The organism is Herbaspirillum sp. GCM10030257 (genome assembly GCF_042666555.1).
Classification (GTDB): Bacteria; Pseudomonadota; Gammaproteobacteria; order Burkholderiales; family Burkholderiaceae_D; genus Noviherbaspirillum.
The window spans coordinates 57,672-115,342 of record NZ_JBHTDH010000014.1 but is presented as its reverse complement, the minus strand read 5'-3'; the positions used below and the strand labels follow the sequence as shown (position 1 = coordinate 115,342).

47 protein-coding genes, 1 tRNA gene and 1 pseudogene are annotated in these 57,671 nt (G+C 56.9%); 35 read left to right on the top strand and 14 right to left on the bottom strand.

The genetic code is table 11. From position 1 onward, the window contains the following. The first annotated feature begins 44 nt into the window (after positions 1 to 44). Positions 45 to 383 (top strand): annotated as a pseudogene (locus tag ACFQUU_RS19840) (hypothetical protein). A 29-nt stretch (positions 384 to 412) separates the two neighbouring features. Here the strand turns inward: ACFQUU_RS19840 and ACFQUU_RS19835 are convergent. The 3 genes from ACFQUU_RS19835 to tsaE form a co-directional block, all read right to left on the bottom strand. After that, positions 413 to 916 (bottom strand): chemotaxis protein CheW, encoded by a 504-nt coding sequence (locus ACFQUU_RS19835; RefSeq protein ID WP_382249883.1) that lies wholly within the window; start codon positions 914 to 916, stop codon positions 413 to 415. A gap of 125 nt (positions 917 to 1,041) precedes the next feature. Continuing rightward, entirely contained in the window at positions 1,042 to 2,403 is a 1,362-nt protein-coding gene (locus tag ACFQUU_RS19830) for an N-acetylmuramoyl-L-alanine amidase (protein ID WP_382249847.1), read from the bottom strand. After that, positions 2,367 to 2,852 carry a tRNA (adenosine(37)-N6)-threonylcarbamoyltransferase complex ATPase subunit type 1 TsaE gene (tsaE, locus tag ACFQUU_RS19825; protein ID WP_382249846.1) on the bottom strand — a complete coding sequence of 162 codons (486 nt, stop codon included), beginning with the start codon at positions 2,850 to 2,852 and terminating at the stop codon, positions 2,367 to 2,369. Before tsaE ends, ACFQUU_RS19830 begins: the two co-directional genes overlap by 37 nt. Positions 2,853 to 2,950: 98 nt before the next feature. Here tsaE and queG point away from each other — a divergent pair, with 98 nt between their 5' ends. Next, positions 2,951 to 4,060 (top strand): tRNA epoxyqueuosine(34) reductase QueG, encoded by a 1,110-nt coding sequence (queG, locus tag ACFQUU_RS19820; RefSeq protein ID WP_382249882.1) that lies wholly within the window; start codon positions 2,951 to 2,953, stop codon positions 4,058 to 4,060. Between the two features lie 27 nt (positions 4,061 to 4,087). Here queG and ACFQUU_RS19815 read toward each other — a convergent pair whose 3' ends face one another. From ACFQUU_RS19815 to ACFQUU_RS19805, 3 genes are all read right to left on the bottom strand, one after another. After that, entirely contained in the window at positions 4,088 to 4,978 is an 891-nt protein-coding gene (locus ACFQUU_RS19815) for an AEC family transporter (RefSeq protein ID WP_382249845.1), read from the bottom strand. Between the two features lie 147 nt (positions 4,979 to 5,125). Next, entirely contained in the window at positions 5,126 to 5,716 is a 591-nt protein-coding gene (locus ACFQUU_RS19810) for a response regulator transcription factor (protein WP_382249844.1), read from the bottom strand. A gap of 105 nt (positions 5,717 to 5,821) precedes the next feature. After that, positions 5,822 to 7,876: an ATP-binding protein gene (locus ACFQUU_RS19805; protein ID WP_382249843.1), complete on the bottom strand. Its 2,055-nt coding sequence runs from the start codon at positions 7,874 to 7,876 to the stop codon at positions 5,822 to 5,824. A 181-nt stretch (positions 7,877 to 8,057) separates the two neighbouring features. Between ACFQUU_RS19805 and ACFQUU_RS19800 the strand changes: the two genes are divergently transcribed. The 9 genes from ACFQUU_RS19800 (at position 8,058) to xerD (ending at position 17,045) form a co-directional block, all read left to right on the top strand. Continuing rightward, on the top strand, positions 8,058 to 9,065 hold the full coding sequence (locus tag ACFQUU_RS19800) for a TRAP transporter substrate-binding protein (RefSeq protein ID WP_382249842.1): 1,008 nt from the start codon (positions 8,058 to 8,060) through the stop codon (positions 9,063 to 9,065). Positions 9,066 to 9,708: 643 nt separating this feature from the next. Then, positions 9,709 to 10,686 (top strand): tripartite tricarboxylate transporter substrate binding protein BugE, encoded by a 978-nt coding sequence (locus tag ACFQUU_RS19795; protein ID WP_382249841.1) that lies wholly within the window; start codon positions 9,709 to 9,711, stop codon positions 10,684 to 10,686. Between the two features lie 282 nt (positions 10,687 to 10,968). Continuing rightward, a complete protein-coding gene (locus ACFQUU_RS19790; protein ID WP_382249881.1) occupies positions 10,969 to 11,712 on the top strand; it encodes a TerC family protein in 744 nt (247 codons plus the stop codon). 52 nt (positions 11,713 to 11,764) lie between these two features. After that, complete coding sequence (locus tag ACFQUU_RS19785; protein WP_382249840.1) at positions 11,765 to 12,190, top strand: universal stress protein; 426 nt, start codon at positions 11,765 to 11,767, stop codon at positions 12,188 to 12,190. A gap of 190 nt (positions 12,191 to 12,380) precedes the next feature. Then, a complete protein-coding gene (locus ACFQUU_RS19780; protein ID WP_382249839.1) occupies positions 12,381 to 13,364 on the top strand; it encodes a tripartite tricarboxylate transporter substrate binding protein BugD in 984 nt (327 codons plus the stop codon). A gap of 146 nt (positions 13,365 to 13,510) precedes the next feature. Continuing rightward, positions 13,511 to 13,972 carry a tripartite tricarboxylate transporter TctB family protein gene (locus tag ACFQUU_RS19775; protein ID WP_382249838.1) on the top strand — a complete coding sequence of 154 codons (462 nt, stop codon included), beginning with the start codon at positions 13,511 to 13,513 and terminating at the stop codon, positions 13,970 to 13,972. A 12-nt stretch (positions 13,973 to 13,984) separates the two neighbouring features. Continuing rightward, a complete protein-coding gene (locus ACFQUU_RS19770) occupies positions 13,985 to 15,484 on the top strand; it encodes a tripartite tricarboxylate transporter permease (protein WP_382249837.1) in 1,500 nt (499 codons plus the stop codon). A 158-nt stretch (positions 15,485 to 15,642) separates the two neighbouring features. Then, positions 15,643 to 16,143, top strand: a complete 501-nt coding sequence (locus tag ACFQUU_RS19765; RefSeq protein WP_382249836.1) for a methylated-DNA--[protein]-cysteine S-methyltransferase — start codon at positions 15,643 to 15,645, stop codon at positions 16,141 to 16,143. Beyond that, entirely contained in the window at positions 16,140 to 17,045 is a 906-nt protein-coding gene (gene xerD, locus ACFQUU_RS19760) for a site-specific tyrosine recombinase XerD (RefSeq protein WP_382249835.1), read from the top strand. Before ACFQUU_RS19765 ends, xerD begins: the two co-directional genes overlap by 4 nt. 451 nt (positions 17,046 to 17,496) lie before the next feature. On the opposite strand, the gene phaP is transcribed toward xerD, so the two are convergent. Continuing rightward, on the bottom strand, positions 17,497 to 18,060 hold the full coding sequence (phaP, locus tag ACFQUU_RS19755) for a TIGR01841 family phasin (RefSeq protein ID WP_382249834.1): 564 nt from the start codon (positions 18,058 to 18,060) through the stop codon (positions 17,497 to 17,499). A gap of 384 nt (positions 18,061 to 18,444) precedes the next feature. On the opposite strand from phaP, the gene ybaK reads away from it, so the two are divergent. From ybaK to ACFQUU_RS19735, 4 genes are all read left to right on the top strand, one after another. Continuing rightward, positions 18,445 to 18,936, top strand: coding sequence for a Cys-tRNA(Pro) deacylase (gene ybaK / locus ACFQUU_RS19750; protein ID WP_382249833.1), 492 nt, complete (start codon positions 18,445 to 18,447; stop codon positions 18,934 to 18,936). Positions 18,937 to 18,970: 34 nt separating this feature from the next. Beyond that, entirely contained in the window at positions 18,971 to 19,576 is a 606-nt protein-coding gene (gene plsY / locus ACFQUU_RS19745) for a glycerol-3-phosphate 1-O-acyltransferase PlsY (protein WP_382249832.1), read from the top strand. A 90-nt stretch (positions 19,577 to 19,666) separates the two neighbouring features. Continuing rightward, entirely contained in the window at positions 19,667 to 20,359 is a 693-nt protein-coding gene (locus ACFQUU_RS19740) for an MgtC/SapB family protein (protein WP_382249831.1), read from the top strand. Positions 20,360 to 20,757: 398 nt separating this feature from the next. Continuing rightward, positions 20,758 to 21,633 (top strand): amino acid ABC transporter substrate-binding protein, encoded by an 876-nt coding sequence (locus ACFQUU_RS19735; protein WP_382249830.1) that lies wholly within the window; start codon positions 20,758 to 20,760, stop codon positions 21,631 to 21,633. Between the two features lie 157 nt (positions 21,634 to 21,790). On the opposite strand, the gene tsaD is transcribed toward ACFQUU_RS19735, so the two are convergent. Continuing rightward, positions 21,791 to 22,819 carry a tRNA (adenosine(37)-N6)-threonylcarbamoyltransferase complex transferase subunit TsaD gene (tsaD, locus tag ACFQUU_RS19730; protein WP_382249829.1) on the bottom strand — a complete coding sequence of 343 codons (1,029 nt, stop codon included), beginning with the start codon at positions 22,817 to 22,819 and terminating at the stop codon, positions 21,791 to 21,793. A 69-nt stretch (positions 22,820 to 22,888) separates the two neighbouring features. On the opposite strand from tsaD, the gene ACFQUU_RS19725 reads away from it, so the two are divergent. From ACFQUU_RS19725 to ACFQUU_RS19710, 4 genes are all read left to right on the top strand, one after another. Further along, positions 22,889 to 23,512, top strand: a complete 624-nt coding sequence (locus ACFQUU_RS19725) for an ANTAR domain-containing response regulator (protein ID WP_382249828.1) — start codon at positions 22,889 to 22,891, stop codon at positions 23,510 to 23,512. A gap of 297 nt (positions 23,513 to 23,809) precedes the next feature. Continuing rightward, positions 23,810 to 25,060: a CmpA/NrtA family ABC transporter substrate-binding protein gene (locus tag ACFQUU_RS19720; RefSeq protein WP_382249827.1), complete on the top strand. Its 1,251-nt coding sequence runs from the start codon at positions 23,810 to 23,812 to the stop codon at positions 25,058 to 25,060. Positions 25,061 to 25,081: 21 nt separating this feature from the next. After that, on the top strand, positions 25,082 to 25,996 hold the full coding sequence (ntrB, locus tag ACFQUU_RS19715; protein ID WP_382249826.1) for a nitrate ABC transporter permease: 915 nt from the start codon (positions 25,082 to 25,084) through the stop codon (positions 25,994 to 25,996). A 22-nt stretch (positions 25,997 to 26,018) separates the two neighbouring features. Next, positions 26,019 to 26,831, top strand: coding sequence for an ABC transporter ATP-binding protein (locus ACFQUU_RS19710; protein WP_382249825.1), 813 nt, complete (start codon positions 26,019 to 26,021; stop codon positions 26,829 to 26,831). A gap of 156 nt (positions 26,832 to 26,987) precedes the next feature. Here ACFQUU_RS19710 and ACFQUU_RS19705 read toward each other — a convergent pair whose 3' ends face one another. Next, a complete protein-coding gene (locus ACFQUU_RS19705; protein WP_382249824.1) occupies positions 26,988 to 27,434 on the bottom strand; it encodes a MarR family winged helix-turn-helix transcriptional regulator in 447 nt (148 codons plus the stop codon). Positions 27,435 to 27,517: 83 nt separating this feature from the next. Between ACFQUU_RS19705 and ACFQUU_RS19700 the strand changes: the two genes are divergently transcribed. Continuing rightward, positions 27,518 to 28,636, top strand: a complete 1,119-nt coding sequence (locus ACFQUU_RS19700) for an HPP family protein (protein ID WP_382249823.1) — start codon at positions 27,518 to 27,520, stop codon at positions 28,634 to 28,636. A 13-nt stretch (positions 28,637 to 28,649) separates the two neighbouring features. On the opposite strand, the gene ACFQUU_RS19695 is transcribed toward ACFQUU_RS19700, so the two are convergent. Further along, positions 28,650 to 30,353 (bottom strand): protein kinase, encoded by a 1,704-nt coding sequence (locus ACFQUU_RS19695; protein WP_382249822.1) that lies wholly within the window; start codon positions 30,351 to 30,353, stop codon positions 28,650 to 28,652. A gap of 133 nt (positions 30,354 to 30,486) precedes the next feature. Further along, complete coding sequence (locus ACFQUU_RS19690) at positions 30,487 to 31,914, bottom strand: nitrate/nitrite transporter (RefSeq protein ID WP_382249821.1); 1,428 nt, start codon at positions 31,912 to 31,914, stop codon at positions 30,487 to 30,489. 71 nt (positions 31,915 to 31,985) lie between these two features. On the opposite strand from ACFQUU_RS19690, the gene nirB reads away from it, so the two are divergent. The 9 genes from nirB to dnaG all read left to right on the top strand — a co-directional run bounded on the left by nirB (position 31,986) and on the right by dnaG (position 44,089). Next, positions 31,986 to 34,424, top strand: coding sequence for a nitrite reductase large subunit NirB (gene nirB / locus ACFQUU_RS19685; RefSeq protein ID WP_382249820.1), 2,439 nt, complete (start codon positions 31,986 to 31,988; stop codon positions 34,422 to 34,424). A gap of 216 nt (positions 34,425 to 34,640) precedes the next feature. After that, the gene (gene nirD, locus ACFQUU_RS19680) at positions 34,641 to 34,994 is read left to right on the top strand and encodes a nitrite reductase small subunit NirD (RefSeq protein WP_382249819.1); all 354 of its coding nucleotides are present in this window, start codon (positions 34,641 to 34,643) and stop codon (positions 34,992 to 34,994) included. Further along, positions 34,991 to 37,858 (top strand): molybdopterin-dependent oxidoreductase, encoded by a 2,868-nt coding sequence (locus ACFQUU_RS19675; RefSeq protein WP_382249818.1) that lies wholly within the window; start codon positions 34,991 to 34,993, stop codon positions 37,856 to 37,858. The genes nirD and ACFQUU_RS19675 overlap by 4 nt, the downstream gene beginning before the upstream one ends. Before the next feature lie 106 nt (positions 37,859 to 37,964). Next, positions 37,965 to 38,951 carry a DNA-binding protein YbiB gene (gene ybiB, locus ACFQUU_RS19670; RefSeq protein ID WP_382249817.1) on the top strand — a complete coding sequence of 329 codons (987 nt, stop codon included), beginning with the start codon at positions 37,965 to 37,967 and terminating at the stop codon, positions 38,949 to 38,951. Next, the gene (cobA, locus tag ACFQUU_RS19665; protein WP_382249816.1) at positions 38,935 to 39,708 is read left to right on the top strand and encodes a uroporphyrinogen-III C-methyltransferase; all 774 of its coding nucleotides are present in this window, start codon (positions 38,935 to 38,937) and stop codon (positions 39,706 to 39,708) included. Before ybiB ends, cobA begins: the two co-directional genes overlap by 17 nt. A gap of 265 nt (positions 39,709 to 39,973) precedes the next feature. Next, positions 39,974 to 41,170 carry an NAD(P)/FAD-dependent oxidoreductase gene (locus ACFQUU_RS19660; RefSeq protein ID WP_382249815.1) on the top strand — a complete coding sequence of 399 codons (1,197 nt, stop codon included), beginning with the start codon at positions 39,974 to 39,976 and terminating at the stop codon, positions 41,168 to 41,170. 103 nt (positions 41,171 to 41,273) lie between these two features. Next, positions 41,274 to 41,486 carry a 30S ribosomal protein S21 gene (rpsU, locus tag ACFQUU_RS19655; protein WP_005665410.1) on the top strand — a complete coding sequence of 71 codons (213 nt, stop codon included), beginning with the start codon at positions 41,274 to 41,276 and terminating at the stop codon, positions 41,484 to 41,486. Positions 41,487 to 41,729: 243 nt separating this feature from the next. Then, positions 41,730 to 42,179 carry a GatB/YqeY domain-containing protein gene (locus ACFQUU_RS19650; protein ID WP_382249814.1) on the top strand — a complete coding sequence of 150 codons (450 nt, stop codon included), beginning with the start codon at positions 41,730 to 41,732 and terminating at the stop codon, positions 42,177 to 42,179. Positions 42,180 to 42,295: 116 nt separating this feature from the next. Then, complete coding sequence (gene dnaG / locus ACFQUU_RS19645; RefSeq protein ID WP_382249813.1) at positions 42,296 to 44,089, top strand: DNA primase; 1,794 nt, start codon at positions 42,296 to 42,298, stop codon at positions 44,087 to 44,089. A gap of 173 nt (positions 44,090 to 44,262) precedes the next feature. Here dnaG and ACFQUU_RS19640 read toward each other — a convergent pair whose 3' ends face one another. Beyond that, a complete protein-coding gene (locus ACFQUU_RS19640) occupies positions 44,263 to 44,547 on the bottom strand; it encodes a hypothetical protein (protein WP_382249886.1) in 285 nt (94 codons plus the stop codon). Between ACFQUU_RS19640 and rpoD the strand changes: the two genes are divergently transcribed. The 4 genes from rpoD to ACFQUU_RS19620 all read left to right on the top strand — a co-directional run bounded on the left by rpoD (position 44,510) and on the right by ACFQUU_RS19620 (position 51,646). Beyond that, positions 44,510 to 46,798: an RNA polymerase sigma factor RpoD gene (gene rpoD / locus ACFQUU_RS19635; RefSeq protein WP_382249812.1), complete on the top strand. Its 2,289-nt coding sequence runs from the start codon at positions 44,510 to 44,512 to the stop codon at positions 46,796 to 46,798. The two genes, ACFQUU_RS19640 and rpoD, sit on opposite strands and share 38 nt — an antisense overlap. Positions 46,799 to 46,936: 138 nt before the next feature. Further along, positions 46,937 to 47,015, top strand: a tRNA-Ile gene (locus ACFQUU_RS19630). A 183-nt stretch (positions 47,016 to 47,198) separates the two neighbouring features. Then, positions 47,199 to 49,124: a PAS domain S-box protein gene (locus ACFQUU_RS19625; RefSeq protein WP_382249811.1), complete on the top strand. Its 1,926-nt coding sequence runs from the start codon at positions 47,199 to 47,201 to the stop codon at positions 49,122 to 49,124. A gap of 335 nt (positions 49,125 to 49,459) precedes the next feature. Continuing rightward, positions 49,460 to 51,646, top strand: coding sequence for an EAL domain-containing protein (locus ACFQUU_RS19620; RefSeq protein WP_382249810.1), 2,187 nt, complete (start codon positions 49,460 to 49,462; stop codon positions 51,644 to 51,646). A 43-nt stretch (positions 51,647 to 51,689) separates the two neighbouring features. On the opposite strand, the gene ACFQUU_RS19615 is transcribed toward ACFQUU_RS19620, so the two are convergent. Next, positions 51,690 to 53,690: a helix-turn-helix domain-containing protein gene (locus ACFQUU_RS19615; protein ID WP_382249809.1), complete on the bottom strand. Its 2,001-nt coding sequence runs from the start codon at positions 53,688 to 53,690 to the stop codon at positions 51,690 to 51,692. 367 nt (positions 53,691 to 54,057) lie between these two features. Here ACFQUU_RS19615 and ACFQUU_RS19610 point away from each other — a divergent pair, with 367 nt between their 5' ends. Both ACFQUU_RS19610 and ACFQUU_RS19605 read left to right on the top strand, forming a co-directional pair. Further along, the gene (locus ACFQUU_RS19610; protein ID WP_382249808.1) at positions 54,058 to 55,338 is read left to right on the top strand and encodes a hydroxymethylglutaryl-CoA reductase, degradative; all 1,281 of its coding nucleotides are present in this window, start codon (positions 54,058 to 54,060) and stop codon (positions 55,336 to 55,338) included. A 121-nt stretch (positions 55,339 to 55,459) separates the two neighbouring features. Next, positions 55,460 to 56,689 (top strand): ABC transporter substrate-binding protein, encoded by a 1,230-nt coding sequence (locus ACFQUU_RS19605; RefSeq protein WP_382249807.1) that lies wholly within the window; start codon positions 55,460 to 55,462, stop codon positions 56,687 to 56,689. A gap of 97 nt (positions 56,690 to 56,786) precedes the next feature. Here the strand turns inward: ACFQUU_RS19605 and ACFQUU_RS19600 are convergent, their stop codons facing one another. Next, positions 56,787 to 57,557 (bottom strand): hypothetical protein, encoded by a 771-nt coding sequence (locus ACFQUU_RS19600; RefSeq protein WP_382249806.1) that lies wholly within the window; start codon positions 57,555 to 57,557, stop codon positions 56,787 to 56,789. Positions 57,558 to 57,671: the final 114 nt, after the last annotated feature.

The window sequence follows — 57,671 nt, the reverse complement described above, 5'->3', positions numbered from 1 at the left end:
ACGGGGCAGTGGTGTATGATGCGCCGAACTCAGATGGCGAAAGCATGGGTCTGATGCAATTCCTCGATATGATGTTGCATATCGATAAGTCCCTTGGCGTGTTTATTGATCAATAATCCGCTGGTTTACATAGTGCTGTTTGCCATCGTCTTCTGTGAAACCGGTCTGGTCGTGTTGCGTTCCTGCCGGGCGATTCCCTGCATTTCATCGCGGGAGCCTTGCTTTGGGTGATAGGCCTAATCGCGGCAGGTTATTTCTTCGGCAATATCCCAATTATCCGTAACCATCTCAACACCATTGTGTTGATCGGTGTCGGCGCGGCGGTGATCCCGGTTGCCCTCGGAGCAATATGGAAGATGTCGCGCCGGGTGTTGCGTTATTGATATTGCCTTGACATCGACGGGACGTCGGTTCAGGCAGCTGCCTGTTCAATCAGGCCCAGTTCGGCACTCGACATCATCTTGTCGATATCGACCAGAATCAGCATGCGCTCATCAATGGTCCCCAATCCAATCAGATAATCGGTGTTGAGCGCAGTGCCCATTTCCGGGGCCGGCTTGACCTGACCTGGGGAAAGCGTAATGACATCCGAAACACTGTCCACCACCATGCCGACCACGCGACCCGCAATGTTCAGAATGATGACCACCGTGAATTGGTCATAAGTCGGCGCACCGATATTGAACTTGATACGCATGTCCACGATAGGCACGATAATGCCGCGCAGATTGACCACGCCCTTGATGAATTCAGGCGCATTGGCGATGCGCGTCGGATTCTCATAGCCGCGTAATTCCTGGACCTTCAGGATCTGGATCCCATACTCTTCCTTGCCCAGCGTGAACGCCAGATACTCATCGGCGGCGAGCGCCGGGTCAGACGCTGAGGTGGTGTTTACGTTGGCGGTAGCTTGCATCATGGGCGTAACCTCGTCAAAGGATGCACTGCGAAAGAATGGGGCAAACCTGGTGTGCAGGCTTACGATCTTTAGATTAGCAGAGTTGTTGCCGTAAAGCGATTTTCCTGGCCCGGCTGGCCGGATTACATCATCCGGCTCTTGGCGAGCGGCGGGTTGCGGGCGAAATATTTCTGGATACCCTTCAATACGGCGTTTGCCATCTGATCCTGGTACGCGTCATCGGTCAGCTTGGCTTCTTCTTCCGGATTGGAGATGAATGCCGTTTCGATCAGGATGCTTGGGATATCCGGTGCCTTCAACACCGCGAAGCCAGCCTGTTCCACCGCCGACTTGTGCAGGCGGTTAATGCCGCTGATCTCTTGCAGCACGGCCTTGCCGACCTTGAGGCTGTCATTGATTTGCGCGGTCGTCGACAGATCCAGCAGCACCCTGGCGAGCTGCCGGTCCTGCGTCTTGATATTGACGCCCCCGATCAGGTCAGCCGCGTTTTCCTTGTTGGCCAGCCAGCGGGCTGCGGTTGACGACGCACCTTTTTCGGATAGCACAAAGACCGAGGATCCGCGTGCGGTCGATTCCACCCACGCATCGGCGTGGATGGAGACGAACAGGTCAGCCTGTACCTTGCGCGCCTTCTGGACACGGACATGCAGCGGCACAAAGAAGTCGCCATCGCGTGTCAGCATTACCCGCATGTTAGGCTGGCCTTCGATCTTGGCCTTGAGGCGCTTGGCAATTGCCAATACGACATCTTTTTCGCGGCTGCCGGCGCGGCCCAAGGCGCCAGGATCTTCGCCACCATGACCAGGATCGAGCGCGATCGTGATCATGCGCGTCAACGTGGACGGCTTGTCGAGTTCCGCCTTTGCCTCAGGCTTTGGCGGTGTGACATCGCCTGGTGCGGTCTGCGGCAAAGTGTTGAGTTCGGGCCTGGCTTCGGCGAGCGGCGGCAAGACCTCGGCCGGACGCTCACGGCTCCACTCCCCCTTGTTGATCAACGCAGCAATCGGGTCGACCGGATTGACCGGATAGAGATCGAATATCAATCGGTGCTTGTACTCGCCGACCGGCGCCAGGGTAAACACCTGGGGATTGACCTCTTCCTTCAGGTCAAACACGAGACGCACGACATTCGGGCGATTTTGTCCGACCCGCACCTGCTTGATATAGGGATCATTCGACTGGATCTTGGCGACCAGCTGTTTGAGTGTAGGGTTGAGTTCCAGCCCTTCGATGTCGACGACCAGGCGTTCCGGGTCCTTGATGATGAAATGGCTGGTTTTCAGGTGGGTGTCGTTTTCCAATGTCACCCGTGTGTATTCTTCGGCCGGCCACACGCGAACCGCCATGATCTGGGCGGCTTGCGCGGGCAGTGGAGAAAATACGGAGAGGAAAAGGGTGCCGCCGGCTTTAAGAATTGTGCGGCGACGACGCGATTTCACGGGGGAAGTCACAGGTTTGGCGCAAATTTCAGACGATCGAGACATTGAAAACCCTGGTCGGACAAGGCTTCACATTTTATATCACGACCTTCGCCAGAAATGCTTAAATGCATGTTTATGTCTGGCATCGGCAACACCTTTTCCGCCTTTTCAGGCCACTCGATGATGCAAATCGAATGTTCGTTGAAATGTTCGCGAAAACCCGCTTCCAGGAATTCCTGCGGGCTGGCAAGCCGGTACAAATCAAAATGGATGATGTCGACAGCTTGTCCGCCGATCTTCACGGTGTAAGGCTCCGCCAGGGTATACGTAGGACTTTTGACATGCCCCGCATGACCAGCCGCGTGCAGCAGCGCCCTGGTGAACGCAGTTTTGCCGGCGCCGAGGTCGCCGTGCAGGTAGATCGTCAGGCCCGGCGCCAGCGCGCGTGCGAACGCTGCGCCAAGGGCTGCGGTGCCGGCTTCGTCATGCAAATGAGTGTGAAACTGCCGCATCTCGTAAAATGGCTCTTTTGTCGTTGGCTTCCAATGGTGGCGGCGTGAATGCCGTCCCGGATCCGCATCCTGCCCGCGATCGCGCAAACTTCCTTGTCATGACCGTACCTGATAACAATCTGGCCACACTCGCGCTGACTATCAAAGCATGGGGGCGCGAGCTCGGCTTTGCGGAAATCGGCATTGCCGATGTCGACCTGTCACAAGAAGAGGCCGGGTTACAGGCATGGCTTGATGCGGGGCATCACGGCGACATGGATTATATGGCAAGCCATGGAATGAAGCGCGCCCGCCCTGCCGAACTGGTGCCGGGTACGCTGCGGGTCATCACTGCACGCATGAATTACCTGCCGCAGGATGCCGGCGAGGCGTGGCGCGACCACGAACAGCGCCACGCCTGTCAGGCGGCGAATGCCACGATCTCCGTCTACGCGCGCGGGCGCGACTATCACAAGGTATTGCGCTCGCGACTCCAGCAACTTGCCGAACGCATACGCGGAGAAATCGGCGACTTCGGCTATCGCGTCTTTACCGACTCGGCACCGGTCATGGAAGTGGCACTGGCCGAAAAGTCGGGCATAGGCTGGCGCGGCAAGCATACGCTGTTACTCAATCGCGACGCCGGATCGATGTTCTTTCTTGGCGAACTGTTCACGGATTTGCCACTGCCGGTCGATGCGCCAGCCACATCCCATTGCGGACAGTGCAGCGCCTGTATCGATATTTGCCCGACACAGGCTATCCTCGGTCCCTATCGCCTTGATGCCCGGCGCTGCATTTCCTATCTGACGATCGAACTCAAAGGCAGCATCCCGGTGGAACTGCGTCCCTTGATCGGCAATCGGGTTTACGGTTGCGATGAATGTCAGCTGGTCTGCCCATGGAACAAATTTGCCCAGCGTTCGAGCTTGCCAGACTTCGATGTGCGTAACGGGCTGGACGCCGCCACGCTGGTCGAGCTGTTTGCGTGGGAGGAGGGCGAGTTCAACCGCCGTCTTGAGGGTAGTCCGATCCGGCGAATCGGGCATGAACGATGGCTGAGGAACCTGGCCGTCGGGCTCGGCAATGCGCTGCGCCAGGCATCGGCTCATCACCCTGAGCAGGCCGCGCCCCTCATTACGGCCTTGCAGACCCGTGCTACCCATCCATCCGACATGGTGCGCGAACATGTGGCCTGGGCGCTGGAGCAGGGCAGACTGCAGATGTAGGCAGTCATTTGTACGATAGCAGCGATATCAGCGTGAGAGGCTGAGCCAGATTGGCAAGGTGAATGCCGACAGCACCGTCCCACCCGAAATAAGGAATGCCACAAAAGGTCCATTGCCGCCCATGCGGGCCGCCAGGACATAGGCACTCGATGCGGTTGGCAGCGCCGCAAACATCACGACAATCTGCAACTGCAGTGCGGGAAGGTTCATCCAGCGGCCCAGCATCAATGCGATCGCCGGCAGCGCCAGCAGTTTGACCGCAGTGAAATAGAGCGCCATGCCTTTGGCTTCCCGCAGCCCCGACAGGCGCAGCCCGGCGCCGACCGCGATCAGGCCAACGGCAATCGACGCGTTTGCCATGCGGGACAGCGTTGCGCCGACAATTTCCGGTATTTGAAGACCGGCGAAGTTGAAAGCCATGCCACTCGCGGTCGCCATCAGCAGCGGATTCCGCGCCATCTCTTTCAGCAGACCGCCGCCTTTGCTGACCAGCGCATGGACCGCCGCCATATTACACAGCGGGACGCCAAAACCAATGATCAGTGCCATCAGCGTAGTTCCCTTTTCACCAGCAAGCCGGGAAGCAATCGCCAGGGCAATATATGAATTAAAGCGAAATGCCGTCTGTACGCCGGACTCGAACATCATCGGCGGGACGGTAAATAAAGGTTTGGCTAGCCAGCCGAGTGCGATGCCGCCTGTGAGGGTCAGCAGCGCGACCTGCAGCATCTTGCCAGTCGTGGCAAAGTCGAATGGCGTACGCGCCGTCGAGTAGAACAGCAATGCGGGAAAGAGGAAATAATAGATCAGCTTTTCCAGGCCGCTCCAGAACGGAGTTCCCCAATCGGTAAAGCGCATTAGCAGGAAACCCAGCAGGATGAGCGCGAAGTCGGGAAACAGGATGGTGGCGATGGACATGAAAAAGGAAAAAGCTGACCTAAACCGGAATGTTACCGAGGATTCCATTGCGCCGCTGTAGCGGATTTCCCCTAGGCGATACTTGATGCGCTGCTGTGCAGCCCGATTTACGTCTGGTCCACTTCGGCAGAAATCGCCTTGGCCCGTTTACTTCAGCAGTCGCGCCAGTTCGACCGCGGTCTTGACGTTCATCTTGTCGAAGATGTGCGCGCGATGTACTTCGACGGTTCGCATGCTGATGCCAAGTTCGTCGGCGATCACCTTGTTCATCTTGCCGGCCAGGATCAGGTCCAGCACTTCACGTTCGCGTGCCGACAACGTGGCCAGCCGGTCATGTACTTTTGCGATGGCGCCGGCTTCGCGGGAAGCGGCCAGGGCTTCTTCGACCCGATCCATCAGCGTGTTATCGTTGAACGGTTTTTCAAAAAAATCGAAGGCACCACGTTTAAGCGTGTCGACCGCCATCGGGACATCGCCATGGCCGGTCAGGAAGATGACCGGCATCCGCTGCGTCAGGCCGCGCGTCGTCAGCAGGTCGAACAGGGCTGCGCCACTCATGTCCGGCATGCGCACATCAAGCAGAACGCATTCACCTTGTGGATCGAAACTGCTGAATTTGTCGAGTACGGCGAGAAATGCAGCGCCGCTGTCATATGTGGCAACGGAAATGGAACGAGACTGTGCGAGCCACTCCAGCGAATCGCGTATCACTTCTTCGTCGTCGACAATATGCAGCATTCAGTCCCCTTTGGTCGCGCAGGATTTGCCGTGATGCGGAATGCATGGACATCCTGTCATGTGTGCGCAGCCGCCGCCGCATTGAACCAAGCAACACGGGCAGCATTAACTTTCGCTGATTATCGCCGAATCTCCCGCAACTGGCATCCCCTCGGCCAAGATCGGTAAGCTGAAGCGGAAAATCGTGCCGCCACCCGGGTTATCCGCATGAAGCAGTTTGCCGCCATGAAATTCGACGGCGGTACGACAGATGTTCAGGCCCATGCCCATGCCCTCTGCCTTGGTCGAAAAGAAGGGTGAAAACAAACGCTCGGAGACTTCCTGCGGAATACCGTGGCCGTTGTCGATAACCGCAATTACCACGTTGGGCTGTGATCCGGTTATGGCTTCCCGTTCGGCCACGATGCGCAAGATACGACGTTCGGGCGGGATATTCTGCATCGCCTCGATGGCGTTGCGCGTCAGGTTGAGCAATACCTGCTCCAGCATCACCCGGTCTGCCAGCACTGGCGGAAGACCAGCTTCCAGCTCCGTTTGCGTAGCGACGAAGAATTGGCGGGCCTGCAGTTCGACTAGCGGCAGCACGTTATCGACCAGCGCCTGCACGGTCACCGGCTCGCGGCTTGGTTCCCTGCGCTTGACGAACGTATGGACGCTGCGAATGATTTGGCCGGCGCGCTGGGCCTGGTTGCCGGCCTTCTCCAGCGCCGGCTTCAGCATCGAAAGATCCAGCTGCTCGGGATGGTCGGCATGTCTGTCGATCAGGTTCAGCGCGCCGGTGGTGTAACTTGAAATGGCGGCTAGCGGCTGGTTGAGCTCATGTGCCAGGGTTGACGCAATTTCGCCCATCGTGGCCAACCGCGCACTGGCCTGCAGCTTTTCCTGCTGGCGCCGGTTCAGGTCTTCGACCTGCTTGCGGTCGGAGATATCCAGGATCGACCCCATCCATCCGGTTTGCCGCCCGCTGTCGTCAACCAGCGCGGACTCGAAAATCAGGACAGGAAAGCGTTCGCCATTGGCGCGCTGAAAAATCGTTTCGAACTGGGGAGTGGCGGTTCCGGCCAGCACCTTTGTAAAACGATGGTTGTATTCGTCCATTGCTTCCGGCGCCCAGTAAGGCATCGGTGGCAGCTTGCCGATCAGTTGGTCGGCAGGAATGCCGACCATGCGGCAGAACGCCGGGTTGACGTAGGTAATACGTCCATTCAGGTCGCGCGCCCGTAGTCCGGTCATCAACGAATTCTCCATGGCGGTACGGAACGCTACCTGCTGCCGAAGCGCACCCTCGGCAGCGAGCCGCCGGTTGATGTCGCGCCACAGTGCCCATAGACTCCATAGCAATCCGAGCGACAGCGTAATCACCGAACCGACCAGCAGGCTGGGCAGCAGCTTGGGTTCGCCCTTGACGCTGTTGGTGCGCAGGGTAAGCACGACACCTGGCAAGTCCAGCGCGCGCTGGTGGGTATAAACGTTACGGCCGGGGCCGCCGGCTGCACGCTGTTCAATGACATTGTCGTCCTGGTCGGTCAGGCTGATTTCATTGTCCTGCGCAAACCACCAGGGCACCATTTCACTGAGAATGCTCGGTATCGAATAGCTGGCCACCAGTTCGCCGAGATAGTTGTCCCCTGACTGCAGCGGCACGTGATAGTCAAGTGTGGCAGGCCCTGTCGTTCCCGCTCCTGATGCAGGCTGGGCGTACTGCGGATCTTGTGATTTGCGTGCGTTTTCCGATGCCAGACGTGATTCTGGTGACAGGTCCTTGAGCGAAAACGGCACATCGTCGGTCGACAGCACCATGCGGCCCTGGCTGTCGAGCTGGACGATGCGGGTCAGTTCGCGATTGGTCCGGACAAGCGTTCCGAGCCGTTCCCGCAGCCGCGGTTCAGGCAGGTGACCGGCCAGAATTTCCGAAGCGATCAGCCGCAGATTTTCTTCATGGCGACCGAGCTGAAAACGGATCGTCTGCTCCACCCATAGCGTATCGGCGATCAACTGCTCCTGCCGCTCGCTGGCCTCCATCCGTTGCGTCTGCCAGGGCAGCCACAGCAGCGTCGACAGGAACAGCAATACCAGCAGAATCGGTAAAAGCCAGCGCCATGCCTGGCGCCGGGTGGGGAAAACGACGCTTAATTTCTGTGTGAGGCGCTTGCGTATCATGTGCACGTGGTGTCAGGCAGCAATGGAGGAATACGGCGGTATTGACAGTGTAGTGCATGTCGCAGGCGCTTCGCGACGTGCGCTAAAGTTGTGGTTATCCACACTTGTAACCCCTCTTAGGTCTCAACAGAATGAACACATGGATCGCAAAGGATTTATTTCCGCTCAACTGGAGACATAAATGAAATTTAAAGCCCTCTTCCTGGGCCTTAGCGCAGCTGCGGTAGTAGTCAGTGCCAATGCCTTTGCACAGGCGCCGATTGTCATCAAATTCAGTCATGTGGTGGCAAATGACACCCCAAAAGGCAAGGCTGCGGACCGCTTCAAGGTGCTTGCTGAAAAAGCAACCAAGGGCAGGGTAAAGGTAGAGGTGTATCCGAACAGCACTTTGTACAAAGACAAGGAGGAACTCGAAGCCTTGCAACTGGGTGCCGTGCAGATGCTGGCACCCTCGCTGGCCAAGTTTGGTCCGCTGGGAGTCAAGGAATTCGAAATATTCGATCTGCCATATATTTTCCCAACCAAGGAAGTGCTGTATCGCGTGACGGAAGGCCCGATCGGCAAGGACCTGTTCAAAAAATTGGAGTCCAAGGGCATTACCGGGCTGGCTTACTGGGACAACGGTTTCAAGGTGATGTCGGCTAACAAGCCGCTCAGGACGCCGGCCGACTTCAAGGGCATGAAGATGCGTATCCAGTCGTCCAAGGTGCTTGATGTGCAGATGCGGGCGCTGGGCGCCAACCCCCAGGTGATGGCATTCTCCGAGGTGTATCAGGCGCTCCAGACAGGCGTCGTCGACGGTACAGAGAACCCGCCGTCCAATCTGTACACGCAAAAGATGCACGAGGTGCAGAAGCATGTGACAGTATCCAACCACGGCTACCTCGGCTATGCCGTCATCGTCAACAAAAAATTCTGGGATGGCCTGCCGGCCGATATCCGCTCCGCACTGGAAGGCGCTATGAAAGAATCCACCCGCTACGCGAACGCAATCGCACAGCAGGAAAACGATTCCGCAATGGAAGCTGTCAAAAAATCCGGCAAGACCGAAATCTACGTGCTGAACGACAACGAGCGTGCTGAATGGCGTAAGGTGCTGTTGCCGGTCCAAAAGGATATGGAAGGCCGTATCGGTAAGGATCTGATTGGCGCAGTCAACAAGGAAGCTGCCGCACTTGGCATCAAGTAAGCAGACGCAAAAACTTAAGCAGCCGCGCCGGTAGTACGGTGCGGCTGCTACCATAATAAGAGTGTCGAACGAGGTTTACAGTACTTCGCTTCCAGTCCGGAGTTTCTATGAGGTTTGTCGATTGTCTGCAGGAATGGCTGATTGCCTTTCTGAAGGGCGCTGCATCCTCGTGATCTTCATTCCTGGCGGTCAATGTACTCTTGCTGCTTATAGGCAATGTGATGGAGCTATCTTCCATCGCCCTCATCATGGCTTCTAGCCTATTCCCGGTCGCTATGCGGCGTGGCATCGTGGCTTCCGATTTTATTTTGCAATAAATAACTAAGATGGATAGGTGGCAGTAATAGACAGTAGAATCGTTGAGGGCAGGTAGGCGACATGCCTAATTGATTTATGTGCCGATCTCCAGAATTTGGCGGCAACCCTTTGCGGTTTTTCAGACAGATCCAGAGGATATTTTGCCCGGTACGTTTGCCCGTGCCGGAAGATTGTGTCGAAAAGAGACGGCTAATGCCTTTAGAAGCATTCTGGCCTGGAGTTTGCATACGCATGTCCCGTGTCGGCGCTGTTAATCCTACGTACCGCCGCCATTTGCTTCATCACCGTTCCCGTAGAAGGTAACGATCAACACAGGAGATATCCAATGAAATTGCATTACCTCGCCGTGCCGCTGGTGACGTCGCTGTCGATCATGGCATCGGCCGCTTACGCACAGTCTTATCCAAACAAGCCCATCCGCCTGATCGTGCCGTTTGCGCCGGGTGGAACCACTGATATCGTGGCACGAGTAGTCGGCGACAAGCTGGGCAAGGAACTTGGTCAACCGGTTGTCATCGAGAACCGTGGTGGTGGCGGAGGCAGTATCGGGGCCACTGCTGTCGCCAAGGCTGATCCTGACGGCTATACCTTCGGCATTTCCACCATCTCGACTCATGCGGTGAATGCAGCGTGCAACCCCAAGCTCGGCTATAACCCCTTGACGGACTTCACTCCGATTACCAACCTCGCACGCACGCCGAATGTTCTGACCGTCAATCCCAAGTTTCCAGCCCAGGACTTCAAGCAATACATTGACTACGTGAAGAAGAGCCCGGGCAAGCTGAACTATGCAACGTCAGGCACCTGCAGTATCCAGCACATGGTCGGCGAGCAGTTCAAACTTGCTACAGGAACCTTTATCCTCCACATCCCGTATCGGGGCGCCGGTCCCGCGCTGAATGATCTGCTCGGCGGCCAGGTCGACATGATGTTTGATAACCTGCCTTCGTCCATGTCGCACATTCAGGCGAACAAGCTGCGGCCGTTGGCGATTGCATGGAACAAGCGTCTTGAAGCTTTGCCTAACGTTCCGACGTTTGCAGAACTTGGACTTCCCCAAGTTAACGACCCGGCATGGTATGGCCTTGTTGCGCCACCGAAAACGCCGGATGACATCGTCAAGAAAGTGAATGCTGCGGCGGTAAAAGTTCTTGCCATGCCTGAAGTGCGAGAGCGACTCATGCAAAGTGGCGCGGAACCTGTAGGCAATACGCCGGCCGAGCATGCAGCAGAAATCAAGACCGAACTGGACAAAATGAAGAACCTGGTCAAGAAGCAGAATATTCGTTTCGACGGTACCTGATCGTAGTCACTCCTCGACTGGTGGCGTGATTAAAACATCGCTTCACCAGTTTTGCGCCGGTACAGCCTGACAGCCATCGAAATAGGGCGCCGGCGTAATCTGCGCTTTTTACGCAGAAATTGCTCGGATTAACGGATAGAACGATGTTGTATACTCGGCAAGGCCGTTTTTTGGGCTCTTCGGAAGCTATGGCATCGGGATCTTCGGGCAGCTTAAGGTTTCGGAAAAGCCATTCAAGGCAGGCGCTTCTTCTCATCTCCCGTTATTCAGGCATGTAAGGTAATCATGGACTTTAGTAACCCCTCATTTTGGGTGGCCATCCTGCAGATTGTCGCCATCGATATCGTGCTCGGCGGCGACAACGCCGTTGTCATTGGTCTGGCCTGCCGTCGCTTACCGGAAAGAGAGCGCAAACTAGGTATCCTGTGGGGCATGTTTGGCGCAGTCGGTCTGCGCGTAGTGCTGATCTTCTTTGCGGTAACGCTGCTCGCAGTGCCCTACTTGAAGCTTGTCGGTGCCGCCCTGCTTTTGTGGATCGGTGTCAAGCTTCTCTTGCCGGAGCCGGAAGAAGGCGGTCACCACATCGAGGCTGGCGCTACGCTGATGTCTGCCATTAAAACGATCATTGTCGCCGACGCTGTCATGAGCCTGGATAATGTGATTGCCATTGCCGGAGCCGCAGGTGACAGCAAGGCCCTGATTATCTTTGGTTTGCTGCTGAGTATTCCGATCATCATGCTGGGCAGCCAGTTGGTCATGAAGTTGATGGATCGTTTTCCTCTTGTTATCGTCGGTGGCGGCGCGCTGCTGGGTTGGATCGCAGGTGGAATGGTGGTTGAGGATGTCGCAGTCAAGGATTGGTTTGCGGTCAATCTGCCCGCAGCGAAATGGATAGCACCGGTGCTTGGCGCGGTAATCGTGGTGGCAATTGGTAAGCTGCTCGCCGCACGGGCCGAATCGCGGGCCGCCTTGCCGGAAGATCTGGCAGCACAAAAAGAAGCGCGCGAAAATACCGGAGGCCATTAAGTACACACAGTCCTGTCGAGGCAGGACGCCGTTTCATTGAGAGGAAACAACAATGCAGAAAATCCTGTTGGCGGTCGATGGATCGGAAAGTTCACAGCATGCTCTCGCTCACGTGATCAAACGAGCCTCTGGCGCGAAAGATCAAATACAAGTTCTGTTGGTAAATGTTCAGTATGCAGTGCACGGTGGTGTCAGTGCATTTGTCAACGCGGGGCAGTTGAAGCAACTCCATCATGAAGAAGGCATGAAGGTTCTGGAAGGGCCACGCTCAATGCTCGACTCGGCCGGTGTGTCCTATAGTCACCACCTGTTTGTTGGCGACCCGGCTGAAATTATCACGCGATTCGCACATGACAAGGGTTGCGATGAAATTGTCATTGGTACGCGGGGACTTTCAGGAATTGGCAGTTTGCTAATGGGATCGGTGGCGACCAAAATAATTCATTTGGCTGATGTCCCGGTGCTCTTGGTTAAGTGAGACAGCGCCATCTGCAAATTTTGTGCGCCGCACAAAGGTGATTTGCGGGTTTCCACAGTAGCGTCATACACGTGTCATGATAATAATAGGTTGAATGCAGGCTTGGTATGCGCATAGTATTGAAAATACTTTGCGTGGCTTACTGATCAGCCGACAGGTCATGCATTTATACAACTATTAAAGAGGAGCAATGCACGTGAATATCAAGTCACTTCGATTCGTAGCAGGTTTGGCACTGGTAGCAAGTACCTTTGCTCATGCACAAGCCACTTTCCCGAACAAAACAATTACGATGATCGTGCCGTTCGCGGCAGGCGGTCCGACCGACACCGTGGCTCGCCTGGTGGCGCAATCGATGAGCAAGACACTGAACCAGCAGGTCATCGTCGAGAACGTTGGCGGCGCGGGCGGTACTATTGGCGCGGCCCGGGTTGCAAAGGCGGAGCCGGATGGCCATACCGTTTTCCTGCACCATATTGGCCAGTCTACCGCGCCGACCCTGTATCGCAAGCTGTCCTATAACGCGATCGACAGCTTCGAGCCTATCGGCCTTGTCACCGATGTGCCAATGACTATCGTGGCACGCAAGGATTTTCCCGCCAAGGATTTCAAGGAGTTGATCTCCTATATCAAGGCCAACAAGAACAAGGTTAGCTACGCCAATGCGGGCGTTGGATCAGCATCGCACCTGTGCGGCATGCTGTTCCAGAGCGCGATCGATACTGAAGTCACCACCGTCCCTTACAAGGGCACAGGTCCCGCAATGAATGACTTGCTGGGCGGTCAGGTCGACTTTATGTGCGACCAGACCACCAACACCACCAGCCAGATCAAGAGCGGCAAGATCAAGGCCTATGCGGTCACCACGAAGTCCAAGGTGCCGTCACTGCCGGACCTGCCGACAGCCAATGAAGCCGGGCTTCCCAACTTCGAGATTGCGGTATGGCATGGCATGTATGCACCTAAGGGCACGCCCAAACCAGCAATTGACAAGCTAGCCAACGCTCTCCAGATCGCTCTCAAGGATTCGACCGTCAAGCAGCGCTTCGCTGAACTCGGCACCGAACCGGTTGCGGAAAATCGTGCCACTCCTGAGGCGCTGCGAAGCCACCTCAAGGCCGAGATTGACAAGTGGAGCCCCATCATCAAGAAGGCCGGCGTGTATGCCGATTAAGCAGAAGTGGTATAAAGCCATGCGGTAAGGGAAGCGGGGCATCATTGCCCCGCTTCTCATACGGGTTGCAGCTAACAGGCAGGTAAAACAGCGCACCGCAGACAGGCAGGATTGCAAAATTTTTGTAAACCAAGGAGGAGACGACTTTGGCATCATTCATCCGCAACCCCAAGGACTTCTGGTCGGGGGCGATCTTCATCACCATTGGACTGGCCGCGATCTATATCGGTCGGGACTATTCAATGGGTAGCGCCGGCAGGATGGGCCCGGCCTACTTCCCCACCATCCTTGGCGGACTGCTTGCCCTGATCGGTGCCATTGGCGTGGTGCGATCACTGATTAGCTCCGGCGAAGCCATTGGGGCCTTTTCGATTAAAGGCATCGTGCTGGTGATTACTGGTACCGTGCTGTTTGGTGTGCTGGTGCGCGGCGCGGGCCTGGCGGTTGCCATTATCGTCCTGGTCATGCTCAGTGGGCTGGCCAGTATCAAGTTCAGGGTGGCGCCTTTCCTCGCAGTCGCCATTGGCCTTGCGGTGTTCAGCGTGCTGGTATTTGTGCAAGCGCTCGGCCTGCCAATGCCGATGCTGGGCCCGTGGCTCGGCTTCTAAGGGGAATGGACAATGGAAATTCTAAGTAACCTCGCACTCGGCTTCGATACCGCGCTCACTTTATCCAACCTGATGTACTGCCTGATCGGGGTGTTCCTGGGTACCGCCATCGGCGTGCTGCCCGGCCTCGGCCCGACCGCGACCATCGCCATGCTGCTGCCGGCGACTTTCGCGCTGCCGCCGATCTCCTCGCTGATCATGTTGGCCGGCATTTACTACGGCGCGCAGTACGGCGGCTCCACCACCGCGATTCTGGTCAACCTGCCGGGTGAATCCTCGTCGGTCGTGACGGCCATCGACGGTTACCAGATGGCACGCCAGGGACACGCCGGCAAGGCATTGGCGACGGCAGGTATCGGCTCGTTTTTTGCCGGTACGGTGGCGACCCTGCTGCTGGCACTGTTCGCACCGCCTCTGGCCGAACTGGCGCTGCAGTTCGGTCCCGCCGAATACTTTTCGTTGATGGTGCTGGGCCTGGTGGCGTCGGTGGTGCTGGCGCATGGTTCGCTGCTGCGCGCACTCGGCATGATCATGCTTGGTCTGCTGCTGGGATTGATCGGTACCGACGTCAATTCAGGCACACCGCGCTATACCTTCGACGTGCCGCAACTGGCAGATGGCATCAACTTCGTGGTGGTCGCCATGGGCATGTTCGGCCTGGGGGAAATCATCCGCAACCTGGAAAATCAGGAAGAACGTTCGCTGACTATCAAGAAGGTCCAAGGCTTAATGCCCAGCAAGGACGATCTCAAGCGCATCGTAGCGCCCATCCTGCGCGGCACCGCGCTCGGTTCGGCGTTGGGTATCCTGCCCGGCGGCGGCGCGATGCTCTCATCGTTCGCTTCCTATTCGATCGAGAAGAAGATTTCGAAGAATTCGGCCCAGTTCGGCAAAGGCGCCATTGAAGGTGTGGCCGCACCAGAAGCTGCCAACAACGCCGGCGCGCAAACTTCCTTCATCCCGATGCTGACCTTGGGTATCCCGTCGAACCCGGTGATGGCATTGATGATCGGCGCCATGATTATCCAGGGCATCCAGCCGGGACCGGCGGTGATGACCGAACAGCCGGCGCTGTTCTGGGGCATCATCGCCTCGATGTGGATCGGCAACTTCTTCCTGATCGTGCTGAACCTGCCGATGATCGGGCTGTGGGTGCGCATGATCATGGTGCCTTACCACTTCCTGTACCCGGGCATCCTGGTGTTCTGTGCGATTGGCGTATTCAGCTTGAACAACAGCGAATTCGACGTGTTCGTGATGGCAGGCTTCGGATTGTTCGGCTATATCTGCGCCAAGCTTGAGATGGAAGCCGCACCGATGATGCTGGCCTTCATTATCGGGCCGATGATGGAAGAATATCTGCGGCGTGCGCTGCTGCTGTCGCGCAGCGATCCGCTGGTCTTCCTGCAGCGCCCGATCAGTGCCACCATGCTGATCCTGTCCGCATTGGCTATGGCGGTCGTGCTGTTGCCTTCCTTGCGCAAGAAGCGCGAAGAGGCATTCGTCGAGTAAGAACGGCGGCCGGGTATGCCGGTAAATCTTTGTCTGGACCGGCGCGCCACCCGAAAGGGGCGCGCCGGTTTGGTTTTGTATGGGGCAGACTTGCAACACCTTTAGTCTGACTGTGCGGATAAAACAAACTGCCCCTGCTTTTGATTTATGCTAGCAGGATGAAAGCATCTTCCAATCAATCGCTATTTTCCGCCATCGTCGAGGCGCCCTGGGGAGCGGTCGGAGTCCGTACCGAGCCTGGTATCGTGCGTGAACTCGTCTATCTGCCGCCGAGCTTCGATGAAAAGGCGCCGGTCGATGCCCTGTCTGAACAGGCAGCACGCCAGGTAGAGCGCTATCTCAAAGAACCCGACTTCCGTTTCGATCTGCCGTTGGCCGAAGTAGGCACGGCGTTTCAGCGCAAGGTTTGGGGGGTGATCAGCGGCATTCCACGCGGTGATGTGCTGACCTACGGCCAAGTGGCCAAACTGATCCGCTCGGCGCCAAGGGCAGTCGGGCAGGCCTGCGGCGCCAACTGGTTTCCGTTAGTAATCCCATGTCATCGGGTCACGGCGTCCGGCGGACTCGGCGGCTTTTCCAACCATGATGACGAGACCGGTTTTCACCTCGGTGTCAAACGGTGGTTGCTTGCCCATGAAGGCGTTATGGCTTATCGATGAGTGAAGTAGCAGTAGCAAACCAGAATCTCATCGACGAATTCTGCGACACCCTGTGGCTGGAAGACGGACTGGCCAAAAATTCGCTGGAAGCGTACCGGCGGGACATGACCTTATTCGGCACCTGGCTCGCCGAGCAGCACGATAAGGACCTGCATGCCGCCCAGGCACAAGATATCCTGGCCTACTTCGCAGCACGTCATGCCGATACCAAGGCAACGTCGGCCAACCGGCGTCTGGCAGTGCTCAAGCGCTTCTATCAGATGGCGCTGCGGCAGAACAGGATTCATGTCGACCCCTGTCTGAAACTGAAATCGGCCAAGCAGCCGCCACGTACGCCCAAGACGCTGTCCGAGGCGCAAGTCGAGGCGCTGCTCGCTGCGCCTGACGTCAGTACGCCGCTAGGCCTGCGTGACCGCACGATGCTGGAACTGATGTATGCCAGCGGCCTGCGCGTGTCTGAACTGGTTTTGCTCAAGACCATGGAACTGGGCATGAATGAAGGCGTGCTCCGGATTACCGGGAAGGGCGCCAAGACACGGCTGGTGCCATTCGGGGAAGAGGCGCGCCAGTGGATTGAACGCTACCTGCAAGAGGGTAGACTCGCCATCCTGAACGGCCAGGTCAATGATGCGCTGTTTGTGACCGCACGTGGCGGCCCGATGACGCGCCAGATGTTCTGGACTCTGATCAAGAAGCATGCACTCAAGGCGGATATCAATGCGCCGCTGTCACCGCACACCTTGCGACATGCGTTTGCCACCCACTTGCTCAACCATGGTGCGGACCTGCGTGTTGTCCAGCTTTTACTGGGGCATGCCGATATTTCAACTACCCAGATATATACCCATGTTGCCCGGGAACGTCTGAAGAAACTGCACGCGGAACATCACCCGCGAGGATGAACTTTGGTTTGTCATGTTAAGGAGTGCGGATGGAAAACTGGCTGAGCAACTTTTCCAATGCTGTACAGAGCTATTCAACAATTCCGTTCTCGTGTATCGGTCCGTTGATGGATAGGTAAACCGGACATCACGTCAACATTAAGGCATTAAAACTATTGCTTTCTGTCAATTTGAAACGGAACAATAATTGCTAAAGTGAGTGTCCAACGACCCGTTATGAACAATGACCATGGAAACCTTGCGCACCCTTTCCTATATCGTGCTGGTAGCTATAACCTTTGCCGCGACGTATATGGTGTCGACGCTTTAAATTTAAGCGATCACCGCCTTCATCTCCCGAAGGCAAGAGAGAATTCCCGCATAGATGTGAACAGCGCTGCCTTGTATCATCATTAAAAAAACGGGCCGCAATGCGGCCCGTTTTTCATTATCCAGAATCCGGGATTAAGGATTACTTGCGTGTGCGGCCAGCTGTCTTTTCCGCGGCTTGCGAGAACTGAGTGACGGCGGAATTCATGTTCGCTTCCATCACTTCAGCTGCCTGCTTGGCAGTCTTGGTGAACTGCTCATAACCTGCGTTGGCATTACCCAGCGCGGTTTTGAACATGGCAACAACGTTTTCCGAACCGGCCGGCGCGTTCTTGGACACGTCATCGACAAGTGCAGATACCTTGCGGCCGGTTTCGGCGATCTGCTCTTCGGTGACACGGCTCAGTTCGGCTTGGGCGGCGGTCACGATACCAGCGAGGTGACGACCGTAGGCGATTGCCTTCGCAGCAGTTGGTTGAGCTTGTGCGGCGGTCAGCGAGAAAAATTCCTGAGGGTCTTTTGCAGACAGCAACTGGCGTGCTGCAATCGATGTGTCTTCCAACGATGCCTTCGCTACATTCAAATTCAGGTCGACAACTTTTTCGACGCTCTCAAATGCCTTGCCGAAGAGGCTGTTAAACAGGGAAACCTGAGCTTCAAAGTTGGCTTTAGCGGCGGAGGAAAATTGCTCGGGAGTGTTAAACATGGTCTTCTCCTAAAAAGGAAACGCAGTGAATAGGGTAGGTTAATAGCAGACTTATTGTGCGCTGCAACAATGGCTATTCTAAAGGCTCATCTGCTGAAGTCAAGACGTTTTTGTGCGTCGCACAAAAATAACTGACTTTTATTTATCAGCGCGCCACAGAAATTTTCCAGGCAGGAATAAAGCCGTTGATGACAAGAATTATTCAAGAAGAATCGCATGGATCTAGGCATCCGTCATGCCGACATATCGTGCACGTGAATACAGCGCAGCCTTTGTTGACTGTCCGAATCAACAGTGATGTTGTCACTCAAATAACGCATGGCCTGCCGTCTTGCAAAGAGCGGATCTTCCTGCATAATGTGCTCCGCAATTTGAATTTGAACCATGGCAAAAAAAGAACATATCTCCGAGACCCCGGCCACCCAATTTCTGCGCAAGCAGGGAATCGCTTTTTCCGAACATCCCTATGCGTATGAAGAGCATGGCGGCACTACGGTGTCTGCCCGCGAACTGGGAGTGGATGAACATCATGTGGTCAAGACCCTGATCATGCAGGACGAGGCGGCCAAACCAATGATCGTGCTGATGCATGGCGATCGCAAGGTCTCGACTAAAAACCTGGCGCGCCAGATCGGCTGCAAGTCGGTCGAGCCCTGCAAACCTGAAGTCGCCAATCGTCACTCGGGCTTCCTGGTGGGCGGCACCTCTCCCTTCGGCACTAAAAAAGCCATGCCGGTGTATGTCGAGCAAAGCATTCTCGATCTCAACCGGATCTTCATCAACGGCGGCCGCCGCGGTTATCTGATCGGCATCGACCCGAAAGTCATTCCGGCCGTCTTGCCAGCCAAGCCCGTGAATTGCGCGCTCGACGAATGATGCCGTTGTGGCGGTACCCCATTGAAAGGATGAAATGAATACAGTCTTGTTTACCGTTGCCGCTTACCTGATCGGCTCGGTATCGTTTGCAGTGGTCATGAGCAGGATCTTCCGGCTCGCTGATCCGCGTACCTACGGTTCAAAGAACCCGGGCGCCACCAACGTGCTGCGCAGCGGCAATAAGGCCGCAGCAGCGTTGACCTTGCTCGGCGACGGTGCCAAAGGCTGGTTTGCGGTATGGCTGGCCATGCGCCTGGGGCCGCAGTATGGCGTAGGCGATGCCGGTATTGCATTGGTCGCACTCGCCGTGTTCGTCGGCCATCTGTGGCCACTATTCACACGCTTTGTCGGCGGCAAAGGTGTTGCGACCATGCTGGGCGTACTGATCGGAATCAATGGCTGGCTCGGCCTCGCAACCATTGTGACCTGGATCGTGATTGCCTACGCCTTTCGATATTCATCGCTGGCCGCGCTGGTGGCCAGTGTCTTCGCGCCTTTTTACTATGGACTGCTGTTCGGTACTGACGGCATTCTTTTGGCCATCCTTGTGATGAGCGCCCTGTTGATCTATCGTCATCGCCAGAACATTGCCAACCTGATGGCCGGCAAGGAAAGCCGGCTCGGCAGCAAGAAAAAATAAGCCGGTGTCCATTTCGGCAGCGAATTGCTATACGTCTACCTCCGCTTCCCGCAATCGCGGTATGCTTAATAAAAATAATAAGGAGCGGGGATGGATAATGATTATGTCAACATTGCAATTCACCTGGTCGGCGCCCTGATTGCCGGCGGCATTATCGGACTTGAACGCAGCTATCATGCGCGACCCGCCGGCTTCCGCACCCACACGTTGGTATGCGTCGCATCCAGCCTCCTGATGCTGGTCATGCTGTACCAGTCGACCTGGTTGCCGGGCATGCCCAACGAAACGATACGTACCGATCCGACACGCATGGCACAGGGCATCATGACCGGCATCGGGTTTCTCGGTGCCGGCGTCATTTTCAAGGAAGGTCTCAGCGTACGCGGCCTGACCACCGCCGCCTCCATCTGGATTACGTCCGCCATTGGTGTGCTGATCGGTATAGGTTTTTATTACCCGGCGATTCTCGCCACGTTGCTCACCGTCGGCATTCTTTCGTTTTTCCGCCGCATCGAGGCAATGATGCCCTCACATTCTTATGCGCATCATCTGTTGCGCTTCGATCGCAGCGACACGGTGCCGGAAGAAGAAATTCGCGCACTGCTGAAGCAGCATGGCTTTACGGTGGCGAACATGAGTTACCGGGTAAACGAGGACGGCGTTTCGTTTGAATACCGTATGGTCATTCAGACGACCGACTCCAGCAACACGCCTAAGCTGGCGGAGTATTTGCGCCGCTGGGACAGGGTCCGGTCGTTCCAGCTGTCACCGACAGGGGACTAATACCAGTCCCAAGCCATAACGCACCATGACATCGCGTCTTTTTCCGGGGGCGCCGAGCCGCCTGCCTGCGTTGCACTCGTCGTCAATAGTCCCGCTATTGACTCCTCCTGCGCCTTGCCAGTCAAAAAAATCCATCGATCTCATTTGTCACGTTACAGGTTGGGATTGGTATAAGCGGTCGGTACGGTATTACCACCAGCGAGGCGGTCACAAGAACCCAATGCGGCATCCCTGATCTTCCGGCACGCCGATACGTGACCACTTGCGCATGAGTGTATGGATTTCGGTACAAATTTTATGCATGGATTCTCGCCGATTGCCTAGCAAAAAACTGCGGGATTTTACTTAGACTGGTCGATTGCATTTGCATCCCCGCCGTTGAAGCAGTCAAGGAAACCATGAAGCGTATTGCAGGAAGTATGTTTGTGTTGGTCGCCATGCTGGCGACAGCCTCCGCCCTTGCCGAGACTCTGTCAAAGATCCGCGAAACGCAAACGATCGTGCTGGCCTACCGGGACTCGCCGCCGTTCTCCTATCTCAATGAAAACAAGAAGGTTACAGGCTATTCGATCGATCTCTGCCTGAAGGTCGTGGAAGCGGTCAAGCGTGAACTGAAAATGCCGCAGCTTGCCGTGGCATTCGTGCCGGTGGATTCGTCTTCCCGATTCTCCGCGATCATCGAAGGCCGCGCCGATATGGAATGTGGTTCGACCACCAATACAGAAGAGCGACGTGCAAAAGTCAGCTTCGCCATTCCGCATTTTTTCGCTTCGGTCCGCATGCTGGTCAGGTCGGATAGTGATATTCGTAACTGGCCTGACCTGCGTGATCGCAAGGTCGTCATCACCAAAGGGACGACCACCATCAAATTGCTGAACGAACGCAATAATGTCCGTACATTGAACGTCGGCATTGTCGAAGGCAGCGATGATATGGCGTCTTTTGCGATGGTGGAGCAGGGCAAGGCGGACGCCTTTCCGATGGACGATGTGCTGCTATACGGCCTGAAGGCATTGTCCAGAGACCCGAACAAGTTCGCTGTTGTCGGTGATCCGCTGTCAGTGGAGCCTTACGCGATCATGCTGCGAAAGGATGATCGCGCATTCAAGAAGCTGGTGGACAAGGAGATCGTGCGCATCGTGGAAAGCCGCGAAATTTATTCGATGTACAACTACTGGTTCATGAACCGCTCCGGTCCCGGTGGAGTAAACATGAATATGCCGATGGGAAATTTGCTGCGGGAGTCGCTGAAGTATCCTGGTGACCGTTTTTAAGTAGACGCAGTGATTGCAACAAGACGATATGCAGCGGCTCGATGCATGGCTGTCGGGCGTTACCTACCAAGGACAAGGAATCGGATTGCGTGGATTGCAAGGCTGTCTGATTCAACCAGCCGATCTGCCAGAAGCAATGCGATGACCGTTCACACCATCACACCACCCGCAATTCATCCAGCGGCCAGCGCGGCCGCACATTGAATGCATAATCGCGTTTGGCCGCACCCGGATTGATTTGCAGGCGCATGGCGCCGGCAAACGCAATCATCGCGCCGTTATCGGTGCAAAACTCCAGTTCGGGATAGAACACGCGGAAGCGCTTCTTTTGTGCGGCGTCGTTCAGTGCGTCGCGCAGCTGGCGGTTCGCGCCGACACCACCGGCAATCACCAGTCGTTTCAGACCGGTCTGCTTCAGAGCCGCCAGGCACTTTGCGACCAGCACGTCGACGATCGCATCGACGAAGGCGCGCGCGATGTTGGCCTTGTCCTGTTCACAAATGTTGACCGTTTGCTTTTTGACCAGGGTAAGTACCGCGGTTTTCAGGCCAGAGAAGCTGAAATTGAGATCTTTCGAATGCAGCATGGGGCGCGGCAGCTGGTAAGCGCCGGGATCACCGAACTCGGCCAGGCGCGAAATCGCCGGGCCGCCCGGATAGCCGAGGCCAAGCAGTTTGGCTGACTTGTCAAAAGCTTCACCCGCCGCATCATCCATGGTTTCGCCAAGCAACTCGTACTGACCGACTCCATCGACCCGCATCAGCTGGGTGTGGCCTCCGGAAATGAGCAGCGCAACAAATGGAAACTCCGGTGGTTCTTTGGCAAGCAAAGGCGACAATAGGTGGCCTTCAAGGTGATGCACGCCCAGTACCGGCCGGTCGAGCGCCAGGCCGAGGCCACAGGCGACCGACGCGCCCACCAGCAAGGCGCCGGCCAGCCCCGGACCCTGTGTGTAGGCAATGGCATCAATCGCGCTGCGCGGCACCGAGGCATTATCCAGTACCTGTTCAAGCAGCGGAATGGCGCGGCGGATATGGTCACGTGAGGCGAGTTCAGGCACCACGCCGCCATATTCCTCATGCATGGCAACCTGTGAATACAGGGCATGCGCGAGAAGGCCGCGTTGTGTGTCATACAACGCCAGGCCGGTTTCATCACAGGAGGATTCAACGCCGAGAACGATCATGGAAAGAAATGGTGGATGGCAAGCTTCTTGCAAAGCCCTATTTTAAAGGAAGTCCACCTTAGGCAAATCATGAGCGATCCCAAACAGCTGAAAATCGTCGTTATCAACTCTCTCGTTGTGCCGGAAGGGGCCGGTCATGCCGCACTGGTCCAGGCAGAACGGGCACGCGCCCTGCGCATCGGGCTGCTGGAAGGCGGCTATAACATCCTTGCGGCATTGCCGCCCGATGCAGACCTGGAAGAACAGATCGCGCAACTGCAACCGGACGTCATCATCGTCGATGAACAATCCGATGCGGCGCTGAAGAAAGTCGTTGCAGCCACTGCCAACGAGCGACGCCCGATCGTCTGCTTCACCGAGGACAATGACAAGGAAAAGATGCATGCCGCCATCGAAGCGGGCGTCTCGGCCTATGTCGTCGCTGGGCTGTCGGCGGAGCGCGTAAAGACCGTGCTCGACGTTGCACTGGCCCGCTTCGAAGTCGACCAGAAACTGCGCCACGAACTCTCCGAAACCAAGATGAAACTTGTCGAGCGCAAGGTCATAGAACGCGCCAAGGGCTTATTGATGGAACGGCATCATTGCTCGGAAGACGAGGCCTACCGCAAGCTCCGCCGCCTGGCCATGGACAAGAATCTCAAGCTGTCCGACGTAGCGCAGCGCATGATCGATGTCGCCGATCTGCTCATTTGAGGGCTGACGTATCCCCAACATGTAACGTGCACCGCCCCGTTTTAATGCGTCGCACAGTCGAGGTGCGATTTCGGGTCTGATCCGGATCAAATTGCCTTAAAACGCTTTATGCCGGGTTGGCATACGGCTTGCAAACCACACAGATGTGCCAATGCTGGCGCACCGATCAGTAACACCGCAACGACCAAAGGTGGTCGTCGCATTTTGGACAAAGGCGTCCCAGTCACCGCGAGTTCCCGCTTGCAGTGACCGGACGCCTTTCTTTTTGCCGGTTTCAAGGCCATGCATGAGGGAATCATGACAACAAAAGAAAGCAGAACGAATTTGACCCGCCGCAGCATCATCAAAGCGGGCGCCGCAGTAACAGCAAGTGCATTCGGTGGGCTTGCCACTCAGGGCGCATGGGCTGCCGGCTCCGACAAGCCGGAAAAGGATGAGGTCAGGATCGGCTTCATCCCGTTGACCGATTGCGCGTCTGTCGTGATGGCATCCGTTCTCGGCATCGACAAGAAGTACGGGATCAAGATCACGCCGACCAAGGAAGCCTCCTGGGCAGGTGTGCGCGACAAGCTGGTCAACGGTGAACTCGATGCGGCACATGTGCTGTATGGCCTGATCTATGGTGTGCATCTCGGCGTCAGCGGTCCGAAGAAAGACATGGCCATGCTGATGACGTTGAATAACAACGGCCAGGCAATCACTCTGTCGAAGAAGCTGGCAGAAAAGGGCGCGGTCGATGGCACGTCACTGGCCAAGCTGATGCAGACTGACAAGCGCGAGTACACGTTTGCGCAAACCTTCCCGACCGGGACCCATGCGATGTGGCTGTACTACTGGCTTGCTGCGCACGGCATCAATCCGATGAAAGATGCCAAGGTCATCACCGTGCCACCGCCGCAGATGGTGGCGAATATGCGCGTTGGCAATATGGACGGATTTTGTGTAGGCGAGCCATGGGGACATCGTGCCATTGCCGACAACATCGGCATTACCAGCGTCACGACGCAGGATATCTGGAGAGACCATCCGGAAAAGGTACTCGGCACAACCGCCGACTTCGTCAAGAAATACCCGAACACCGCACGCGCCATGACGGCTGCCGTGCTTGAGGCCAGCAGGTGGATCGATGCCAGCCTGTCCAACAAAAACAAGATGGCCGAAACGATTGCCGACAAGTCATACGTAAATACCTCGGTCGATGTGATCAACCAGCGCATTCTCGGCCGCTATCAGAATGGCCTCGGTAAAACCTGGGACGATCCGAATTACATGAAATTCTTTAACGACGGCGCGGTGAATTTTCCCTACCTGTCCGACGGCATGTGGTTCCTGACCCAGCACAAGCGCTGGGGCTTGCTGAAGGAGGAGGTGGACTACCTTGCAATCGCCAAACAGATCAACCAGATTGATCTGTACAGGGATGCGGCCAACATGGTCAAGGTCAGCGTGCCAAAAGATTCTTACCGTAGTTCGAAGCTGATCGACGGCACTGTATGGAATGGCAAGAACCCAAAGGCCTACGCGTCTTCCTTTGCCATCAAAGCCTGATTACCCGACCTGGAGCCCATCATGAGTGCAGTCATGGACAACGTCCTCAACAAGCCGGCCGAGCCGGCATCGGAGTCGTCACCGATGAAAGCAGATACCAGGGAAGATGTGAAATCCCGTGTCACCACCGTTGCAAAGCCGTCCGCTGCAAAACGGTCGTTCAGGCCATTTTTGCTCGCCGTGCTGCCGCCTGTTTTCGGTCTCGCCTTGCTGGTGCTGGTCTGGGAAATCGTGGCTGCGAAAAATAGCGGGTTTCCTTCGCCAATGATGACCTTGCAAGAAGCGATCATCGTGTTTTCTGATCCGTTTTACCAGAAAGGCCCAAATGACCAGGGCATAGGCTGGAACCTGCTGCTGTCGCTGCAACGCGTCGCCACCGGTTTTGGCCTTGCTGCCCTGGTCGGTATTCCGCTGGGCTTCATGATTGGACGCTTCAAGTTTTTGGCCGGCATGTTCAATCCCATCATCAGCCTGTTGAAGCCCGTATCGCCGCTGGCATGGCTGCCGATTGGCCTGCTGGTATTCAAGGCCGCCAATCCCGCCGCGATCTGGGCGATCTTCATCTGTTCGATCTGGCCGATGATCATCAACACCGCGGTCGGCGTGCAGCGGGTGCCGCAGGATTACATGAATGTCGCCAAGGTGCTCAACCTGTCCGAATGGAAGATCGTTACCAAAATTCTGTTTCCGTCGGTGCTGCCTTACATGCTGACCGGCGTGCGCCTTGCGATCGGCACCGCATGGTTGGTGATCGTCGCGGCGGAAATGCTGACTGGTGGTGTCGGTATCGGTTTCTGGGTATGGGATGAATGGAACAACCTGAACGTTCCGCACATCATCATCGCCATCGTGGTGATTGGCGTGGTCGGTCTGCTGCTGGAACAAGGTCTGGTCGCGCTCGCGAGAGCTTTCACTTATGAAGAAGTGCGCAGCTAAGGAAAGTCAAATGGAGAACGTCATGGACAACACCAGAAAATTCATCGAAATCCAGAACGCCGAAATGGTGTTCAATACCAGGCAGGGCAGTTTTCATGCACTGCGCGACATAAATCTGAACGTGAAGAAAGGTGAGTTCGTCACGTTGATCGGTCATTCGGGCTGCGGCAAGTCAACCTTGCTTAACTTGATCGCCGGTTTATTGCGCGCCAGCGACGGCACCTTGCTTTGCGCGAACCGCGAAATCGCCGGTCCATCGCCGGAGCGCGCGGTGGTGTTCCAGAACCATTCGTTGCTGCCGTGGCTGACTTGCTACGAAAACATTTACCTCGCTGTCGAGCGCGTATTCGCCGCAACGGAAAGCAAGGCCAAACTGAAAGAACGGACGCTTGCCGCGCTGGCACTCGTCGGCTTATCGCATGCAGAGCAAAAGCGCCCGCATGAAATTTCCGGCGGCATGAAGCAGCGTGTCGGCATTGCGCGTGCCCTGTCGATGGAGCCCAAGGTATTGTTGATGGACGAGCCTTTTGGCGCACTCGATGCGCTCACGCGCGCCCATCTACAGGATGAACTGCTGAAAATCGTCGCCAAGACACAATCGACAGTGGTGATGGTCACGCATGACGTTGACGAAGCGGTGCTGCTGTCGGATCGCATCGTCATGATGACCAACGGACCTGCCGCTACCATCGGCGATATTGTCAACGTACGTCTGGAGCGCCCCCGCGATCGCGTTATCCTGGCGCAGGATCCGCTGTATGTCGAATACCGTAGCGCAGTACTGGAATTCCTGTATCACCGCCAGGCACGTCCTGCGGTCAAGGAAGCTGCGTAGATCTCAAGGGGACGCTGCGTGCTGCCAATGGTCTAGCACTCCTGAATGCGGATCGCCTTCGCGGGGCGATCCGCATTTTGTCATGCCGGCATCAAATCATCAGGTTTATCTGGCAGTAATGTGTGGCATTGGAGATGCAAGCAGAGCAAAATCGTTCTAGCTGTCGTCATCGTTGAATGCCGTGATGCGGGCAACGCGGAATGTTCCCTCCAGGGACTTCAGTTCGGCGGCATGCAAGCTTGCGAGTCGCTCAAGAATGCGTTGTGCAACGGGCCGCAACCGTATCTCGACTTGCCGTCGATCGGTTGCGCTTTGTGTACGTGAAATCAGGCCACTTTCTTCACAACGCGACAACAATGCCGCCATGCCATGTGGCTTCATTTGCAGACGCTCCGCCAGTTCACCGACCAGTGCCCAATCGCGCCCGGGGAAGCCGCGGATTTGCAGAAGCAGCTGGTACTGCAATGGTGTAATTCCCTCCGCACGTGCCGCGGTTTCACTAAAATGCAGGAAGCGGCGCAGCTGATAGCGGAATTCCGATAAGGCTTCGTATTGTTCCTTGGTGAAAGGCGGGGTAGTTTGCTTTGGAGTTTTCGAGGCCATGTCAGTCAGGCAAGTCCGGTTGCCGCCGAATGTATCACAGTATGCTATATTTCGCGACTTTGGATTGTTGCGGAAGAAGTTGAATGAATGATTTTCTGGCCTGGCTGAAAGGATTCGTGCCGGCACCTATCCTTGCGGCACGCCGCGAGAAAATCGTGGCCGGTATCGGGGCCTGTGTTGGCTTGCTCATGGCGCAGTGGCTAAGCCATACCGTTTTCGGAGAAATCAATCCTTGGTTCATCGCGCCGTTGGGCGCATCCGCCGTGTTGCTGTTTGCGGCGCCCGCAAGCCCTCTCGCCCAGCCATGGTCGATTATCGGAGGCAACATCGTATCGGCACTCATCGGCGTCACCTGCGCGCGCTGGATCGAAGCGCCGTTTCTCGCTTCTGCATTGGCCGGTGCATTGGCCATTGCGGCCATGTTCAGCCTGCGCTGCCTGCATCCGCCTGGTGGTGCGGTTGCCCTGACCGCGGTGCTCGGTGGTCCGGCCGTTACCTCACTTGGATATCAGTTTGTCATTACCCCGGTTGCGGTCAACTCGGCATTTCTGCTGCTGGCTGCGCTGATATTCAATAACCTGCTGCGCCGCCGTTATCCGCACCAGGCGCATCAAGTCGGCAATCGGCATGGCACCTCTGACCCTCGCCCGGTTGAACGACTCGGCTTTACCCGCGCCGACCTTGACGCGGCGGTCAGGGCCTATGATGAACTGATCGACGTCAACGAAGACGACCTTGAAGAAATTTTTCGACAGGCCGAATTGCGTGCCTACAGCCGTCGCACAGGAGAAATCCGCTGTGGCGACATCATGTCGCGTGACCTGATCGTCGCGCGGCCCGAGATGACGCCGGCGCAGGTATGGAATCTGCTGACCCGCCATGAATTGCATGCGCTGCCCGTGGTGAATTCTTTCCAGGGATTGATTGGCATTGTGACCCTGCGTGACCTTGTCGCGGGTCCTGATGGCGGACGACCAAGATTGCGCGGCCAGGAAACCGTGCGCGACATCATGACCACGCGCGTGCAAACTGCAAAACCCGACAATACGGTCGTTGAACTGGTGCCGCTGTTCTCAGATGAGGGCTTTCATCATTTGCCGGTAATTGACGAGCGACGCCGCCTGGTGGGAATGGTCACCCAGTCGGATCTGGTCGCGGCGTTATACCGCAAGAAGCTGGAAGAAGTCGGGATTGCGGCCTGAGCACCGTGGGTGCTTACCGAGCTACCAACAGATACAGCAGCAACAAGTTCAGCACAATCGAAATAACCGCGACGGCGCGCCAGAGGCTTGCGGGATCGCGCATGGCAAGCGGTGTCACGCCCCGCGCGGGCAGAGGATTGCTGGCACCGCGCTCCAGCGCTATCAGGAATTCTTCGGCCGTCTCAAAGCGTTCGGCAGGATTGCGCGCCACGGCTTTGTGCAGCACGCTGTCAAGCCAGTGCGGCAGGTCGGGCCGGTAGCGGCTGGCCGGGACTGGTTCACCGAAGCGCGGTCGCTGGAAGGGTTCAATCTCTCCGTAAGGAAAATGACGCGTGAGCATGGTGTAGATGGTAACGCCGGCCGCATACACATCCGTCTGGCGCGAAGGAGGAGCATTCTCGAATTGCTCCGGTGCGAGGAAAGACGGCGTGCCAGCCTGCGGCGCAGTGACGCCGTCTTCCTTGTCGAAATCCGATAGCGCTACACCCAGATCGAGTAAGCGCAATTCCCCATCGGCGCCCAGGTGCACATTCGACGGCTTGATATCCCGATGCAGAATACTGCGCCGATGCAGCGCGCCGACTGCGCGCACCAGCTTCTCTCCATGCGCAACCGCTTCCGGCACCGTGAAATGACCACCTGCGTCAAGCTTTTGCTGCAGCGTCTGTCCTTCATGCCAGGTGCTGAGGTAGTACAGATAATTTTTTTGCTCCGGCACGATGACTTGCGGAAAGAAACGGGCGACCACGCGTTTCGCCAGCCATTCCTCATGCGCAAATGCGGAGCGCTCGTGGGGATTGTCGGCCCGATCGGGATGCAGGGTTTTGAGGACCAGCTGGCGTCCCGACTTCGGTTCGACGACGCGATAGAGCAGTGTCGCTTGTGACGCATGGATGATGTCTTCGATACGGTAGCCGTCCAGCTCCTGACCGGGTTTCAGACGCGGCGGCACTGGCAGCTGCTGCGAACCGGACAGTGCGTCCCGCAGATTTTCTTCCGGCAGTGCAAGCACGCGCAACACCAGCGCGCTGCAATTGTCAGTAGAACCCGCCTGTAGGGCCTTGTCCACGAGCAGGTCCGCCGCCGCCTCGACGCTGGTCTGGTCCATGGCCAGCGCTGACAGCATGTGGGTAATATCGTATTCGCTGATCCAGCCCCACACCCCGTCGGAGGCGAGCAGGAAAACATCGCCTTCACGCAATTCACCCATGCCATGGTCGATCGCGAGGCGTGAATCCAGGCCGATTGCGCGCGTGAGCACGTGCTGCATCTCCGGACGATCCCATACATGATCTGCCGTGAGACGTGTGAGCGTGCCGCCACGCAGCAGGTACAAGCGCGTATCCCCGACATGGGCGAAGTAATAGAAACTGCCGCGCAGCACGACAGCGGTCAGCGTGGTTGCCATGCCGGCGAGTTCCCGGCTTTTTGCGCCCTGAGCCTGCACCCAGCTGTTGATCGCCTTGAGAACACGATCCATCGCCTGCGTTACTGGCCAGGTATCGGGTGTCGCGAAGTAATCGGTGAGCAATCCGCGCACTGTGTATTCAGCGGCTTCCCGTCCGCCTGCATTGCCTGAAATACCGTCGGCAATGGCAGCGAGCATGCCTTTGGTGGACAGGTCCGGTTCTTCGGGCGTGGCCATGCCGACGAAGTCTTCATTGCGCTCGCGCAGGCCGGTACGGGAAGCGTAGCCCATCAGTACGGAAAGTGGCATTGTCTGGCTAGAGATGTCAGCGGCGATATCTGTGACAGGAAAACGCGGATGAAACGGATGACTTTGTCTACATCATCCATATTGCCCACGTTATCCGCTTCATGCACTGTATTCTAATCACTCAAGAGCAGGTTTAAATCTTGGCGGTTGTCATCGCAGCGCTGCCCCACGTCGTGCGCCAGCGATTTTTCACGTACGACAGACCGACCAGTGCGGAAACTGCAAGCGCGGCAAAGATGGTAAGGCCAAACTGATAGCTGCCGGTCACCTGTTTGGAATATCCCAGGCTGGATGCCAGATAAAAGCCGCCAATCCCGCCCGCCATGCCGACCAGGCCGGTCATCACGCCAATCTCCTTGCGAAAGCGCTGCGGCACCAGCTGGAACACCGCGCCGTTGCCGGTGCCGAGCGCCAGCATCGCAAGCACGAATACGGCCAGCGCTGCGACATAGGACTGCATGCCCAGGCTGGCAATGAACAGGAAACTGCCAGCCAGCACATACATGAGTGACAAGGTCTTGATGCCGCCAATCCGGTCTGCGATGATGCCACCGATCGGACGCACCATGGAACCTGCGAATACGCAGGCTGCGGTGAAGTAGCCTGCGGTCACTGGTGAGAGTCCGTACTGGCCATTGAAGTAAATCGTCAGTGAAGAGGCAAGGCCGGAAAACCCGCCGAACGTGACAGCATAGAAAAACATGAACCACCACGCATCCTTGTCCTTCAGGACATGCAGATACTCGGTGATTGATTTGGGTGGAGGCGCACCTGGCGAGTCTTTTGCAAAGATCATATAAACGAGGAAAGCAACACCCAGCGGAATCAGGCAGAGGCCAAATACATTCTGCCAGCCATAGGCCAATGCCAGGGTGGGTGCGAACAGTGCGGCAAAGGCGGTGCCGGAATTGCCGGCACCCGCGATGCCCAGCGCGGTACCCTGGTGTTCAGGCGGATACCAGCGCGACGCCAGCGGCAGTGCGACGGCGAAGGCCGCACCGGCTACACCGAGCAGCACGCCAAGCGACAGCATCGTTTCGTAACTCTTGAGGCTTCCCAGCCACGCCCAGGCCAGTCCGATAATCACGATCACCTGACCAATGGCACCCGCTTTTTTCGGTTTGAGATGGTCGACCAATACTCCCATCACGATGCGCAGCAGGGCGCCGGCCAGCAACGGTGTTGCCACCATCAGGCCTTTCTGTGCCGCTGTGAGTCCAAGGTCTTGCGAAATCTGTACGGCAAGCGGCCCGAGCAATACCCAGACCATGAAGCTGAGATCGAAATAAAAGAATGAAGCGAGCAGGGTAGGCGTATGTCCCGCCTTCCAAAACGACGTTGTTTTCACGATGCTCCTTTGCACCAGAGGGATGGAAACTTGGCTGACGTAATGCAAGCCCTGTGCCACTGCATTTATGCACCAACGCCCGGTCATGCCCTGTTTTAAAGAGCCATTCGTGGTGCGTAATGCGCGAAATGGCATCGTGACGACCACGCTTGCACCTTGCGGGTGCAAGTCCCTCATCATCACAGTGCGTTTACCTGCCAATTCGGCTGGCATGCCTTCTGCTAATCGATTTGCATGTTTATTGAATGGCTTCAATGGCGAAGCCGCGTGGAGAGGGAGCTTTAATGAAGAAGCTGAAATTAGTCATGGTCGGTAACGGTATGGCCGGTGTGCGCACTCTCGAAGAGCTGCTCAAGATTGCGCCGGACATCTACGACATCACTGTGTTCGGCGCCGAGCCCTACGCCAACTACAACCGTATCCTGCTGTCGCCCGTACTGGCCGGAGAGCAGACGATCAAGGACATCATGCTCAATGATGTCGACTGGTATGCGGAAAACAACATTACCCTTCATCTTGGCAAAAAGATTGCGAAGATCGACCGCAAGAAGCGGCAGGTCATCGCGGAAGACGGCACCGTCGCGGAATACGACCGGCTGTTGCTTGCTACCGGTTCCAATCCCTTCATCCTGCCCGTGCCAGGCAAGGAACTGAAAGGCGTCATCTCCTATCGCGACATCCAGGACACCAACGCCATGATCGAGGCTGCGCAGCAGCACAAGCATGCGGTGGTTATCGGCGGTGGCCTTCTGGGGCTTGAGGCCGCCAACGGCCTCAAGCTGCGCGGCATGGATGTCACTGTGGTCCATCTGCCGAACTGGCTGATGGAACGTCAGCTTGATCCGGTCGCCGGCAAGATGCTGCAAAAATCGCTGGAGGATCGTGGCTTGTTCTTTCTGCTTGAAAAAAACACCAAGGAAATCGTTGGGGATGAACATGGCCATGTGAAAGCCATCCGCTTTACCGATGGCCTCGAAGTGCCGGCCCAACTGGTTGTGATGGCGGTCGGCATCCGGCCCAATACCTCACTGGCGGAATCGGCCGGCCTGTACTGCAATCGCGGCATCGTGGTCAACGACACGATGCAGACCTACGATCCGCGCATCTATGCCGTCGGCGAATGCGTCAATCACCGTGGCACCGCATATGGACTGGTCGCCCCGCTGTTCGAAATGGCCCGCGTCTGTGCAAACCATCTCGCCAACTTCGGCATCGGCCGTTATCAGGGCTCGGTCACGTCGACCAAGTTGAAGGTCACCGGCATCGACTTGTTCTCCGCCGGTGAATTCATGGGTGGCGAAGGCACCGAAGAAATCGTACTATCCGACCCGATAGGCGGTGTCTACAAGAAGCTGGTCCTCAAGGACGACAAGCTGGTTGGCGCCTGCCTGTATGGCGACACCGTGGATGGCTCCTGGTATTTCAGCCTGCTGCGTGAAGGCAAGGACATTGCCGAAATCCGCGATACGCTGATGTTCGGCGAATCCAATACCGGCCGTCCCGGCGACGTCGGCCACGAAGGCTTCACCAAGGCGGCGGCGATGCCAGATACGGCGGAGGTTTGCGGTTGCAACGGCGTCTGCAAGGGTGCCATCGTCAAGGCAATCAAGGAGAAAGGCCTGTTCACGCTGGAAGATGTGCGCAAGCACACCAAGGCATCGGCGTCCTGCGGTTCCTGCACCGGCCTGGTTGAACAGATCATCATGTTTACCGCCGGCGGCGATTACTCCAGCGCCAACAAGGTCAAGCCCTTGTGCAGTTGTACCGATCATACGCATCAGGAAGTTCGCGATGTCATCAAGGCCAACAAACTGCTGACTATTCCGGACACCATGCGCTTCATGGAATGGCGCACGCCTAACGGTTGTGCGACCTGCCGTCCCGCAATCAACTATTACCTGATCTCGACCTGGCCGCATGAGGCGAAGGACGATCCGCAGTCGCGCTTCATCAACGAGCGTGCGCATGCCAATATCCAGAAGGACGGCACCTACTCGGTGATTCCACGGATGTGGGGCGGCGAAACCACGGCCAAGGATCTGCGCCGCATCGCCGATGTCGTCGACAAGTATCAGATTCCGACGGTAAAGGTCACCGGAGGTCAGCGCATTGACCTGCTTGGCGTCAAGAAGGAGGACCTGCCTGCGGTATGGAAAGACCTCGACATGCCTTGTGGCCATGCGTATGCCAAGGCTTTGCGCACCGTGAAGACTTGTGTCGGTTCCGAATGGTGCCGTTTCGGCACGCAGGATTCGACGTTGATGGGCCAGCAGCTCGAACGCGAGCTATGGAAGATGTATGCGCCGCATAAGGTCAAGATCGCTGTGTCGGGTTGTCCGCGCAACTGCGCGGAGTCCGGCATCAAGGATGTCGGCGTGATCGGCGTCGACTCCGGATGGGAAATCTACGTCGGCGGTAATGGCGGAATCAAGACGGAAGTGGCGCACTTCTTTGTCAAATTAAAAACGCACGAGGAAGTGCTGGAGTATTCAGGTGCATTCCTGCAGTTGTACCGTGAAGAAGGCTGGTATCTCGAGCGCACCGTGCATTACATCGCGCGGGTCGGCCTCGAGCATGTGAAGAAGAAGGTGCTGGAAGACGCAGAAAACCGCAAGGCTCTCTATGAGCGTCTGCTGTTCTCGCTCGACGGCGAGCCGGACCCATGGCACGAGAAAGACAAGGCCCTGGTCGACACCCGTCAGTTCGAGCCGTTGACTGTCTGACACAGTAGCAAGTAGCAAGGCGAGCGGTCCCGGCAAATCTGCAAGTTCGCAATCCCGAAATGCGTTGTTGAAAGGATCGATCGTGAGAGTGTATTTGACTGCCATCGTGCTTGCCTCTGCCGCCACCATCGTAATTCTCAATGCCTGCGTCCTCAAAGGCTCGCCGACGCGAGCCGCATTGGACCACATACTACAACTCAAGTAAAAGGGAATGACATGTCTCAACAATGGAAATCTGTCTGCAACGTTGCAGACATCCCCGTGCTTGGCGCCCGGGTAGTCAGTCGGGCACCGAAGACCGACGTGGCGATTTTCCGCAACAGCGAAGACAAGATTTTTGCACTGCTCGACCGCTGCCCGCACCGTGGCGGCCCACTGTCCCAGGGCATCGTGTTCGGCGAACGCGTTGCGTGTCCGCTGCACAACTGGAACATCCAGCTCGATTCCGGTTGCGCCACCGCACCGGACGAAGGCTGTACCCACAAGTTCAGCGTCAAGGTGGAAGATGGCAAGGTCTATCTCGACCTGAACGAATTGCAATCGCACGCGACTGAAACCGAGGCGGCATGAATGAATACCATAGCGCCGATTCTCATCCCGTTTCCAGGCAAGGCATTGCCAAAACCGCTGATATAGCACCGGGAACCGCCGCAGGCGCGCGGACGGAAACCAGAACAACATGCTGCTATTGCGGCGTAGGCTGCGGTGTCATCGTCGAAAGCGATGGCGAAAAAATCAACGGCGTGCGCGGCGATCCCGACCATCCTGCCAACTTTGGCCGGTTGTGTACCAAGGGCAGCACCTTGCATCTCACGGCGAACCCAGTCCTGCAGCGGCAGGTCAGGGCCTTGTATCCCGAAATGCGCCTGACACGTGGCGCACAGCGTGAACGTGCGAGTTGGGAATCCACCATGGATTTCCTGACGCGCCGTATCGATGCCACCATTCGCCAGCACGGGCCGGACAGCGTCGGCTTTTATATCTCGGGGCAGCTGCTGACCGAAGACTATTACGTCTTCAACAAACTGGCCAAGGGCCTCATCGGCACCAACAACATCGATACCAATTCGCGCCTGTGCATGTCGAGCGCCGTCGCCGGCTACAAGCAGACGCTGGGCGCCGATGCGCCGCCGGCCTGTTACGAAGATATCGACGAGGCACAACTGATCTTCATTGTCGGTTCCAATACCGCCTATGCGCATCCCATCCTGTATCGCCGCATCGAGGAAGCACGCAAGAAAAATCCGGCGCTGAAAATGATCGTCGCCGATCCGCGCCTTACAGATACGGCGCGCGATGCCGATTTGTTCCTGCCGATCCTTCCCGGCACCGACGTTGCGCTGTTCAATGGCATGTTGCACATCTGCCTGTGGGAAGGTCTGGTCGACACCGCGTATATTGAAGCGCGTACCGAAGGTTTCGCCGAACTCAAGCGCATCGTGCGCGACTACACACCCAAGTTTGTTGCGGAGACCTGTGGCATTCGCGAAGAAGATCTGATCCGGGCAGCGCGCTGGTTTGGTGAATCGAAAGCATCGCTGTCGCTGTATTGCCAGGGCCTCAACCAGTCGGCTTCCGGTACTGCGAAGAACGCGGCGCTGATCAACCTGCATCTCGCCACACATCAGATCGGCAAGCCGGGTGCAGGGCCGTTTTCCCTGACCGGCCAGCCAAATGCCATGGGCGGACGCGAGGTCGGCGGTCTCGCCAACCTGTTGTCCGCCCATCGCGACATGGCCAACCCGGAACACCGTGCCGAAGTGGCGCGGCTGTGGGGTGTCGATGATGTTCCGGCGACGCCGGGCAAGACTGCGGTCGAGATGTTCGACGCGGTACGTTCCGGCGAAATCAAGATTCTGTGGATCGCCTGCACCAATCCCGCACAATCGATGCCTGAGCAAAAGTTGATCCGGGAAGCGCTGAGGCACGCGGAACTGGTCATCGTGCAGGAAGCCTACAAGACTACGGCGACTGTCGACTACGCGGATGTCCTGCTGCCAGCGACTACCTGGAGCGAGAAAGAAGGCACGGTCACCAATTCCGAAAGACGCATCACGCGTTTCAAGCCTGTGCTGCCGAAGCCAGGTGAAGCCAGGCATGACTGGGAAGTCGTGATCGATTTCGCACGCAGGCTCGAACAGCGGATCGGCAAAACGACCTCCCTGTTTCCGTATGCGGGCGTGGAGGAAATCTGGAACGAACATCGCGAAACAACACGTGGACGCGATCTGGATATTACCGGCTTGTCGTATCGCATCCTGGAAGAACAAGGTCCACAGCAATGGCCTTACCCGGAAGGTGCCAACACAGGGAAGAAACGCCTGTACGAAGATGGTATGTTTCCGACGGCGAGCGGACGCGCAAGGTTTGTCGAGACGGTCTATCGTCCCGTCGCAGAACAGGTCGATGCGCGGTTTCCATTCCACCTCACTACCGGTCGTTTGCGCGATCAGTGGCACGGCATGAGTCGCACCGGCACCGTAGCGCAACTGTTTTCCCATGCAGCAGAGCCGGCAGTGATGCTGGCACGCTCGGATATGGATCGCCGCATGATTGCCGACGGCGACCTGGTGCATGTCACCAGCAAGCGCGGATCGCAGATCCTGCCGGCAATGGCCAGCGACGATATGCGTGCAGGACAGGCCTTCATTGGCATGCACTGGGGCGAAGAATATGTATCCGGCCGCGGCAGCGCCGGGGAGGGTAGCTACGGCGTCAACATGCTGACTTCACCAGCGTTCTGCTCCAGTTCCAAACAACCGGAACTCAAGCATGCGGCGGTCAAAGTGTTGAAGGCCGAACTGCCATGGCGCTTCCTGATATTCGGCTGGATCGACGCATCGCATTCACTCGCCTTGCAGGCTGCCCTGCGTCCCTTCATGCGACAGTTTGCGTATGCCTCCTGCACGCTGTTTGGTCGTGACAAGGTCGGCGTGCTGTTTCGCGCGGCCGACGATTATCCGGCAGCGGCTGAACTGGTGCGGGATATTGAAAGCAGGTTTGGTATTGCTGGCGCTGACGTGCTCCGTTATGACGATGTCAAACGCGGCAATGCGCGACATATCCTCGTACGCGACGGCATGCTGGCAGCCGTATCGCTGGCAGGTGACGTGTCGGCTGAACGCTGGCTCAAGGAATATCTTGAGACAGGGCAAGCAGTTGCAACACTTGGCCGGTTGCTGCTAATGCCTTCCACGCAAGCGCCACAGGGGTTCAAGTCACGCGGGCGCATTGTCTGCAACTGCCACAACGTTGCCGAGTCTGAAATCCATGGCATGCTCGACAAGCAGGACTGGATCAACGAAGGCACGCCGGAAATGGCGATGGCATCGCTGCAGGGTAAGCTCAGGTGCGGTACGAGCTGCGGCTCCTGCGTGCCGGAACTCAAGAAGATCATCATGGTCCGCAGTCCGGCGGGCAAAGTCGCAGCGTAGGGAAATTCTTGTTCTACCCTTGCCTTGCGCCTATCAGGGCAAAGGCTTGCCTGTACGACAAGTTCCATACTTCGCCTTTGTCCGCAGTTCGTAGTACCCTTTCGCCATGAACCCAGTACCTGAACCATTCCATGCCGCACGTTTCATCAAAGAGATTGGCCGCGGCAAAAAAGGCGCGCGCAGCATGTCGCGCGAAGATGCACGCGACTTGTATTCCGCCATGCTGGAGCGCCGTGTTTCCGACCTGGAGCTCGGCGGCATCGTGCTGGCGATGCGCATCAAGGGCGAGTCGGTCGATGAAATCGCCGGCTTCCTCGATGCGGCCGAGGCATCGTTTACTCCGTTAGCCATCCCATCAGGAGAGGTGGCGCCGGTCGTCATCCCCAGTTACAACGGATCACGCAACATACCGAATCTCACGCCGCTGCTGGCGCTGCTTCTCGCGAGAGAAGGCGTGCCGGTATTGATCCATGGCGTGACCTCGGATCCCGGCCGTGTAACGACGGCAGAAATCCTCGCTCAACTCGGCATCGCACCGTCGCAGACAGTCGAACAGGCGGCGGCTGGTTTCGCACAGCGACGTCCGGTCTTCATGACCATCGATGCGCTGGCTCCCCGGCTGGCAGGTTTGCTCGCGTTGCGCCGCATCCTGGGCGTGCGCAATTCGACCCATACCCTGGTCAAGATCATGCAGCCCTTTGCCGGACCAGCGTTGCGGCTCACGTCCTACACCCATCCTGAATACCTCGAGATGCTGTCGGCCTATTTTTCGACCGCCGCGCCAATCGAGCGTGGCGATGCTTTCCTGATGCGTGGCACCGAGGGTGAGACGGTCGCCAATCCCAAGCGGGCCCAGCAGATCGAATGGTTCCATGAACACCAGCGCACAGTGCTGGTGCAAAAACAGGAGCCGGTGGATGAAATGCCTCCACTGCCGCACTCAAGTGATGCAGGAACCACGGCAAAATGGATAGCAGAAGCGCTCGATGGACGGCAGCCAGTTCCTGCATCCATCCTCGAGCAGGTGGAACACTGTTTGCATATAGCGAAGCATCTACATGCAAGACAGGTGTTTCATGACAAAGCCGGGTAAGGTTTATCTCGTAGGCGCAGGGCCGGGTGATCCGGAACTGCTGACGCTCAAGGCCGTCAAGGCAATCGCGCTGGCCGATGTGCTGCTGGTGGACGATCTCGTCAATCCCGTGATCCTTGACCATGCGCATGTCGATGCCCGCATTGTCCATGTCGGCAAACGCGGCGGCTGTCAGTCGACGCCCCAGGAATTCATTGAACGCCTGATGATTGCCGAGGCACGTGCAGGGCACCACGTGGTGCGGCTGAAAGGCGGTGATCCCTTCATCTTTGGCCGTGGTGGCGAAGAGCGTGAACATCTGCTGGCTGCGGGCATCGACGTTGAAGTTGTCAATGGCATCAGCAGCGGACTTGCCGCGCCATCCTCGATTGGCGTGCCGCTCACGCACCGCGACTGGAGTCAGGGCGCCGTATTTGTTACCGGCCATGGCAAGACAGCGGACGCCAACCCGGACTGGCAGGCGCTGGCGAAACTGAACATGACACTGGTGGTCTACATGGGTGTCGCGCGTTGTACCGAGATCCAGACTGCCCTGATCGCCGGCGGCAAGGCGCCGACCACGCCGGTTGCCGTTATCCATGCGGCGACTTCGGACGCACAGGCGCAGCTGGTAACCACGCTGGGACAATTGTCCGATGCGGTTGCTGCGACCAGGCTGGCGAGTCCCAGCATCATTGTGATTGGCGATGTCGTACGCTGCGCGTCCATCCCGAGCCATGACAGTTTGACGGAAGCTGACCAACGCCTTTGTTGCTGAACTGACGTACCGGGTTTTCGTTGCGTTGTCCCTAAATTTTTTCCTCCAAGAGATGTCGTTTCGGCCACCTTCACGGGTGGCTGCTTTTTTTGGTCTTCCGAAGTAGCGTCTTGTTGACCGCTTCCTTGCCAACGTGGTTTCTTGACCGCGTCATGCACATGGCTTTTGATCTGGAATGCGCCGTTCGATATGGCCGCATTTTCAATAAGCCTGAACCGTGCCAGTCCCGGCGTACAATCATGCCTTCGTTGTTTTCCCTGATCCCATGCAAAACCAGTTTGATGTTGCCGTTATTGGCGCCGGTGCGGCCGGAATGATGTGTGCGGCGGTAGCCGGTCAGCGTGGCAAGAAAGTGGTACTGATCGATCACGCCACCAAGCTTGCCGAAAAAATACGTATCTCCGGTGGAGGCCGTTGCAACTTCACCAACCTGCATGCCGGGCCGCAGAATTTTGTTTCGAACAATCCGCATTTTTGCCGAAGCGCCTTATCGCGTTACACACCCCAAGACTTTTTGGCGCTCGTCAAACGCTATCGCATTGCGCATCACGAGAAGCACAAAGGGCAATTGTTCTGCGACCATTCGGCCGAGCAGATTATCGACATGCTCAAGGCGGAGTGCGAGGCTGGCAAGGTGGTATGGCGCATGCCATGCAAGATTGAATCGATCGGCAAGGACGGCGAGACGTTTCGGCTCGATACCGATGCCGGAACGATCCACGCTGCCAGCGTCGTCATTGCGACCGGTGGTTTATCGATCCCGAAGATTGGCGCGACCGATTTTGCTTTTCGTATTGCCAAGCAGTTCGGCCTCAAACTGATCGATCCACGTCCGGCGCTGGTGCCACTCACCTTCGATCCGACTGCGTGGGAGCCTTTTGTGCCGCTGTCGGGTATCGCGCTGGAAGTCGATATAGAAACCGGTGAGAAAAAGGCGCGTACGCATTTCCGTGAAGATCTCTTGTTTACCCATCGCGGCCTGTCTGGTCCGGCGGTGCTGCAAATCTCCAGTTTCTGGGACCCTGGCAAGCCGCTCACATTGAACCTGGTGCCGGAAACCGATATTGCCGAGACTCTGGTAGAGGGCAAGACCAGCCTCAAGAAAAATATTGGTAACCTGTTGCCGCAATGGCTGCCTTCCAGACTGGCCGAGGGAATGTTGCTGGCTAACGGGATCAAGCCGGACTCCCGCTTGGCCGATATGCCGGACAAGGTGCTCCGCCGCCTGGGCGAGGCCATCAATCGCTGGGTGATCGTGCCCAACGGCTCCGAAGGTTATCGTAAGGCCGAGGTGACAAGGGGCGGTGTTGACACCCGCGAACTGTCACAGCAAACCATGATGGCCAACAAGGTGCCCGGCCTGCACTTCATCGGCGAGGCGGTGGACGTGACCGGATGGCTGGGCGGCTACAACTTCCAATGGGCCTGGGCATCTGGCATGGTAGCCGGATTGTCGGTTTAGCAAGCCGTGAACTATAGTGCGACAAACAGCCGAAGTTCTTTTCAAGCGGATTTTAAGCTGCTATACTCGCCGTCTTTCCCTCAAAATACACGGTTAGAGTTACATGACCACAATTCGCCTTAAAGAAAACGAGCCGTTCGAAGTCGCCATGCGTCGCTTCAAGCGCACTATTGAAAAAACCGGTCTGCTGACCGAGTTGCGTGCGCGTGAGTTCTACGAGAAGCCGACCGCAGAGCGCAAGCGTAAGCTCGCCGCTGCTGTGAAGCGCCACTACAAGCGCATCCGCAGCCAGCAATTGCCGAAAAAGCTGTACTGATTCTGCGCCGCACACTGCGTGCGGTACCGTGCAAACCCGCTCCGGAGCCACCGCAGCGGGTTTTGGTACTTCAGGCGGTCGATAGTGTGATTCGGCCGGCAGGGACAGTGCTCAGCGCGCCATCCAAGCCCCGACGTCTATGTCGATATGGCTATGTCTAGCATCCGGCCAGTAAGCGTGCGCCATGCTTTACGGACATCTGCATTTGCCTAACGCAGCAAATCCTTCGAACTGGAGAAAACAATGAGCCTCAAAGAGCAGATCACCGACGATATGAAGGCGGCCATGCGTGCCAAGGATACTGGCAGGCTTGGCACAATTCGCTTGATTACGGCGGCAATGAAGCAGAAGGAAGTTGACGAACGCATTGAGCTGACTGATGCCCATGTCCTTGCCATCATTGAAAAGATGATCAAGCAGCGCAAGGATTCTATTACGCAGTTCGAGGCAGGTGGGCGTCAGGATCTTGCCGATATTGAAAAAGCCGAACTCGAAGTTCTGTCCGCCTACATGCCCGCAGCGCTTTCGGTGGACGAAATCTCCGGCGAAGTCGCGCAAGCGATCGCTGCCACTGGTGCCGCCGGACCGCAGGATATGGGTAAAGTAATGGCAGTGCTTAAAGGCAAGCTTGCCGGTCGTGCCGACATGACGGCGGTTTCGGCACTGGTCAAGAAGGCGCTGACGCACGCGTAATAGGCGGTCCCAGGGTAAGGCAGGCTTTAAAATCTTGCTTTGCCCCCACTTCCATCCCATGGCCGCACCTTGCGGGCCGACGATGGCTTCCTGGACAACTTCTTTACTATGCCGCCGTGATTCCACAATCTTTCATTCAGGATTTGCTCAACCGGGTCGACATTGTCGATGTGGTAGGACGCTATGTGCAACTGAAGAAAGGCGGCGCCAATTTCATGGGCTTGTGCCCATTCCATAACGAAAAATCCCCCAGTTTCACAGTCAGCCCGACCAAACAGTTCTATCACTGCTTTGGCTGTGGCGCGCACGGTACTGCCATCGGCTTTCTGATCGAGTACTCCGGCCTTGGCTTTGTCGAGGCGGTCAAGGACCTTGCACAAGGTGTTGGCATGGTGGTGCCCGATCAGGATCGGCTGCCCCCCGCCCAGCGCGCCGAAGTCCAGGCAAAAAGCCTCGCTCTGTCCGAAGTCATGACGAAGGCTTGCGATTACTATCGGCAGGAATTGCGTAATGCACAAAACGCTATCGCATACCTGAAGAACCGGGGCCTGACCGGTGAAGTTGCGGCGAAATTCGGACTCGGCTACGCGCCGGATGGGTGGGACAGCCTGCGTACGATATTTCCCGATTACGATGCGCCGGCCTTGGTTGAGGCTGGTCTGGTAATTGACCGCAGCGAGGAAGATGGCGGTAACCGCAAGCGTTACGATCGTTTCCGAGACAGGATTATGTTTCCTATTCGAAACATCAAGGGGCAGGTGATCGGCTTCGGTGGTCGGGTGCTGGATGGCGGTGAGCCCAAATACTTGAACTCGCCGGAAACGCCCTTATTTCAAAAGGGTAGTGAGCTTTATGGATTGTTTGAGGCGCGCCAAGCCATTCGGGAAGCTGGTTACGTACTGGTCACTGAAGGTTACATGGACGTTGTTGCCCTTGCTCAACTTGGCTTTCCTCAGGCAGTCGCGACGCTCGGTACCGCCTGTACTCCAGTGCATGTCCAGAAACTATTGCGGCAAACCGACCACGTAATCTTCAGCTTTGATGGCGACACAGCCGGGCGTCGCGCCGCTCGACGTGCGCTGGATGCCTGCCTGCCGCATGCTGGTGACAACAAGACACTCAAGTTCTTGTTCCTGCCGGCCGAGCATGACCCTGACAGCTATGTGCGTGAGTTTGGTGCCGACGCCTTCGATCAGCAGGTGCGTGACGCGATGCCGCTGTCGCAATTCCTGCTCAATGAAGTTACTCAGGATAACGACTTGAGCACTTCCGAAGGCCGGGCCCGCGCACAGTTTGATGCAAAACCGCTATTGCAGGCGATGCCGCCGTCCGCGCTGCGATTGCAGATTGTACGTGGCCTGGCGCAGTTGACCCAGACCACGCCTGCCGAAATCGAGGCTTTGTTTGAACTGGTACAGCCAGTCGCTCGCAAGCGGGTGGCACCGCCACGTGCCAAGCGTACGCCGCCGATTGGCCTGGAACGCCAGATGATCCGACTGCTGGTTGCGCATCCATCGCTCGCCGTAGGACTCGATCAGGCCGCACTGGATGCGGTTGCACAACTAGCGCCAGACAATGCCGCGATGCTGATGCAGCTGATCGAGGTTTGTCACGGACTTGGTGAAACCGCCAATTTTGCAGCTCTTGCCGAACAGCTACGTGGTGTCGGGTCGGACTTCGATCCCTTGATTGCTGAAATCGCAGCGGATACCGAATCTGACCTCGACGCAGCCCGACTGGAACTTGCCGGCGCGGTACGGCAGACTAAAATGCAAGTATTGAAGGCCGAGCTTGACCGTCTGGCAATATCCGGTCTGGCGACAGAAGAGGCTCGTACACGATATCGCGAACTGATGCAACAACAAGAGCAACTCCGGCGGCAAGCTGAGGTCGAAACCACATTGCGGTAACAGTGACATTTTTGCCTTTGAATTGGAGAAATATTGCACCCTGTGGTATCATTAAAAGCTTTTGATTCAAGGTCTTAGAGAATTTCGCTGGCTTTCAAAGCTGACGGGGTGATCGGGAAAATGTAGCGCGGGCGAATGCCGGGCCAGATGTACTTTGGCTTCGTGAAGCAGGTTCACTCGGCGCACGAGAGCAATCCAGATGGTATTGATTCCATGGCAAACGCAATGAAAAAAACCGCGAATTCAACTGTTTCCGCAAAAAAAGCAACCTCGGCTGCAACTAAACCTGCCGCTGATAAGTCTGTGGCAAAGCCCGCCGTGAAGACGACAGCTCCGGCTGCAAGCAAGGCAAAGGCGCCAGGCAAAGCAGACACGAAAACAGTTGCCAAAGCAGCGCCGACGACGACCGAACCAACAGGCATGTCAAAGGCGAAACCTTCATCCCGAGCCACCGACAAGGCAGCTCCAGAGAAACTGAAAGAACCCGTGACAAATAAGAAAACCGATCCGAAGACTGCCAAGGTAGCCAAGGCCACGCCACAAGCCGAAGCCAAGCCAGAAAGCAAAGTCATGGCAGTCAGCCAGACCACCGATGCGGCCGCACTGGCAGCTATCGATACGTCAAGCTATGTCCTGCCGGGTGTCAAGGTGCCGGGCCGCCGCGGACGCAAGCCAAAAGAATTCCAGCCGGAAAACGATGAAATCGCCGCACTGAACGCGGTCGAGCGCGCTGAACTCAAGGCCGCCGACAAAGCGAAGGCGAAGGACCGCAAGGCCAAGGAAAAGGCGTTGCTGAAGGACGCGTTTTCCGCCGACAGTGAAGCGTCCGAGGAAGAACTCGAACAGCGCCGCCAGAAGCTCAAGACACTGATCAAGCTCGGCAAGGACCGGGGCTTCCTCACGTATTCTGAAATCAACGACCACCTGCCCGAGAATATTGTCGATCCGGAAGCCATTGAAGGCATCATCGGCACGTTCAACGACATGGGGATCGCCGTTTATGAGCAGGCACCCGATGCGGAAACCCTGCTGCTGTCCGACAACGTCGCCACTGTCAGCAATGACGACGACGATGCCGAAGCTGCCGCTGAAGCCGCGCTGTCTACGGTCGACTCCGATTTCGGACGCACCACCGACCCGGTCCGCATGTACATGCGTGAAATGGGCTCAGTCGAGTTGCTGACCCGTGAAGGCGAAATCGAGATCGCCAAGCGTATCGAAGACGGCCTGAAGGACATGATCCAGGCAATCTCGGCTTGCCCGACCACCATTGCTGAAATCCTTGCCGCCGCAGACCGCATCGAAAAAGAAGAAATCAAGGTTGACGAAATTGTTGACGGCCTGGTTGATCCAAATGCTTCCGACGAAGTCGCCGCACCTCCGGTAGCCGCTGCCGCCGAAGAAGACGAAGAGGAAGAGGACGAGGATGACGAGGAAGAGGAAGAAGAAGACAACGCCGGTGGCGGCGCTGCCGGATTCTCCGCCGAACAGCTTGAGCAACTGAAGCGCGATTCGCTCGCCAAGTTCGAAGAAATCTCGAACCAGTTCGACAAGATGCGCAAGGCCTACGAGAAGGAAGGCTACAACTCCAAGCCTTACGTGAAGGCCCAGGAGACGATTTCCAACGAGCTGCTTTCGATCCGCTTCACCGCCAAATTTGTCGAAAAGCTGTGCGACACCCTGCGTGGCCAGGTGGATGAAGTGCGCCATATCGAAAAGCAGATTCTCGACGTTGCAGTGAACCGCTGCGGCATGCCGCGCGCCCACTTCATCAAGGTCTTCCCAGGCAATGAAACCAACCTTGACTGGATCGACGGCGAAGTGATCGGCAACCACGCATACAGCGCGGTGCTCGGCCGTAACGTACCGACCATCAAGGAACTGCAGCAAAAGTTGATCGACCTGCAGGCACGCGTCGTCCTGCCACTGCCAGACCTGCGCAACATCAACAAGAAGATGGCTGCTGGCGAAATGAAGGCACGCAAGGCCAAGCGTGAAATGACCGAGGCCAACCTGCGTCTGGTGATTTCGATCGCCAAGAAGTACACCAACCGCGGTCTGCAGTTCCTCGACCTGATCCAGGAAGGCAACATCGGCCTGATGAAGGCGGTGGACAAGTTCGAATACCGTCGCGGCTACAAGTTTTCGACGTACGCGACGTGGTGGATTCGCCAGGCGATCACCCGTTCGATCGCTGACCAGGCGCGCACCATCCGTATTCCGGTGCACATGATCGAGACGATCAACAAGATGAACCGCATCTCCCGCCAGATTCTGCAGGAGACTGGCGCGGAGCCGGATCCGGCGACACTGGCAATCAAGATGGAAATGCCGGAAGACAAGATCCGCAAGATCATGAAGATCGCGAAAGAGCCGATTTCGATGGAAACACCGATTGGCGACGACGACGATTCCCATCTTGGCGATTTCATCGAAGACAACAACACTTTGGCTCCGGCCGATGCGGCGCTGCATGCGTCGATGCGCGGTGTGGTAAAGGATGTGCTCGACTCGCTGACTCCGCGCGAAGCCAAGGTGCTGCGCATGCGTTTCGGTATCGAGATGTCTACCGACCATACTTTGGAAGAGGTCGGCAAGCAGTTCGACGTCACGCGTGAACGCATTCGACAAATAGAGGCAAAAGCGCTGCGCAAGCTGCGCCATCCGTCCCGCTCCGACAAGCTCAAGAGCTTCCTCGAAGGTAGTTGATCCGGTAACCGACCACACTAATGCGGCTGAAAGGCCGCATTAGTCACATCGGGCTTTGTGAACATCACTATCGCCGTGCAAAAGTAGTATGAAGCGAGCGACAACAATGCCTGGTTGGAATAAAATACACAGCTTTCCGGGCCTCTAGCTCATGCTTGGTTAGAGCAGCGGACTCATAATCCGTTGGTGCCGTGTTCGACTCACGGGAGGCCCACCAAAAATTGAAGGGGTTACGTTACGACGTAACCCCTTTTTCTTTATGCTTTGCATGGCTCATGCCTGACTCTTACTAACTCAATCAACTTTCTTAACCGGTTGCAAAAACCGCTTGGACGATATTGAGGTGTAGAATTTCCGTATTCCCACACCGAAGTGCAGACCGCAGGCATTCAACGCCCTAATGCAAGATACCCCAAAAGCCTCTATTCACGGATTGTCCGACGCCGCACGTTTTCAGCTCTTTGTCCAGAGCGTAAACGACTACGCGATCTATATGCTGACGCCGGAAGGATACGTTAATAGCTGGAATGCGGGCGCACAGCGATTCAAGGGATATGAACCGGCTGAAATCATTGGCAAGCATTTCTCGGTTTTTTATACCGAAGAAGACAAGGCGATCGGCAAACCAGAGCTCGCCCTCCGGACCGCCTCAACAGCGGGCAAGCTTGAAGACGAAGGCTGGCGAGTCCGCAAGGATGGCAGCCGCTTCTGGGCTAGCGTCGTCATTGATCCGATCCGTGATGAGAACGGTCACCTCATCGGCTTCGCAAAAATCACACGCGATATCACTGAGCAGAAGGCGGCCCATGAAGCGCTGCTGGAAAGCGAACGCAGTTTCCGCTACCTGGTCCAGGGTGTGACCGATTATGCGATTTACATGCTGTCACCCGCGGGTGAAATCACTAATTGGAATGCCGGTGCCCAGCATATCAAGGGCTATGCGGCGAATGAAGTCATCGGCACCCATTTTTCGCGCTTTTACACCGAGGAGGACCGTCATAGCGGTATGCCGGCAAACGCTTTGGAGACTGCAGCTAAAGTGGGGCGCTACGAGTCGGAAGGTTGGCGCGTACGCAAGGATGGCACCCGCTTCTGGGCAAATGTCGTCATCGATGCCATACGCAACGATCAGGGAGAATTGATCGGCTTTGCCAAAGTGACCCGCGATATCACTGAACGACGCGATGCGATGCTGGCTCTTGAGCGTGCGCAGGAAGCCCTGTTCCAGTCCCAGAAGCTGGAAGCCATCGGCAAACTGACCGGCGGCGTCGCGCATGACTTCAATAATTTGCTCGGCGTCCTGTCCACCGGCCTGGAGATATTGTCCAGGGAAGTGCAAAGCCAAACCGGCATCAAAATGCTTGATGCCATGCAGCGAGCCGTGACGCGTGGATCGACACTGACGCAGCAGCTCTTGTCTTTTGCGCGCCAGCAGCCGCTGCGCCAGGATAAGTACAACCTCAATCGTGTCATTGAAAAATTCGAGGCGGTGTTGCGTCGTGCCGTCAACGAGACCATCCACTTCGATGTACAGATCAGGCCAAATCTCAGCCCGGTGATGATCGATGCCGTGCAGTTTGAAACGGCATTGCTGAATCTGGTCACCAATGCGCGTGACGCCATGCCCGATGGTGGTGTGCTGACCATTGTTACCGATGACGTGACATTACGCGAACGTGAAAGCGACAGCGTGCCTGCGGGGCGGTATGTAAAAGTCGTCGTGCGTGACAATGGTGTCGGGATGACGCCTGACGTCGTATCGCGAGCGATCGATCCCTTCTTTACCACCAAGCCGGTGGGCCAGGGTACCGGTATGGGGCTTAGTCAGGTGTACGGTCTGGTTAAGCAGTCTGGCGGTTACCTGGATATCGCCAGTGAAGCCGGCAAAGGTTCGGCTATTTCCATTTATCTGCCGGCACTCGATCAGGAGACCGACGAGAGCACCGCATCGACCGAAACCAATGCCGGCAACGACAAGGCACTGGTCGTCGATGACCAGCCCGACGTGCTGGAAGCCGCGGTCGAATTGTTCAAGATGTTGGGATATGATGTTCTGTCAGCCAATAACGCTGCGGATGCGATCGACATCCTGAAACGCAATCATGACATTGATGTACTTTTCTCGGACGTGGTCATGCCCGATATGGACGGCATCATGCTCGCACGGGAAGCCCGCAAGCTGATCCCGGGGATTGCGATCCTTCTCGCCTCAGGCTATCCGGCACCAATGGTGGGCGAGGACAGCACCGATATTGGTGATTTCCAGTTCATCAGTAAACCTTACCGGATGGCCGAAATCCTGAAGCGGCTTCGGGGCGCGAGCTAGGGCGACCTTATAACAACTCGGGCAACCCAGGTGACCCGGGTGGCAATGCACGGATTCAACCAGCACTCAATTATTTAATTGACAGCGAAGCGCGGCGCTCCGCGAGAGCGCATCAATTACATGCCTGATATGCCTTTCTCTTCCTGACACGGTCTTTTCCACTTCTTTGTGGCGGCTGCGCACACATTTGCCGCTTCCTCCGAGTTCTCATAACAAAAACCACAGCTGCAGTCTGTTCTCCCGTCAGGGGAGTTGTTATCATCGGGAAACACCGTTTACTTGTTAATTGTGGTGCGGGCACCATGTTTTTGTGCTTTCCCGCGTCCTCACACCTTATGTTCCCAACTGCCACTTACGATCCCTGGCTTGTCCTGTTGTCCGTTGTCGTGGCAATTTTTGCATCGTATGTGGCGCTGACGCTTGCCAGGCGTATTGCAGCCTCACGGACATCGTTTGCAGCGCGCACCTGGCTCGCAGGCGGAGCGCTGGCCATGGGTGCCGGTATCTGGGCGATGCATTTTATCGGGATGCTGGCACACAGATGGTCGGCGTCGATTACCTACGATGGCGCGCTCACCGCGGTTTCCTTCTTCCTTGCGGTTCTGATATCCGGCTTTGCGTTATGGATTCCGACTCGGACCGCAATGAGCCGGTCCGGCTGCATGATTGGCGGGGCGCTGATGGGGCTAGGCATCGCCACTATGCACTATCTCGGCATGGCTGCCATGAACACCGGCGCGCATCTTCATTACGATCCGCCGCTGCTGGCTGCCTCCATCGTCATCGCGATTGGTGTCGCCATTTCGGCACTGGCAATCACTTTCCGCCACGGGCGCGAAGCGGGCAGCCAATGGCACAAGCTCATCAGCGCTTCTGTGATGGGTCTGGCTATCTCCGGCATGCACTACACTGGCATGCTGGCTACCCATATATCCGCGCAGTCGCCTGCTGCGACAACGGCGGCCTCGTTCGACAACTGGCAGCTCGGGATGGTCATCGCCGGGTCAACTTTTTTCCTGCTCGTGACGGCTTTGCTGGTGGCAGTTGTCGATTCGCATCTGGGTACCAAGGCAACGGAATATGCGCAACAACTGATGAGCGCCAACATCAAGCTCGGCGCAAAGGCGTCCGAGCTGGCCAAAGCCAATGAGCGCCTGCAGGAAGAAATCGATGAGCGTCGCCGTTCGGAAGCACACATCACCTTCCTGGCCCATCATGACTCGCTGACCAACCTGCCAAACCGCCGGCTGTTCAGCGACCATGTCAACCATGCAATCCGGCAGGCCGACCGGTATGGAAAACAGCTTGCTGTGCTGCTGATCGACCTCGACCGTTTCAAGACCATCAACGATACCAAGGGCCATGATGCCGGCGATTTGCTGCTGCAGGAAATCGCGGTCCGCCTCAAACACTGCCTGCGTGAAGGCGACATCGTGGCGCGGCTCGGTGGCGATGAATTTGTCATCCTGCTGGAAGAACTGCCGTCGCCTTCCGTCGTCGCCCACGTCGCGCAAAAGATCCTGTCGGTCACGCGCTGGCCCTTCATCATCCAGGATCAGGAGTTCTACGTCACCGCCAGTATCGGTATCAGTCTTTATCCGCAGAACGGTGCGGATGAACAGGGGTTGCTGAAGACAGCCGACATGGCGATGTATCGGTCAAAGGAGGCCGGGAAAAACCGGTACCACTTCTATTCCGAAGACCTTAACTCCGCCGTGTCCCAAAAGCTTGCGCTGGAAACCCATTTGCGACATGCGCTGGAGCGAAACCAGATCGAAATGCATTACCAGCCCAAGGTCGATTTACGCACCGGAGCGCTATCCGGCGTCGAAGCGCTGATGCGTTGGACACATCCCGAACTCGGGAACGTCGCTCCCTCCGTCTTCATCCCTCTTGCCGAGGAAACCGGCCTGATTCACAGCCTCGGGAAGTGGGCACTGGAACAGGCTTGCGTGAAAGCTGTGGAATGGCGTACCAACGGGATGGGCAGCCTGAACGTCGCGGTCAATCTGTCGGTGCGCCAGTTTGACAATGACAAGTTGCACAGCGAGATTGCCGACATCCTGCAAAGCTCGGGTATGGATCCCGGCATGCTGGAACTCGAGATCACCGAAAGCATGTTCATGCGTAATCTTGACGCAGGCCTTGCGACCGTCATGCGTCTAAAGTCGGCGGGCGTGCGGATTGCCATCGACGATTTCGGCACGGGTTTTTCCTCTTTGTCCACCCTGAAGCACCTGCCCATCGATACCCTGAAAGTCGATGGGGCCTTCATTCATGGGCTGCCAAGCGATGCCAAGGATCAGGGGATTACACGAGCGATCATCAACATGGCAAAAACCCTGAAGGTGACCGTCGTTGCCGAGGCGGTTGAAACAAAGGAGCAGCTGGACTTTCTGCGGCTGACCGATTGCGATCTGGTGCAGGGCTACTTCTACAGCAAGCCGGTCAGCGCAACGCAATTGGATGCATTGCTTGCTGCAAAGACCCGCTTTTCCTCGCCGTCGCTGGCGCTTCATTAATCACTGATTGTGCGTCGATGGCATCCGGGTGCCGTAGTGCGCTCTAGGTCTTGCCTGTCGCTTCATCGTCACGCAATCTCCAGAGTCGCAATGCGACATGAATCTCGAGCGCCCGGCTTCCTTCATTCCAGTTACCCAGGGCTGCGTTGATCGCATCCAACCTCTGCCGGAAGGTATTGATATGGATGTTCTGCTCCGCCGCTGTTGCACGTGCATTATGGCCATGGTCCAGATAGGACAACAGTGTGCGGGCAAGTTCCGTCTTGCGCTGTTGTCCACCCTGATACAGTTTGCCGAGCGTCGATGTCAGGAAGGCTTCGATATCCCCGGCGTTGCGGCGTTCAAACAGAAACGCATACAAGGCCAGTTCCTGTTCCAGGAAAATCGCGCCACTTCGCCCGAGCGCCTTCAGCGTGGACAGGCAACGCAGCATGGATTGATAACATTCGGGCAAGGCCGCAAGTTGCGTGACGGGTTTCGATACGACGCCGGTCACTGATTCTTTCACCTCGCGTGTGAGATATTGCTGCAAGGTGTCACGCAATTCATCATGCGCGGTCAGCGTGGAAACGAACACGATGGCGCCATCGAAATCGTCGAACAGCGTACCGGCCAACTGCAGGCTGCCACGCATCTTCCTGAGCAGATAACTGCTGTTGTCGTTCTCCACCTGGATGACGGCAATGCAGAGCGGGTGGGTGAGCGACAGGCCATGGCGCGCAGCTTGCTCCGTCAGTCTTGGCAAATTGGGTCGGGAACTGCTCAGCAAGCCACGAAAGATTGCCGGGATTTCTTCTCTCGCCGCATACTGATTGCGCTCCTGCGACAGCAGTACCACGCCGGTCACCATTGAGCTGCGCTCGAAGATACGGACCTCGACGTCGTTGAGTTCGCGCGCGGTACGAATAATCAGTCCACCAAGCAAGCCCCGGCTGCCGACCACCGCAGAGACACGGCAGACTTCGTCCGGCGTCACATAGGCGGTGACCGATCGGCCCAGTATCCGGCTTTCCACCAGCGCGGCGTGAATCTTGTCCTGACGCGTATAAAACAATTCCTGCGCCTTCCGCCCAGCGTCCTCGGCAGTGGAGGTTGCCATGCCGGATTCGCCGGAGGCATACATCAATTGTTCACCATCGTCGATTGCGCTGACAGCGCCTTCAAGCATGTGGGCCACCATTTCGCAGATTTCCCTGAGTCCGCCGCCACGCGCGACCAGCGAGGTCAGCTGCTCGTGCGCTTCGGCGGCAATCTGCGTGTCGGCGCTCTGCTTCTTGAGCAGCGCGTTTGCATCACTGGCCTGTTTGAGGGCGACCTGCGTCTGCTCGAACAAGCGGGCGTTTTCAATCGCAACCGAAGCATGGGCCGCCAGGGTCGAGAGAATGGACATTTCCCAACTGTTGTATGAGCGAACATACCGGTCGCCGACAAACAGCACGCCGATCACCTCAATGCCAGACATCAGTGGCACACCGAGTATCGATCTGATGCCTTCCTCCGTGACTGCGGTATCAATCGGCCCGAAATGGGAAAACCGGGCATCGCTGCCGTACTCGGCGGAGGTGTACGGTGCCCGGTTGCGAGCGACGTAACCGCAGATGCCCACATCGCGGGGAACACGGATTTTCTTGAAGTTTTCCGAGAAGGCGCCGTCGGTAGCCCGCACGTAGAAATCACCCTGACTGCGATCGTAAATCGACAGATATCCGATGTCGGCATTCATCAGTTTGCGGGCGCGATGCACGATTGCCTGCAGGGTATGGTCGAGGTCGCGGATTGCGGTCAGATCCTGCGCGGTTTCGATGACGGCATTGAGCCCGCGTTCACGTTGTTGGTATTCGTCGAAACGCTCGCGGATCATGAGCGCCATCTGGACACTCTGCTGCAAGGCTTTCCCGGCGGTGCCTGAAGAAGCCGTGTCGATGCGCTGCTGTAACTGCGCAAATTCTTCCCTGCCGGCGTTCTGGTAAAGAAGCGTGGTTATCTCCCGAAAGAGTTCACTGTCGCTTTCCGGCAAGAATTCTCTGCCCTGCGGTGTGGTCACTGCACTTTCCTTCTCATTAAGTAGCCGACTGCTTTGCCAGGCGTGCTACAGCGATCCTCATATTTTATGTACTTTAGCTCCATCATCTGCAAACTCTCAAAAATATTATTCTTGCAATGCAGCAAACTCAGGCTCCAATGGCGTGCCGGATTTCGAAAAAAACATAGTAAGTACAAGTAGATAAAAAAATTGCTGCACTGCTGCGGTAGTTAAACCAAAAGAATGGTAGCAAGCTCATTAAACATAAAAATATTTTTCTTATGTGTTTTATACACATAGTGAATCTGCTGCGCCACTACTAGACTCCCGATTAATCAACAGGCCGCGCATTGATGACGCGACGGGCCTACCACCAGGAGACCAGCAGATGACAGTCGATTCACGATTGCCGAATTTTCGTGCACTTGAACCCGCCCAGCGCCTTGCGGAGATTGCCGCAAGGACAGGACTTACCCCAGAAGAGCAGGCCCTGATTGCCGAGCCCGGCGCGTTGCCGCTCGACGTTGCGAACGGCATGATCGAGAACGTGATCGGCAAGTTCGAACTGCCATTCGCGGTGGCCGGAAATTTTCAGCTCAACGGGCGGGACGTGCTAGTGCCGATGGTGGTCGAAGAGCCGTCGGTGGTCGCTGCCGCCTCGTACATGGCCAAACTGATCCGCGAAGCGGGCGGCTTTCGTACATCGAGTACCGGACCGCTGATGCGAGCACAGGTGCAGATCATGGGACTCGCCGATCCCTATGGCGCACGACATGCACTGCTCAACAGCCGCGCCGAAATCATCGAGATTGCCAACAGCCGCGACAAGGTGCTGATTGGGCTGGGTGGCGGTTGCAAGGACATCGAAGTCCATGTATTTCCCGATACGCCGCGCGGCCCGATGGTGGTCATGCACCTGATCGTCGACGTCCGCGATGCGATGGGCGCCAATACCGTCAACACCATGGCCGAAGCAGTAGCCGGCCGGGTCGAGGCAATCACCGGCGGCAAGGTGCGCTTGCGTATCCTGTCCAATCTCGCCGATCTGCGTCTTGCGCGAGCCCGCGTGCAGGTGCCGGCGGAACTGTTGCATAGCAAGGAGTACAGCGGCGAAGAAGTCGTGCACGGTATCGTTGATGCGTACACATTTGCAGCGGTTGATCCTTACCGCGCCGCCACGCACAACAAGGGCATCATGAATGGCATCGATCCGGTGATCGTTGCCACCGGCAATGACTGGCGTGCGGTGGAAGCCGGCGCACATGCTTATGCGTGCCGCAGTGGCAGCTATACCTCGCTGACCACCTGGGAAATTTCCGCGAAAGGCGACCTGGTGGGCACGATAGAAATGCCCATGCCGGTCGGACTCGTCGGCGGCGCTACCAGGACACATCCTCTGGCGCAGCTGTCGCTGAAGATCTTGCAGACCACGACGGCGCAGGAACTCGCCGAGGTCGCCGTTGCCGTTGGCCTTGCCCAGAACATGGGTGCGTTGCGCGCCCTTGCGACCGAAGGCATACAGCGCGGCCACATGGCGCTGCATGCGCGCAATATCGCAATCGCCGCCGGCGCGAAGGCCGCCGACATCGACTGGGTCGTGCGCGAAATGGTCGCCGCGAAGGACGTACGCGTCGACTTCGCAGTCAAGCTGCTCAATGAGCGCACGTAAGCCGTCCGGGGTCTGCCGCCCCGAGCGTTATGCAGCAGTTGTCACGTTTTTACGTTAAGGTAGTTTCCAACAACAACAGCGGATGGCCAGATGGCTCTATAGCCCGCAACAGGAGATACACATGAACAGCCCAGTACGCTTTGCACTGACTTCCATTGCTGCCGCTGCAGCTTTCGCTTGCCTTGGATCCGCTCATGCGCAGGCATCCAAAGCCGCATCGCCCGGCGAACCTTTCCGTATCGGCTTCATCACCGACATGTCCGGTCCCTACGCGGACACGGATGGCTCCGGTGGCCTTGAAGCGATCAGGATGGCGATTGAGGATGCCGGCGGTACTGTCCTCGGCCGCAAGATTGAAGTCCTGTCGGCGGACCACCAGAACAAGGCGGACACCGCTGCAGCAAGGACGCGTGAATGGATAGACCAGCAGGATCTGAAGATGCTGATCGGCGGCGTCAATTCCGCTGCCGGCCTCGCGATGAACCAGGTGATCGCCGACAAGAAGCGCGTCTATTTCAACGTCGGCGCGGCGACCGCGCGACTCACCAACGAAGACTGCACGCCCTATACCGTGCACTATGAATACGACACCGTTGCCCTTGCAAAGGGAACCGGCTCCGCAGTGGTCGGCACCGGCGGCAAGTCCTGGTATTTCCTGGTCGCCGACTATGCATTCGGCGCATCGCTGTTCAACGATACGAGCGAAGTCATCAAGGCCAGTGGCGGAACGGTACTGGGATCGGTCAAGCATCCGCCGAATGCCAATGACATGTCGTCCTTCCTGTTGCAGGCCCAGGCGTCCAAGGCACAGGTGCTCGGTCTGGCCAATGCCGGTGCGGACACCATCAACTCCATCAAGGCGGCCAATGACTTTGGACTGACAAAGAACATGAAGCTTGCCGGCCTGCTCATGACAATCAATGATATTCACGGTCTGGGATTGCCGGTCGCCCAGGGCTTGCTGATGACGGACAGCTGGTACTGGGACAAGGATGAGGCTTCACGCAAGTTCGCCAGCCGCTTTTTCCAGAAGATGAAGAAGATGCCGAGCACCCATCAGGCCGCTGACTACTCGGTCACCGCTACTTACCTGAAAGCTGTCAAGGCAGCCGGCACCGATGATGCGGACAAGGTCATGGCCGAGCTGAAGAAAATGAAGATCGACGACTTTTACTCGAAGGGTTATATCCGTCAGGACGGACGCTACATCCATGACATGTACCTGATGCAGGTAAAGACGCCGGCTGAATCCAAAAAGCCCTGGGACTACCTGAAAACCGTGGCGACCATTCCGGGCGAGGATGCGTTTACCAAGGCGGCTGATTCCAAATGTTCGCTGATGAAGAAATAAACACGGTCAGCACCTGAAACATGCGTACAGGAAGGACGCCGCAACCGTATTGATGTCGATAAGGACATCGATACGGCTGCGGCGTCTTGTTTTACTTTTATCGCAAACCGCCGTAGGCAACACCGTTATTGCGTGCCGAGTCCGTGGCGGCCAGCAGCAACTGACGCTTTCCGCTCGCGGCAAGGTAATCGATCGCAATGCCTTTTAATGTTTGATTCGCAAAGCGGCATGGCGCCGCGCCGAAGGTCAGTGCCAGGTCGAACACCTTCTTGCCTGATGCACGGGGCGTGACCGTGCCGCTGAATGCGCAACCGCCAGACGATGCCGTTATGGCGCCATCCAGTCCGACCTTGAGGTCGACCGCGACCCCCTGCAAGTCAGTCAGAGTCCAGTTGCCGTTGATGTCGGCGGTGCTGGCTGCATTGCCATAGTTGTACTGACTGCTCTTGATGACAGTGCTGGTAAATGTGATGGTCGATGAGCCCTCGACGACTGTACCGTTGAGGTTGGCGCCAGCCGCATAGGATGCATTCAGCGAGCCGAGGTAGGCTGTGCCATCCGTAGCGAAATCCTTCAGATCGCTCGCTGTAAAACTGCCGTTGCTTGCCTTTCCGCTGGCATGCATGAAACCCTTCGGTGCAAAACTGCCGTTGGTCAGGCTGCCATAGACGGAATAGAACTGATCATCTTCCAGCACCAGCATCGTGATATCGCGATCGTTGGAAAGCTTGCCCGTATAGCCACCTTGCACCGCAGAGGTCTTGACTACAGTGTCGGCTTTCCATAGCTCTTCAATGCCTGCGCCGCACGCAGCAAGCAATGCCGACGCAAGGACGGTTGTGGCGATACCGGCAATACATGATTTCATTTCTGGTTACCCTGCTATGTTTCAATAAAGCAGTTAACTTACAGCAAGTGCATGCTGCCGGGTATGTCGCCGCACGGGTTTAGTGATCAAGTGTCACGCCTGGCAAACTATCTG

Coding starts and splice junctions, on each gene's coding strand:
- ntrB (WP_382249826.1), top strand. CDS start 25,082: ATGAGTGCAGTCATGGACAACGTCCTCAACAAGCCGGCCGAGCCGGCA.
- ACFQUU_RS19740 (WP_382249831.1), top strand. CDS start 19,667: ATGGATAATGATTATGTCAACATTGCAATTCACCTGGTCGGCGCCCTG.
- tsaD (WP_382249829.1), bottom strand. CDS start 22,819: ATGATCGTTCTCGGCGTTGAATCCTCCTGTGATGAAACCGGCCTGGCG.
- ACFQUU_RS19765 (WP_382249836.1), top strand. CDS start 15,643: ATGAAAGCATCTTCCAATCAATCGCTATTTTCCGCCATCGTCGAGGCG.
- ACFQUU_RS19795 (WP_382249841.1), top strand. CDS start 9,709: ATGAAATTGCATTACCTCGCCGTGCCGCTGGTGACGTCGCTGTCGATC.
- plsY (WP_382249832.1), top strand. CDS start 18,971: ATGAATACAGTCTTGTTTACCGTTGCCGCTTACCTGATCGGCTCGGTA.
- ACFQUU_RS19690 (WP_382249821.1), bottom strand. CDS start 31,914: ATGCCAGCCGAATTGGCAGGTAAACGCACTGTGATGATGAGGGACTTG.
- ACFQUU_RS19725 (WP_382249828.1), top strand. CDS start 22,889: ATGAGCGATCCCAAACAGCTGAAAATCGTCGTTATCAACTCTCTCGTT.
- ACFQUU_RS19815 (WP_382249845.1), bottom strand. CDS start 4,978: ATGTCCATCGCCACCATCCTGTTTCCCGACTTCGCGCTCATCCTGCTG.
- ACFQUU_RS19835 (WP_382249883.1), bottom strand. CDS start 916: ATGCAAGCTACCGCCAACGTAAACACCACCTCAGCGTCTGACCCGGCG.
- ACFQUU_RS19675 (WP_382249818.1), top strand. CDS start 34,991: ATGAATGAATACCATAGCGCCGATTCTCATCCCGTTTCCAGGCAAGGC.
- ACFQUU_RS19625 (WP_382249811.1), top strand. CDS start 47,199: ATGCAAGATACCCCAAAAGCCTCTATTCACGGATTGTCCGACGCCGCA.
- tsaE (WP_382249846.1), bottom strand. CDS start 2,852: ATGCGGCAGTTTCACACTCATTTGCATGACGAAGCCGGCACCGCAGCC.
- rpsU (WP_005665410.1), top strand. CDS start 41,274: ATGACCACAATTCGCCTTAAAGAAAACGAGCCGTTCGAAGTCGCCATG.
- ACFQUU_RS19695 (WP_382249822.1), bottom strand. CDS start 30,353: ATGCCACTTTCCGTACTGATGGGCTACGCTTCCCGTACCGGCCTGCGC.
- ACFQUU_RS19700 (WP_382249823.1), top strand. CDS start 27,518: ATGAATGATTTTCTGGCCTGGCTGAAAGGATTCGTGCCGGCACCTATC.
- ACFQUU_RS19735 (WP_382249830.1), top strand. CDS start 20,758: ATGAAGCGTATTGCAGGAAGTATGTTTGTGTTGGTCGCCATGCTGGCG.
- ACFQUU_RS19800 (WP_382249842.1), top strand. CDS start 8,058: ATGAAATTTAAAGCCCTCTTCCTGGGCCTTAGCGCAGCTGCGGTAGTA.
- ACFQUU_RS19780 (WP_382249839.1), top strand. CDS start 12,381: ATGCACGTGAATATCAAGTCACTTCGATTCGTAGCAGGTTTGGCACTG.
- ACFQUU_RS19610 (WP_382249808.1), top strand. CDS start 54,058: ATGACAGTCGATTCACGATTGCCGAATTTTCGTGCACTTGAACCCGCC.
- ybiB (WP_382249817.1), top strand. CDS start 37,965: ATGAACCCAGTACCTGAACCATTCCATGCCGCACGTTTCATCAAAGAG.
- ACFQUU_RS19620 (WP_382249810.1), top strand. CDS start 49,460: ATGTTCCCAACTGCCACTTACGATCCCTGGCTTGTCCTGTTGTCCGTT.
- ACFQUU_RS19720 (WP_382249827.1), top strand. CDS start 23,810: ATGACAACAAAAGAAAGCAGAACGAATTTGACCCGCCGCAGCATCATC.
- nirB (WP_382249820.1), top strand. CDS start 31,986: ATGAAGAAGCTGAAATTAGTCATGGTCGGTAACGGTATGGCCGGTGTG.
- xerD (WP_382249835.1), top strand. CDS start 16,140: ATGAGTGAAGTAGCAGTAGCAAACCAGAATCTCATCGACGAATTCTGC.
- ACFQUU_RS19785 (WP_382249840.1), top strand. CDS start 11,765: ATGCAGAAAATCCTGTTGGCGGTCGATGGATCGGAAAGTTCACAGCAT.
- ACFQUU_RS19650 (WP_382249814.1), top strand. CDS start 41,730: ATGAGCCTCAAAGAGCAGATCACCGACGATATGAAGGCGGCCATGCGT.
- ACFQUU_RS19710 (WP_382249825.1), top strand. CDS start 26,019: ATGGACAACACCAGAAAATTCATCGAAATCCAGAACGCCGAAATGGTG.
- nirD (WP_382249819.1), top strand. CDS start 34,641: ATGTCTCAACAATGGAAATCTGTCTGCAACGTTGCAGACATCCCCGTG.
- ACFQUU_RS19605 (WP_382249807.1), top strand. CDS start 55,460: ATGAACAGCCCAGTACGCTTTGCACTGACTTCCATTGCTGCCGCTGCA.
- ACFQUU_RS19770 (WP_382249837.1), top strand. CDS start 13,985: ATGGAAATTCTAAGTAACCTCGCACTCGGCTTCGATACCGCGCTCACT.
- rpoD (WP_382249812.1), top strand. CDS start 44,510: ATGTCAAAGGCGAAACCTTCATCCCGAGCCACCGACAAGGCAGCTCCA.
- phaP (WP_382249834.1), bottom strand. CDS start 18,060: ATGTTTAACACTCCCGAGCAATTTTCCTCCGCCGCTAAAGCCAACTTT.
- ybaK (WP_382249833.1), top strand. CDS start 18,445: ATGGCAAAAAAAGAACATATCTCCGAGACCCCGGCCACCCAATTTCTG.
- ACFQUU_RS19600 (WP_382249806.1), bottom strand. CDS start 57,557: ATGAAATCATGTATTGCCGGTATCGCCACAACCGTCCTTGCGTCGGCA.
- ACFQUU_RS19705 (WP_382249824.1), bottom strand. CDS start 27,434: ATGGCCTCGAAAACTCCAAAGCAAACTACCCCGCCTTTCACCAAGGAA.
- cobA (WP_382249816.1), top strand. CDS start 38,935: ATGACAAAGCCGGGTAAGGTTTATCTCGTAGGCGCAGGGCCGGGTGAT.
- ACFQUU_RS19810 (WP_382249844.1), bottom strand. CDS start 5,716: ATGCTGCATATTGTCGACGACGAAGAAGTGATACGCGATTCGCTGGAG.
- queG (WP_382249882.1), top strand. CDS start 2,951: ATGACCGTACCTGATAACAATCTGGCCACACTCGCGCTGACTATCAAA.
- ACFQUU_RS19660 (WP_382249815.1), top strand. CDS start 39,974: ATGCAAAACCAGTTTGATGTTGCCGTTATTGGCGCCGGTGCGGCCGGA.
- ACFQUU_RS19805 (WP_382249843.1), bottom strand. CDS start 7,876: ATGATACGCAAGCGCCTCACACAGAAATTAAGCGTCGTTTTCCCCACC.
- ACFQUU_RS19830 (WP_382249847.1), bottom strand. CDS start 2,403: ATGTCTCGATCGTCTGAAATTTGCGCCAAACCTGTGACTTCCCCCGTG.